This window comes from Candidatus Jettenia sp. AMX1, assembly GCF_030263775.1.
Classification (GTDB): Bacteria; Planctomycetota; Brocadiia; order Brocadiales; family Brocadiaceae; genus Jettenia; species Jettenia caeni.
Map to the genome: position 1 here is coordinate 1 of NZ_SZPP01000008.1, position 57,671 is coordinate 57,671.

A 57,671-nucleotide genomic window follows, 5' to 3' on the forward strand; every position below is an offset into this window, starting at 1 on the left:
AGTTGAGGAAAAACGAGATATGGCAAATTCGAGAAACCCTTAAATTTATTGGTCGGGGTGGCGGGATTTGAACCCACGACCTCTTGAACCCCATTCAAGTTCGGTTTATTCCTTAATAATCTTACAGATCATGGATGCCTTCTTCCTGCCAATTCCTCTCACACAAGCAAGTTCCTGCTCATTTGCAGTAATAACCCTCTCTACACTCCCAAAATATTCTAATATCCTTTTTGCCATTCTTGGTCCAATGCCAGGCAGTCCTTGAAGAAAATAGAATTTTTGTGCCTGAACACGCTTTGGTTTTCTCCCCATTCTCTTTAATATCTCATCGCAGTATTTAACATCCTGCTCTCCCGCCATAATCAATATCTCAGCAGTACCAGGAGCAGATTTTGAAAAGATCAAAGGAACTTGCCATGAAACAGACAACGAAATAAGGGCTCCTTTGATTGCCTGTGGGTCAACCTTATAACCGGTTTGAAATAAGTCAGTACCTTCTATTACCATAAATTGCGCTTCAGCATGTCTTCTTAATCGGGATGCCTGAGAAAATAACCGTCCATCAATAAGGGAAATAACAAAGTCCTTCGTTGTCTTTCTCTCAACAGCGATATGCTTATTGATGAGAAAATCTCCAATTGATAACTTCTTTTCTTCCACAATAAAATTCTCTTTAGCCCGTAGTATCCCTGCAATCCCGGAATCTCTTTCACGGTAATCGATATCTATAACGATACTCATGGTAAAATCCCGGAATCATATAAAGTTTAAAAACGTAATCTTAAGTATTTACAGAAACTCAACCCGCCGGTCATGAAAGAGATGATTCGCAGGGGTTATTTGCTTATCACGGGCATTTTTTGGATTTATCTCAACAACCATTGATTCTTCCCTATCTGATGAGGCGCGGTATAATATCTCCCCTTTTATCCCTAAAATCTGACTGGAACCAATAAAGGTAAGCATCTCTTCTGAACGTTTCTCGGCCCCAATACGATTAGCCGTAATAGCAAAGACCCTGTTTTCCACACAGCGTGTAATCATAGCTTGCGGACAGTATGGCAGCACAAGATTAGCAGGGTGACAGATAATATCCGCACCTTTTAATGCCAGAGACCTTGCAACCTCCGGAAAGAACCAATCAAAACAGATCATAATACCAATCCTTGCCTGACCAATATCATAAATATTCAACGCACCATTTCCTGGCTCAAACCACAGTTTTTCATGATGAAAAAGATGCAGCTTCCTATAGCAACCTATAAAGCCACTTGGGCCTACCAATATAGCAGAGTTGTAACTATAGTTACCTTCCCGTTCCGACAAACCAGCCACGATATACCTGTGTTTTTCTTTTGATAGCTTAATCAATGCCTGTGTCGTTTGTCCTTCAGGGATTGTTTCCGCAAGGCCAAAAACCATTAAATAATTCAGGTAAGACTACTAAATCAGCATCTGTCCGTTTTATCCCTGCCACTGCATTATCTAAATTCTCATCCTTCTTTCCAAACAGGGGAAATGTTTGTAAAAACCCCACCCTCATCTCATTTCTCCTAAACGAAACAGGAATCTCTTCTCATTATTCAGTGGATTCAGAATTACAAGGGTAACCTCTGCATCCGGTTCTACACAATAATTAGGGAAGTCATAGCGGCATTCAACACGATAGGCAATAGATCTCCTGAATTCAAGGTTACTAACCGTACCACGACTATCATTTTGTTCCAGGACCGGTTGGATAGGCTTATTCTTGTATAATAATACCGCATGATAATCCTGAGCAAAGTCATATGAATTACCATACAAAATAACAATAAATGACAAAATATCTTCCTTCTCTGAAAGAAGCTGAGATATCTGTTCTTCTGTTAAGTTTTTCGATACCCGGGATGCTTTTTTTGCCTCGGAAGCCAATGTGCTAAATTTTGTATGTAAACCTGCCCATTCATATACATTATCCGAATCCGACACACGTATCCATTCATCCAGGAATGAGATAGAATCAGCATCCTTATTTTTCTCACCATACTCAATAGCTTGTCTGATCTGTTCGCCTGATAGAGTATAATATACAGCATAAGAATCATTGGAAAATGCAAAAAGCAAAAAGAGTATCCATAAAAAGATAAACCTTTTTCTCATTTTTATTCGCCGATAAAGCAAAAGAATCCTTGAAAATATTATAAAATTAGCCATATAATGGACAATAATACAGAGAGATCACAAACAGAAACGGTTTACTCCCAATGACACAAAAAGTAGGAATCGGAAAAAAATTTTTTCTCTGTGTAACACATACTATAAAACACAGGGTAATATCGTCGCAACTAAATTATCTTACAAGAACATATCAACTTTTTATAATTTTTACCAGAGTAATTATATCCTTTAAGAGGAACTGTGTATTATGTTAAAAGAAACTATAGGATTTATTGGCAGCGGGAAGATGGGAGAAGCCCTTTGCAAGGGCATTATTCATGCTCAACTGAGCGAAATAAAAAACATCATGATGAGCGATGTTGTTGCAGAGCGATGCGCATTTTTACATAAAGAAATCGGTATACATACCACACAAAACAATAAAGATATTACTGCCTTTGCTAATGTTATTGTATTAGCCATAAAGCCACAAATGATGAACGAAGTGCTTCGTGACTTGAAAACTGATATTACCCCACAGCATTTAGTAATTTCGATAGCAGCGGGTATACCGATACGATTTATTGAATCACGGTTACAAACAGGTGTTCGGGTAATCCGGGTAATGCCCAATACTCCATGTTTGGTTGCTACCTCAGCAACAGCCTTTTCCCCGGGCAAATACGCTACAGAGGCAGATGCACAATTAGTATCCAGGATATTTAACGCCGTTGGAAAGGTATTTCAACTAGACGAAAAGTATCTGGACGCTGTAACAGGACTAAGCGGAAGCGGCCCTGCATATGTATATATGTTTATTGAGGCATTATCAGATGGCGGTGTTAAAATGGGTTTACCCAGAGATGTATCCACTATCCTTGCAGCGCAAACGGTTCTCGGCGCAGCAAAGATGGTATTAGAAACCAGTCAACATCCGGCAAAACTAAAAGACGATGTAACCTCACCCGGTGGGACAACTATTGAAGGAATTAGTAAATTAGAAGAGGGTAGATTCAGGGCATCCCTTATAAACGCTGTTGAAGCCGCTACCGTAAAATCGAAAAAATTGGGCGAGCAGTTATAGGTATTGCATGAAAACGCATACCCTGCAAAAAAAGAAATAACTTTTTGCTGTTTTTTATGTAACGATTTTTTCTTACTCATGTAAATTCATGTTCATTCGCGGCTGAATTATTATAAAACTATGATCAAAGTTGGCACATCAGGTTTCTCATTCCCGGATTGGGTGGGCACTATCTACCCTTTTGATATGAAAAAAGGAGACATGCTGCCTTACTATGAAAAGCACCTTGGTTTTAAAATAACCGAGATAAATTTTACCTATTATACCATACCTTCTCAAAGATCTTTCGAGGGTATGATGAGAAAGACCTCCCCTGATTTTGAATTTACCGTCAAAGCACATAAGTCACTGACTCATGAGATAAAAGATAAAGATACAGGAAAACGTATCGATACTAATGAAACATTCAAGCGATTCCTCTACTCTCTGGAACCTTTAAGAAAAGAGAACAGGCTAACGGCAATCCTGGCACAGTTCCCCTATAGTTTTCATACAACAAAGGAAAACTATGACTATATCAAGACCTTTAAGGAGGAGGTAAAGGACATTCCTCTCGTAGTAGAATTCAGAAATGCCAGATGGCATAGTCAAAAAAGTATCATATTTCTTCAACAACACCATATTGGATACTGTGTTGTAGATGAACCAAAACTCAAAAGCCTCATGCCTTATAATCCAACGACAACAACCGACCTTGGATACTTCAGATTCCATGGCAGAAATCCGCATTGGTTCCGGGCATCGGTAGCAGAAAGATATGATTATCTTTATACAAAAGAGGAGTTGCAGTCCTTTGTGCCGGATATAAAAAACATAGCCAACTCTGCCAGGAACACTATCATCATGTTCAACAACTGTCATAACGGAAAATCCGTCATCAACGCAAAGGAAATGATCGCTATGTTACGATCTGAAAATCAGATCAAATAATTCACCGGCTGAATCCTTATTCAAATCTCTGAGAGTTTTATATACTTCCAGTGCCGAATTTCTATCTCCCTGGTTTACATACCTCTTGCCCAAACCGAGATATGCCTCTGCAAAATCAGGCTTAATAAGAATCGCCTGCTTATAAGCCTCTATTTCTTCCCCATAACGGTTGAGAATATTATACATCAGAGCCAGACGATAATAGATATCGGCATCATCTGGCCTTATATTAATTGCCAGCTTATAGACATCGATCGCCTCCACGTGCCTTTTAAGCTTAGCATAGACCATGCCAAGCATACGATATGCCCTGGTATCGTCCGGCTTAAGATAAATTGCTTGTTTATAGGCATCAATTGCTTCCCCGGAGCGTTCAAGCTTCTCATAAGTCATTCCTAAATTATAGTACATCCCGGCATCATCAGGTTTGATGGAGATTGCCTGCTTATAAGCATCAATAGCTTCCGTGTAACTTCCGAGTTTCTCATAAGCCACACCGAGCAGGAAATAGGCATGAGTATCATCGGGTTTACTATAGATTACTTTTTTGAAGACATCGATTGCCTCTGTATAGCATCCTTGCTTGCTATAAGCTGAGCCAAGCATGATATGAGCTTTGGTATCGTGAGGGTTTATGGTAATCACTTGCTGGTATGCCTCTATCGCTTCCGAATAATATCCGAGATTGAAACAGACCAGACCAAGACTGGAATATGCTTCAACAAAATCAGGCTTACTATCGATTGCCTTTTTAAAGGCATGAATCGCTTCAGGGTAATGCTCAAGTATGCGATAATCCTCGCCTAATTTATAGTGTATCCTTGCATTTTTGGGTTGGATGCGTATAATCTGCTTGTAAATCCCGATTGCTTCCCCGTAACATCCTAACCTGTCATAATCTTCTCCCAAATTATAATGCACCTCCAGAAAAGTAGCGTTGATCCGAATCGCACGCTTGTACGCTTCAATTGCCTCTGAGTACCGCCCTAACTTATCCATACAATAACCGATATAGAAATAAGCAAGAGAGTATCTTGGATTTTCTTTACCCGCTTTTTCAAAACAACGAAGGGCATTCTCATAGTCTTCTGCTGCAAGGTAAAAGACCCCCTTGTTGCAAAGTCCTTCTGCAGAAGAAAACCATTCATTTGTTTCGCCTTCAACCCATTTGGTAAGGCTGTCGCTTCTGTCTTCCAGGAGTTTTGTTACCCTCTTATTATGAATTGCAATATTCTGGTTCTGATCTTTCATGCTTTGAGAAAATGCTAACCCAATAATTTCTCCCTGCATATTTACTAAAGGATTGCAGCTAAATTCCGAAGGTATAGATGCGGTGATCCTAATAACCATTCCAAATACCGGAATCTCATAAATATCTGAGATTATACCATCAGAAACCTTTTGATCAACACTGGTTGGACTGCCAACCACAATAATGCGCTCATCCGGTTTGGGAAGGGAGGTGCTTAACATTAAAGGGCGTACTAATCTCGGAGGAATATCAACTGATACCCGGATAAGGCCTCCTTCCTTATCCTGTGCCAAAACACCGGTAATGGTATATACCTTCCCATAAGCCGTTTTTACTTCAGCGCTGACTGCACCCTGAAGTATGTGGATGTTTGTGATAACATCACCATCGTTATTAATAAAAAAACCATTTCCCTGGTTAAGAAGTTGGCCATTTGTATCATAAGCCAAAACAACCACAACAGATGACTGAATCTGTTTGATAATTACCGATAAATCTCCTTGTGCATATACGAAAGAAGAAAACGCAATGCAGAAAATAAAAGAGATCCACGGCACCAAAAACCGATGATACTTTTTCATACTCTTGTATCCTATCATTTTTAATAAAAAAGTATGTAAGCTAGAGTCAACGCTAAAAATTAAGTAGGTGTAGGGCAGGGCTTCAGCCTTGCCGGGAGAAACCAGAAAGGGTTGCCCCACCAGGAAAATATCAAGTTATTTTTTAGTCAAGGGTGGCACTGACAAACTCTGTTTGTCAGTGTTTTATCGTCCACGGGTAAACCATATCTCCGTTCAAGACGCACGGACAAAAGATCCCCGCTCAAAACATACGGGGACATGGTTTGTCCGCGCCACCCTGAATCCCGCTTACATACAATGAAAATTCCTATACAATCAGGATATTTCATTCGCTTACTATAGTATCATATCAAAACAGCAATTGCGATTTCAACGTTAACCAGATAACTTTTGCAGAGTAATTTCAGTATTTGACTAGCCTGTCTTTGTCTATATAATAGAGTAAAATATTTTGAGAAGAAAAAATATGAAAAAGAAGATTGTGCTGACAGGAATAAAACCGACCGGCAGTCCTCACCTTGGCAATTACCTTGGTGCTATAAAGCCGGCGTTAGCTCTGGCACAGGATGAGCACTATCAATCAATGTATTTTATAGCCGATTATCACGCCCTAACGGCTATAAAAGAACCAAAATACTTTCACCACCTGTGTTATGAGGTTGCTGCTACCTGGATCGCTTTGGGATTGAATACTGATAAAGTAATCTTTTATCGCCAATCTGATATACCGGAGATTTTTGAGTTAACCTGGATACTTGCATGCCTGACTCCGAAAGGTCTGATGAACCGCGCCCATGCTTATAAAGCAGCGGTTGCTCAAAATCTTGAGAGTGAAATTTCTGATATCGACTCGGGTATAAATATGGGGCTGTATAATTATCCTATTCTTATGGCAGCCGATATCCTGCTCTTTCAGACGGACTTTGTTCCTGTCGGAAAAGACCAGATACAGCATATTGAGATTACAAACGACATTGCTCAAAGCTTCAATACTACATATCAGGAAATATTCAAATTACCAAAATATCTTATTCAGGAAGAAACGGCATCATTACCAGGATTAGACGGGAGGAAGATGAGTAAAAGTTATGATAATACCATTCCCCTGTTCGTTTCACCTGAACAGTTACGCAAACGCATCTTCAGGATTAAAACAGATTCTACCCCACCGGCAGAACCTAAGGACCCAACAACTTCTACCCTTTTTCTCATATATAAGGAATTTGCCAGTCCGGAACAGGGAGAATCTATGAGAAACCAATATCTCAAAGGTATAGCATGGGCAGATGTTAAACAGGAGTTGTTCGAAATGTTAAATTCCTTCCTCGGAAAATATCGCGAAGTATACAATCAAATGATGGCAGATCAACAAAAGTTAGATACCCTTCTTAAAGAAGGTGGTCAGAAAGCACGGTCTTTGGCTATACCTCTCATGGAGAAGGTTCGAAAAGCAATTGGCCGGCTATGATAGGGGAATATGATATACAAAGCTGAGATACAAAATCTAAAAGGAATTTTTTAATACAAGAAGAAGGATGCTTATGAATAAAAGCTTATTGACTAACCTCATTGCTGCTGGTGTCTTAGGGATTGCTTATTTTACTCACGAATTTACAGGCCGTAGCACTATTATCATGGCAAGCCTTTTTGCCTTATCCGGCGCATTAACCAATTGGTTAGCTGTCTACATGTTGTTTGAGAAAATACCAGGACTTTATGGTTCCGGTATTATTTCCTTGCGGTTTAAAGAATTTAAAGAAAGTATCCGCTCCCTGATTATGGAGAACTTTTTCACCGAAGAAAACTTTATCAAAGTTACCCAGGATACATTACCCCACGAAATACAACCGAAATTAGTGATGGATACTATTGACCTTGATAAGGTATTCGATGGTTTCATAGAGGTGATTAAAAATTCCTCTTTGGGCGGTATGTTAAACTTATTCGGCGGTGAAAAAGCGCTTGAACCGTTACGTAAGCCATTTGAAACAGAATTTGAGAGACAAACGGCTGATATCTTATCCAACATTGATATAGCCTCAGTTTTACGAAAAGAGACTGATTTTGGAATATTCAGATCCAAAATCAGCGCTATGGTAGATAACAGATTAAACGAGCTTACACCACATCGGGTAAAAGAAATTATTGAAGAGATTATCCGCACACACCTGGGTTGGCTTGTTGTTTGGGGAGGAGTTTTCGGGGCATTAATTGGCCTTGTTAGCGCCCTATTTTTTTAAAGACTTTTTTCAGTACACGATACCATTACATCAATTTTACCCCTAGTGTTCATAAACCCTGTATAAAGAAAGGAAAAGAGACTTATGGACAATAAAGAGCGAAACCACTATCCTCAATGGTGTTTTGCCCCTAAATTTATTCAATCAACGCTAACAGTTCTTACTCTTATCCTCGGAGGCTGCGCAATATCCAATGAAGGAGTAGTGACCTTTCGAAAAACAAATCTTGCTGGAAAGGGACTAAAGATATCTGAGAACAGCGCAAGTACAGTAACTCCAACAACATCAAAAGCAGGCGATACTAAGGATAGGGATAAAAAAACCGATACCATAGATCAAAAAATGCTCCCTTTACATTGTAAGAACTTCACTTTATCTGAAGAGGGAAAATTTGTTGAGGGTGACTCGATTTCTGTCCACCTTCGAACGGCATATATCAAAGACTTTGCTGAGATGAGAAATCCTTTACTCGCAGTAACAAGAATAGGTTATAACGCACATGGTGAAATTGCAATCGTGGCGAATGCCTTTGAGATGAATACCGGTAAAGAATTAGACTTTATAAATACAAAGGCTGGAAGGCTCGTTTTCTTCTCTGATGATGTCTTGAAGGGACAGTACCTGAATTTCAACAATATGCCTATTTACGGTCCTATTAAATATAATGGCGCACCCCTCGCTTTTCGTATTACCATCTTTGAGTTAGATGTCAATTCCGAACAAGCCAAGGCCTTGTTATCTACCGTTGCCCAGGCAGGATCAATGGCTTATCCTCCGGCATCTCCTATCTTAAGTTTATTAAATGGCTTGGGACAAGCTTTGATAAATAGTGATCAAGATGATACTGAGTTTAGATATTCTATGATACTGGATCCAAGCGGAGGATCAGAAAATCTCGTAAATCATTTTATCCTTGAAGCTGGAAACTATGTCATTATTAGGAGCGAAAGAGCTAATAAAGAACAGATACCTTGGGATGAATTATTACTAGATGAGGATGAAGGAATTGTTTATCGGAAGGAGAAACCAGACGAACCATACAAACCATATAGAGAAAACACATATCTCGTCGTAGAAATCAACAAGAATATTAGCTCACTGGATATTGATTTGAGTCAGAATAGTTTTGAGGAATTGCTTGAATTCCTGGAGAATAAGGATAAGGAGAAAGCAGCAGATCTCCACTCAATTCAAAAAATCTTGAGTGAAGCTGCAGTACCCCGAGCCCAAACAGTCAGTTTCAATAAGGCTAAAGGTCTGCTGGCTAAGATTAAAAATTCAAATATTTCAGTTATTGAAAGAAGGTCAAGTACAGAAAAACTTATTCGTATGATTGGTGAATCATTGAATGAAGATGGAACAATAAAAGAAATAAACCCGGATAATTTAAAAGATAGTCCAAAATTATCTGATTCGCAGGTCGAATATCTTCTTTCTTCCTTGCGTCAATCAATACCGAATTTTACCTTAAGTCGCAGCAGTATCGCAAAAGCAGTTCCTAAATCAAACACGAAACCACTCCATACAAAACCGGAATCAAGCACACCTGCTTCTGATGTTACGATAGGAAAGAATGGCGCAGATGAGACATCAACTGCAAATGCTCACGATACTGATGAAGCAAGAAAAAAAATGGATAAAATCATAAATCAAATAGTACCATGAAATAAAACATAAAAGCATCGGACATCTTCTCTACCGATTCTTCATGAAGATAAAAATGAGAGAAATATTCTTCCATAAAAGACGGTAATACAATGACAGGAGAAAAATTCAAATCAATATCACGGAGACTCTTACTAAAGACAATTGGTGGAGTAGCAGTTGGATTTGGCTTGAGTAAGTTATTATCTTCAGCGTGGACACAGGCATCAGGTCAGACGGTACAACCACTCCCTCAGTTTACAGGACCTGATGCCAACCCTTACTGGGGATCGGTAGGCCCCTTTGTCGTTTACCCTCAAAAGTTTCCATTAATTCAACTCACTGACCGGCCTATCCAGCTTGAGACACCACGGCATTATTTTCTCACCCCATTCACTCCAAATGCTGCTTTTTATGTACGATGGCATCTCGACAACATCCCAAACGCGGTGAATCTCTCTGAATGGCGCCTTTTCATAGAAGGAAATATTGAAAAACCTTTAGCCTTATCCCTGACTGATCTCATGAGCAAATTCAAACCTGTTACTATTGCTGCTGTTAACCAATGCTCTGGAAATAGCCGTAGTCGTTTCCAACCCCGTGTGCCTGGCGGTCAATGGGGTAATGGAGCTATGGGTAATGCCCTTATGACAGGGGTGCACCTTAAAGATTTGCTCAATGCTGCACGAGTCAAATCAGGTTCATTGCAAATACAATTTGAGGGGTTAGACCGCGGTCGGGGACCAAAGGATACAGGCTCATACAGATTTCAGAAATCCTTGAACGTAAACGATTCGGTCATTGATGAAGCCATTATAATCTATGAAATGAATGGCGAACCTCTTCCCATGCTTAACGGTTTCCCGGTACGTTTAGTCGTTCCCGGTAAGTTCGCAACCTATTGGATCAAGGCACTAACCTGGATTCGCATAGTAACTGAACCTGATACCAATTTCTGGATGGCAAAGGCTTATTGTGTTCCCGACACACCTCGTGGCAACACTACTTTTAACGATGTTAAGCATGGTCGCGTGAGAATGATCCCTATCAAGACCATGCCTGTACGCTCATTCATCATTACTCCGGATGGGACAAGCAAGGTACCCTCAGAGATGCCAATAATGGTACAAGGCATTGCCTTCAGCGGCTATAGTAAGATCATTAAGGTAGAATTCTCTGAGAACAATGGTGTGATTTGGCACAAAACTGAACTTGGGGAAGACTACGGTCCCTATTCCTTCCGTACCTGGAAGACACCATGGACTCCAAAGCATGTGGGCAAGTACACACTTGCAGTGCGGGCAACTGACGAGAAAGGGAATACCCAGCCTGATGAAGAAATCTGGAATCCTGGAGGATATTTGTGGAATAAGATTGAGCGGCAAGAGGTAACTGTAGGCGCTTCACAATAAGGCATATTGGTGAAAAAATATAGAGGATTATCAAATAATTACTATGGTATTGATCTTATTCGGTTTTACGAAGAGGAGCGCCATGGAGGTAATGTAAGTCGTTGCTTACAATTCAATATAAGGAGGCATACGATGAAAAAAATAAGACTTGTTTTGTTTGGACTCTTTCTCTTTCTTTTGGGCGGAGCTGTTCTAGCTCAAAGTAAGCTTCCTGGCTTAATTCATAGTGGTCAATACCACAAGGAAACACTGGGTAGCATTACTCAACCTGAACAGACCCAGTATTCATACGATGCAATATATAATGTGGGAGAATATCCTCTCTCTACCCCTGAATTACCTTCCGGTAAAGGTCGAGAGATTATCCAAATCTACTGTCGATTTTGTCACAGTACTACTTACATCACTATGCAGCCCCCCCCTTCCAGGTGCCATATGGAAAACTGAGGTTTACAAGATGATCAATATGTTTGGCGCTTCTATCCCGGAAGACGATGCGGAGCAGATCATTGCCTACCTCCAGTCATACTACACACCAGAGACCCGAAAACACTGACAATAGTCTCTATGTAACAAATATAATTCTCAGAAATTATAAAGAGTGAGACTATCAAGACAGAAAATTATATATTTACAAAATATCTTTATGCAGTAGGATATCTTATGATATCTTATATAAAATTCAATTCTTAGGAATTTTATATGAGGTTTTCGGTAATTCCATACATTATCGTATTCCAAAAATTTCTTATCATGTATGGTTTTGGGAGAATTATGGGAATAGGTAGTCCCTCCACCTGACAATTCTCTATCGAGACGGCGGATTAAGTAGTTTGAAATTCCTATACATTACATGAAGCCTTCAGCACTTTTTATCTGTTATGAAGATGTAGGGCAAGGCTTTAGCCTTGCTTCCCCTGCCTGAATACGTACACCGGGGATAGCAACCCTACAGAATGGAAAACAATTGGACTCGCAAATAAATATATGAAAGTACTCATCGTTGCAGCAACATACTTTGAAATTAAACCGCTCTTATTATCTTTCGGACAGACTGATGATGAGGAATTTTCAATGAAAACTTTTCAATACCATCAATTAAGTTTAGATGTGCTAATTACCGGAGTAGGATTGATGCAAACTGCCTATTTCATGGGGAAGGCTTTTGTAAACACTACCTATGATCTGGCATTAAATTTTGGTATAGCAGGAAGTTTCAATAAAAACATTTCAATCGGTGAGGTCGTCAATGTAACTGAGGAACAAATTGCGGATTTAGGTGCTGAAGATAAAGAGGGTTTTTTGGATGTTATAGAATTAAAATTATTAAATCCTAATCGATTCCCATACAATTCTGGTAAATTAATAAACAAAACCCCTGATTGGGCTCAAGAAATACCAAATTTGAGAGCAACGGTAAAAGGCATTAGTGTCAATACCGTTCACGGTAATCAATATAGTATCGATAAAATCATTCAAAAATATCAACCTGATCTGGAGAGCATGGAGGGAGCTGCTTTTTTGTATGCCTGTCTGATTGAACATATCCCCTGTCTTCAAATCAGAGCTATTTCCAATTATATCGAAAACCGAAATAAAGGTACGTGGAATATCCCTTTAGCTATTGAAAATTTAAATGAAACTGCTATGAAAATTATACATCATATATCCGGTAACGTACACCTATGAGATTAACCCTCGGCTTTTCTCCTTGCCCTAACGATACCTTTATCTTTGATGCCATGGTGAATAAGAAAATTGATACGGAAGGATTATCTTTTGAATTGACCATTGCAGATGTGGAAAAACTCAATAAACTTGCTTTTCAACATTCGTTGGATATTACAAAATTAAGCTATTATGCTTATGCCTATGTAATGCAGGATTATATACTATTAGATGCAGGCAGTGCCTTAGGTAATAAGTGTGGACCATTATTAATCTCAAAACCTGAAAATCAAAAATCAAAGGTTGAAGATCTTGTCATCGCTATCCCGGGAAAATATACCACCGCTAATTTTTTGTTAAGCCTGGCATTTCCCAGGGCAATAAATAAAGTGGAGATGCTTTTTTCTGATATTGAGAATGCCATTTTACAAAATAAGACAGATGCAGGCTTAATTATCCATGAGAATCGATTTACATATCAGGATAAAGGATTGGTTAACATCATTGATTTGGGAGAATACTGGGAAGCTCAAACAGGACTGCCTATTCCCTTAGGTGGAATTGTAATAAAAAGGAGCATACCCTCTGAAATCTCAAAAAAAGTGAATCGTATTTTAAGAAAAAGTGTGGAATATGCGATTGCAAACCCTGCATCCTCTCAAGAGTATGTCAAGCAATATGCCCAGGAGATGAGTGAAAACGTTAGAAACCAGCACATTCAACTATATGTAAATACCTACAGTATTACTTTAGGAAAAATTGGTAGGAATGCTATTAAAACACTCTTTGAATGGGCACAGAGAAATAAATTAATAGCAAAAACTATCGAAGACGTTTTCTTATCTTCCTGACCATTATTCCCTTTTAAACTGCCTAAATAAAACTCATTCACAGAACAAATCGTAGCGTTAGTTCTTTTTAGCTAAGGAATTAAAGAGTTATGAGATCACCATTTTTGCGTAGTTACTCTACAGGGAATATCCAAGGAAGCATGCTTGTGCAAATTTATACAAATGACAATAATAACGGATGTATTCAAACAGGAACCAGGGAACGTGCCATGTCACAGAGCTGTATTGTCACATGGGTGTAACATGACACTTGGTATAATAAGATAAAAAAGATACGTATTTATATGTTTATGTAAGTACTTAATATGGTTTTCTTTCCTCACAATTACTGATTAAGGTAACTAAATTTATCTGTTTTTGGAGTTATCTTTTTTATAATCCAATCTTATAAAGCGGTCTTCTTTTGGAACATTCCTGCCTATCTTACTATCTTTCAGAAAAGTGTTTGGTTTCTACCCAGACAGTTTATTTCTAAACATTTTTATTGGTATGAAGCTTGCGCTACTAGGATTCTAACTTCTGACATAAAGGGTAAAAGAGGATATTGTAACGATAAAGGCAAACCCTGAGTAATCCGGAGATGCAAAGTAATGGGTCTTAAAGAAAAACAGCCTTAAAGAAGATAGCGAAATCTTATGCTTCAATTTTTATATGCATCGCTTTAATTCATACTGATCTAGAATCTTCTAAGTTTTCGTTTGGTCACCCATATGGATTTGGACTTTATTATCTGAGCTATCTGTTTAATCTCGATAGAGAGCATAATGTTCCATCATTCATCTCTACAGTAGCATTGTTATCCTGTTCAATCTTTCTTGCGATTATTGCTATTTCTCGAAAAAATTGGGAAAAGCGGCTTCGACTGGCTTGGTTTAGTAGTCATTTTCTTGTTTCTATCAATAGATAAGCTTTTTACTTTACACGAGCATGTAAGCAGATTCATAAAATCTGTATTACCTGTGTTCAGAAATAAAATTCTAAACAAAATTCATATCTTTTAAGAGAGGACAGCTAAAAATGGATATAATATTAAATCCCAGAAAAGTAACTAAATTTTTTGCTTTAATTTTTATACTCGTTACTCTTGCTCACATAGCCGTGAAATCTACCTCATTTTTAGTTGGAAATCGCCATGTGGTTGGACTTTTTGATTTGATTAGCCTATTTGATCTTGATAAAGAGAAAAATATCCCGACATTTTGCTCTACAATAGCACTTGTATTCTGTTCAGCCTTACTTGCTATTATTGCCTTGGCTAGAAAAAAGATCGGGGAAGGATACTTTTTCTGGTTAGGTTTATCAATTATTTTCCTCTTTATATCCATAGATGAATTTGCCGCCATTCACGAACGCTTTGTCATACCATTACAACATGCACTGAATACAAGTGGTATCCTTTACTTTGCATGGGTTATACCGTATGGTATTACTCTGATTATTTTCTTATCGGCATATACAAAATTTATAGTCCATCTTCCAGAGAAAACACGGTTTCTATTTGTTGTCTCTGGCGTAATATATATAGCAGGTGCTTTTGGTTTTGAACTTATTGGCGGACGTTACTATGAGGTACATGGTGAGAGTAGCGTAACGTATTTCATTATAATAACTATTGAAGAATGCCTTGAGATGACAGGTATTGTACTTTTTATTTATGCACTCACATCATATATAGAATCACAGTTGAAAGACATACGGCTAAGAATAACGTCATCCTCTACAAGTTCACTGTTTCCTAATAGTTCGTTACAACTTATGCGGCAAACTCTATCACTAAAATCAGCCATTGAACCGCCCACACAAACACCTAATTAACCTTTTTGGTTCAGCTAAATCCAAAATCTTAACAGAAGAATTGGAGATTCATTGTTATATGAAAGTATCCCCCATCAAACCAAAGAACGACAAACATAAGACATTGTTTGAAAACTCACCTACATATCAATACGAGGCAATTGCTACCAATACGGTAATAACGACTAAAAAGTACTCATTCTAGTATTTTTCCTTGCTCTTTTTCATAACAAAAGAATGTTCGAGCCGTTATTTGTTAAGAAAGATCTTTAATCCTTAACAATTGCAAGTATATCATGAAAGGTTCTTAAATGATTCAAGACAAATTTGAACAAATTAACAGATTGCTCAAACAGACACAAGAATTACTAGCTAAAAATATTGATACCATTTCAACTGAAGTTACTGAAAATATTAAGAAACTTATTCACGAGTTAACTACCTGTCAAATTGATTTTACTCAATATAAGCAAATAGAAGGAAAACTTCAGGAGAGTCATCAGACACTTGAAATTCTCATGGAATGTGTGCCAGAAGGTGTTGCTATTGCTATCGCTACCGATGATGTACCCGATATCACCATTCGTATGGTTAGTAAATATGGAGCACAATTAGCAGGACACATACGAGAAGACGTTGAGGGTATCCCTTATAAAGACTTTGTAAAAAAATTGAATATCTTTCATTCCGATGATGTCACACCTGCTATACCTGAAGAATTACCCCTCTATCGTGCTATCCAAAAGGGTGAAGTGGTAATAAATGAGGAATGGATTGCCCGGAGATCTACCGGGGAAAAAATTACCGTACTTATTAGTGCCAGTCCAATCCAAGACCGCAATGGTACCATTATCGGTAGTGTTGCCGTTTGGAGAGATATTACTGAACAAAAACGAATCCAAGAGGAAATAAAGAATATAGCTAAATTTCCCGATGAGAACCCACATCCCCTACTCCGTATAGCACAAGACGGTACTATTCTCTACGCCAGTCCATCGAGTATACCTCTTTTACAAGATTGGAATTGCAAGATTGGTCAATCTGTACCTGATTTCTTATATCAAACAGTTGTTGATGCCTTTCATACGAAATCAATAAAAGAGAATATTGAAGTCAAACACAAAGACCGAATATTCTCTTTTACCGTTGTACCGGTAATTGATACTACCTATGTTAATTTATATGGAGCAGACGTTACAAAGCAAAAGCTTGCAGAAGAAAAATTAGAAAAATACCGTGAACATCTTGAGGAATTAGTAAAAGCACGTACCGCAAAACTAAAAACGCTGAACGAGCAACTTCAACGACAAATCATTGAGCGCAAAAGAGTGGAGGAAGGTCTGCGTATGAGTGAAAATAAGCACCGATTCCTCCTGGAAAATCTTCCTTTAAGAATATTCTACAAGGATAGGAATTCAGTGTATATATCCTGTAACGAAAATTTTGCCAGAGATCTCCATATGAGACCGGGTGAAATTAGCGGAAAGACTGATTATGACCTTTTTCCTGGGGAACTTGCAGAAAAATACCGGGCTGATGATAAAAGAATTGTGGAATCAGGGATACCAGAAGATATAGAAGAGAAATATATCAAGGATGGACAAGAACTGACGGTGCATACCGTTAAGGTTCCTATAAAAAACGGGAAAGGAAATGTCGTTGGTATATTGAGTTCTTTCTTAGATATCACGGAAAAGGTAAATTTGGAAAAGGAGACACAACTGTCCAGACATCTTACGTTGATAGGTGAATTAGCAACAGGAGTAGCCCATGAGATTAACAATCCCATAACGGGTGTTATTAATTGCGCCCGGATTTTATTTAATAAAAGCAGTGAGGGAAGTAGAGAAAGAGACCTTGCCAGTCGAATTATGAAGGAAGGGGACCGCGTCGCCAATATCGTAAGCAAACTTCTTTCTTTTGCCAGACCCAGAGAAGAAAAAAAAACCATAGTGAGTATACATGAAATTGTGTCTGATACACTCGTGCTGATGGAGAAACAAATGAAAAAGGACTCCATTCGTATCTCAACAGATTTTTATGAATATCATGAGTAATGCACGATATGCCCTGAACCAAAGATATCCAGGAGCACATGATAATAAAATCCTTGAGATCTCAGGTGAGGAAATAACGATACATAAACATCCGTATGTAAAGATTACCTTTTACGATCATGGTACCGGCATACCTGCCCATATAAAAGATAAAATAACGAATCCTTTTTTTACTACAAAACCTCCGGGGGAAGGAACAGGGTTAGGTTTAAGTATTAGTCACAATATTATTATTGATCATAATGGTAAGCTTACCATTGATAGTGTTGACGGAGAATATACCAAAGTTATAATTACTCTACCGGTAAAATAAAAACCATCATGAGGACACACAAATAAAAGATAAGAAAAAATTTGAAATGAGAAACACAAAATTATGTTCTTCATAGAATTTTGTGGATATCTGCCTTCAGAAATGGATAATCTTAGATTGTTAACCCTTGCTAAATTTTAAAAATGTAAGGAGGAATTTCCCTATGGAATATGATTTTCTAGTCAATACGTATGAAACCGAAAGAATTAAAACACTCAGTGTCTGGAGTATGTTTAAGGATGAAGATCTTTCTCTACGCCCTCGTCCACATGATAAACGGGGAAGAAATGCCAGAGAACAGATGATACATCAGTGTATGAGTGAGAATATTTGGTTCTGCAATATGCTTGGAATTGATGTCGGTGCACCACCTCTGCCAAAACAAGAAGCCCGGCTGGAATTCATGAAACGCTATGCTGAAGATTCCGGGAAACGACTTGCAGCTTTACGAAAGAAAGATAAAGTCTGGTGGGAAGAAGAAACATCGTTCTTTGATGTTAAACGCCCTCGAACCTGGATTATGACGAGGAGGATTGCCCATACAGCACATCACAGAGGTCAACAGACAATAATGCTTCGCATGCTGGGAAGAGAAATTTATAGTACGTATGGTCCATCGGCAGATACCGGCGGCTTGATGCAATACCGTGCACCAACAATCTATCCTTATCCTACCATAGAAGCCCTTATTGAAGGCGAGACCATTGGCAGGCCTAAAGCTTCATTACCCGGACCTGGTGATAAACCATGCACAGAACGGCCAGATCCTGAATGAGGACTGGTATGGATCTTATATCAATTCTCACTCCTTAGAGTCTATCCGAAAACCCTTATAAGCTACAGAAAGAATGTATTTCAAAAGAGGTTTTCGGATAGGCTCTTAATACAGAAAAAATACGGCATCAAGTATCCTAAAAGCCGATTTGAATACCATGAAAATTCCCTCCGATTAACGGAATGCCTTAAACATACGATATCGATTACCATTACCTTCATTCCTTTCCTCTGTAACAGGTCCATACATTTCATTTGATAGATTTACTTCGCTTAATTCACCCTACACATAAGACATTCTTCAAACAGAATAAATCAAGCGAGGAGAATATCACGGAATTCACCGGCCTTCTTTATTCCCCCGTAAGACACTATCGCTAAATAAAAATATATGAAAGTAAAAAATTGTTAAAAAAATATCATAGAAGATATTACAATAACATTCTTAAACGAAGCGTGAAGATATAATCTGATTCAAATTGAAAGCAAAGATAAAAAATTTACATTCCTTAAGGATAGATGAATGATAAATAAAGACCTGGCAAAATTAACAATAGATAAGTCCAACGTAAAGTATTATCACAGCACACGGAAAAAATTATTTTTCAAGATACTAGCTTTTATAGGTATTCCCATACTAGGTCTCATTCTTTATCTATTGATCTTTAACCCTGTTGTTGAAGTAGAAGTAACAACCGTTTCTAAAGTATATCCTTCGCAAATGTTTACCTTATTAAATGCCAGTGGCTATGTCGTTGCGCAACGGAAAGCTTCCGTGGCATCTAAGATTACCGGACAAATAGAATGGCTTGGGGTAGAAGAAGGGAGTCAGGTAAAGAAAGGACAAATAATTGCAAGACTAGAAGGAAAGGATGCAAGGGCTGCTCGTGAGCAGGCAAAAGCAAACCTGGATAATGCTATTTCAAACCTGAAAATAGCAAAGGTTGAGATGAACGACGCCCTGCTGCATTATAATCGCCAAAAGGAGCTTGTTTCTCATGGGATTGTGCCACAGTCTGAATTTGATATTGCAGAAGCGCGTTACAAAAGAGCAAAGGCGGCGGTGTCGGCTGCAGAATCGTCGATACACGCTTATAAAGCGGCGTTGCGTTCCGCCGATGTTGCCGTAAACTACACCTATATCCGTGCACCCTTCGATGCTGTTGTACTAACTAAAGACGCCGATATTGGTGATATCATTACACCACTGGGAGCTGCCGCGAACGCTAAAGCTGCAGTTGTAACTATTGCAGATATGGATTCTCTTCTTGTAGAAGCTGATGTCTCTGAATCAAATTTACAAAAAGTAAAGGTAGATCAACCTTGCGAAATACAGTTAGATGCCCTTCCGGAAACCCGCTTTCGCGGCAAGGTACATATGATTGTTCCGACGGCAGACCGCAGTAAGGCATCTGTTATGATAAAGGTTAAATTTTTGGACAGGGATAAACGTGTCCTTCCTGAGATGAGCGCAAAGGTAGCCTTTCTTGAAAGGCCTGTTACAGAAGAAGAACAAAAACCAAAAACTGCAGTAAACACTGAGACAGTTGTGACATACAATAGCAGCAAGTTCGCTTTTCTTATAAAAGATAATCATGTAACGAAAGTTCCTTTGACTACTGGTACTCAGATTGGTGATATGGTAGAGGTACTAGATGGGGTCAAGCCAGGAGATAAGGTAGTAATAAACCCACCGAGAACTTTAAAAGATGGATCGAGAATTAAGATCGAAGAAAAATAAGGAAATACCATGGAAGACACAAAACAGCCAATCGTTGAGATAAGAGATCTCTCAAAATCCTACCATCGTGGAGCCGAGATAATACCCGTTTTAGAGAACATCAGTTTTGATATCCCCGAAGGGGAGTTCCTTGCTTTAATGGGGCCTTCCGGATCAGGCAAGAGTACCCTGCTCAATCTTATTGCAGGTATTGATAAGGCTGACAGTGGCACTATACACGTTAGCGGATTAGATATTACCTCATTGACAGAAACTGATCTGACCCGATGGCGCGCTGTTAACGTAGGGTTTATCTTTCAATTTTATAATCTCATTCCCGTGCTCACCGCATTCGAGAATGTGGAACTACCCCTCCTTTTAACCTGGCTTTCCCGAAAAGAAAGACGGGAACATGTGGAAGCAGCTCTTCATATGGTTAACCTTGCTGACCGGATGGACCATTATCCCGGTCAGTTATCCGGGGGCCAGCAGCAGCGTGTTGCCATAGCCCGCGCTATTGTCACTGACCCAACAATACTGGTAGCGGACGAACCAACCGGTGATCTTGACAGAACATCCGCAGAAGACATATTAGGGCTTATGGCCATTTTAAACCATGAATTCGGTAAAACAATTATCATGGTTACTCATGATCCTCATGCAGCAGAAAAGGCACATATAATCAGAAGGCTTGAAAAGGGTATCCTTAATGTACATGCTTAAACTTATATTCAGGAATGCGTTTCGCCATAAATTGCGCACATGTCTAACCATACTTGGTATAACTATTGCAATTTTGGCATTCGGTATACTGAGAACCCTCGTAAATGCATGGTATTCAGGAGTGGAAGCCTCCTCTTCAGCCCGCCTTATCACGAGAAACGCCATATCCCTTGTCTTTTCTCTTCCTCTGGCTTATAAAGAGAAGATCCGTGGAATCCCAGGGGTAAAGAATGTATCCTATGCTATATGGTTTAATGGCACCTACATATCCGAAAAAAACTTTATACCAAATTTTGCTATAGATCCAAAAACATTCCTGGAATTATATCCGGAATATACGTTGCCTGAGGATCAGAAAGCCGCATTTTTTCGTGACCGCATGGCAGCTATTGCCGGCAGAAAAGTGGCAGAAAGATTCTCATGGAAGATCGGCGATACCATTCCCTTGAAAGGAACCAACTTCCCGGGTACATGGAATTTCATCTTGCGAGGCATATACCACGGGGCTGAAAAAAGCACTGACGAAACGCAACTGTTTTTTCATTGGGATTATCTCAATGAAAGTTTAAAAAAAACTGCGCCAAACCGGGCTGACCAGGTAGGTATTTATATAATAGGAATAACAAATCCTAATCTGGCGCCCGAAGTATCTGAGGCAGTAGATAAGACATTTAAAAATTCTCTTGCAGAAACTATGACCGAGACGGAAAAAGCTTTCCAATTGAGTTTCGTTTCCATGACTGAGGCTATTGTCACGGTAATCCAATTAGTCTCTTTTATGGTGATTATCATTATCATAGCAGTAGTAGCAAATACCATGGTCATGACTGCGCGTGAGCGGATAGGAGAGTATGCTATCATGAAGACACTCGGATTTGGTGGCTGGCATTTAGCAATCCTTATATTCGGTGAATCCCTTTTTATCACCATGGTTGGATGTACCCTTGGCATTCTTCTTACCTTCCCGAGCGCAAAGATCTTTGGCGCTAAAATAGGCGCTTATTTCCCCGTATTTCATGTATCAGCAAATACCATTTTCCTTGATATAGGAGCTGCTCTTCTGGTTAGTCTGATAGCAGCAATTTTTCCTACGTGGCATGCCGTGAAGATCAGGGTTGCTGAAGGTTTGAGGAGAATAGGATAAATGGGTATACCGGTATCATATAGCCTCCGCAATCTCAGCACAAGGCGTCTTACAACAACTCTGACTACTTCGGGAATGGCGCTTGTTGCCTTTGTTTTTGCCACAACCCTCATGCTTGCTGAAGGACTTCGTAAAACCCTTGTAAACACAGGCTCGTATGATAATGGAATCGTCCTCCGGCGTGCCTCCAATTCTGAAATACAGAGCGGGATAGACAGGTATCAGGCCTCCGTTGTTGAAACTCAGCCCGAAATCGCAATCGGAGAAAACGGACAAAGGCTCGTCGCCAAAGAAATGGTAGTTATCATAAACTTACAGAAAAGGGGAAGTGAAAAACCTTCAAATGTTACCATTAGAGGAATTAGCAATCAGTCTCTCCTCCTGAGGCAACAGATAAAATTGGTTAAAGGCCGTATGCCCAAAATGGGATCATCAGAAATTGCCGTAGGTGAAAGCATTGCAAGGAGATTTAAGGGATGCGATATTGGTGAAAAACTCTATTTTGGTATGAGGAATTGGACTATCGTGGGTATATTTAGCGCAGGCAACACCGGATTCAGCTCGGAGATATGGGGCGATACCGATCAGTTTATGCAGGCATTCCGCAGACCCGTCTATTCATCCATTACCTTTAAACTTCGTGACTACTCAGAATTTCATAAACTTAAAGAGAGAATCGGGAACGATCCAAGGCTGACACTGGAGGCGAAGCGGGAAGTAAAATATTATGCTGATCAGTCAGAACTCATGACTAAATTCCTCAGTATCCTGGGATTATCTCTAACAGCAATATTCTCAATTGGCGCAATGATTGGAGCAACGATTACCATGTATGCTGCGGTGGCAAACCGTACCAGTGAGATCGGCACATTACGGGCACTCGGATTTCAACGGATGAGTATCCTGGTTGCCTTTCTGATGGAGTCCATGTTGATGAGCTTTATTGGTGGATCTCTGGGACTCTTTTTTGCCTCTTTCATGCAATTCCTCACGATTTCAACCCTTAACTGGCAAACCTTTTCAGAACTTGCGTTCTCATTTACCTTAACCATGGAAATTGCCTATAAATCCATAATCTTTTCCCTGATTATGGGCTTTATAGGAGGAGTCCTCCCTGCATACCGAGCATCAAAAATGAATATCGTAGAGGCATTAAGGGCAAGATAGCCTCGTTATCCCGATACTTTTTATTCATATTTCAGTTCTCTTTTGACCTTATCTCTCTGAAATTTTCCAAACCAGCTTCCAAATTTTCAATAATATCTTCGGCCAGTTCATCAGGATCAGGCAGGTTATCAAGGTCAGCCAATGATTTATCTTTTATCCATGTGATGTCGAGTGAGGTCTTATCACGGCCGATGATTTCATCATACGTGAATTTTCTCCACCTGCCTTCCGGATTGGTGTCTGCATTATATGTTTCCTTCCGTTTGTGGCGGTTGGTTGGATGGTAGCAGGCAATGAAATCCTTCAGATCTTCCAGCTTTAAGGGGGTTTTTTTCAGTGTGTGGTGAATATTGGTACGGTAATCATAAAACCAGGTTTCCTTCGTCCATGTTGTTTTCCCGGCAGGCTTTGCATCAAAGAAAATCATATTCGCCTTTACGCCCTGAGCATAAAAAATCCCTGTTGGCAAACGAAGGATGGTATGCAGGTCGGTTGTTTCTAAAAGTTTCTTGCGCACCGTTTCTCCCGCCCCTCCTTCAAACAATACATTATCAGGCACCACAACGGCTGCTTGCCCTGTTGTTTTTAAAATGGTGTGGATATGCTGGACAAAGTTGAGTTGCTTGTTGCTCGTAGTTGCCCAGAAATCCTGCCGGTTGTAGGTCAGGTCTTCCTTTTCCTGTTCGCCTTCTTCGTTGGTGAACGTCATGCTGCTCTTTTTTCCGAAAGGTGGATTGATGAGGACATAATCATACCGCCTGCCGTCATCGGCAACCAGTGCATCGTTGGAAGAAATCGTATTCTCGCTGTCAATATCACCGATGTTGTGCAGGAACAAATTCATCAGGCACGACCTGCGGGCACTGGCAACAATCTCATTGCCGAAAAATGTTTTGTATTTAAGGAACTGCTTTTGCTCTTTATCCAATGAATAATTGTCAGCAATAAAATCGTAAGCAGCTAAAAAGAAACCGCCTGTTCCGCAAGCCGGGTCTGCAATGGTTTTATTGGGTTCCGGTCTCAGACATTCCACCATTGCCTTAATCAGTGCCCTTGGCGTAAAGTATTGCCCTGCGCCGCTTTTGGTATCCTCTGCATTTTTCTCCAATAGCCCTTCGTAAATCTGTCCCTTCACATCTGTGCCCATAATGCTCCACTGCTCCTTGTTAATCATATCAATGAGCTTGTAGAGTTTGGCAGGGTCTTGAATCTTATTTTGGCTCTTGGTAAAGATCTGTCCAAGGATGCCTTTTTGTTATGATAACTCGAAGCAGCGTGGCGTAATGCAGTTCCAGCGCAGCACCCCTCTTTTCGGTTAGACTTTCCCAGTTATATTCCCCGGGGATGGGAAGTTTGCGATTATATGGCGGTTTGGAAAACTCATCTGCCATTTTCAGAAACAACATATAGGTAAGTTGCTCTAAGTAATCGCCATAGCCTACGCCGTCATCCCGTAAGGTGTGGCAAAAGCTCCATACCTTGCTAATGATACCGGATGTGTTGTGGATGCTGTTCATGCTTTTTCAATCCTGCCCTTCTGGGTATCCAAAATCGTAGTGCACAAAGAATATTCAAACCATTCGTTAAACATTTCCATAGTTCTGTTTTGTGGCCACAAGGCTTCATCTGTGTACCAGTTGTTCAACTGATCTGTGAAAATACTGTCAAAATTTCTCTTTAACCAGTTTTGCATCTGACTGACTTCTTCGTAGCCGGACAATAAGTAAACGTCCCCGTCTTTCAACTCATCAAGGAAATCTTCTCCCGGCTCAACGCTTAACAGCCAATCAAGAAATGGTTGCTTCGGTTTTAAAACCAAAGCGGTTCGTTTGAGATTTTCGTAATATTGTAGCATAGTATTTTTCCCCATTTTAAATATTCCTCTTTCATGATGCTATATTGTTACCATTTATACTCGTCAACTTCGGCAGCATGGGATGTTTATAGACATGTAATTCATCTTCTTAATCCCAAAGGGATGGCATTATTATAGCATATTGGCACGCGATTGTTTTTTAACCCTGAAGGGGTGATATATGTTCAGGTTTGCCGTTGTATTTCACCCCTTCAGGGTTGGTATTATTTTATGATTTTCCCCTATAATCATGTCATCCCTTCGGGATTAATACATGCGAGAAATATTACTCCATCCACTCGAACAAATATTTTTCATTGTATTCAATTTCAAATTTTTTTAAAAAGTCAATATATTCCTCCCTGAAGGTTTTCTTGCGGTGATGTTCCTCCTGATTCAATATGTAATCGTAAACATTTTGAATATGTGAATGAGAATAGGAAAATGCGCCATATCCTTCCTGCCAGGAAAATTTCCCTTTCACTAATTTTTTCTCATTGATAAAATTGGATGAATTGTTTTTGATGTCGCGAACCAAATCGGAAATAGCCATAGCAGGCCGCAATCCGACAAAAGCATGGATATGGTCGGGCATTCCATTGACAATGATTGGCTTTTGCTCTCTGCCTTTGATGATGCCGGCAATGTATTTATGCAATTCATCTTTCCACTCCTTACCTATGAGATTTTCCCATCCTTTTACCGTGAAGACAACCTGGATGTAAATTTGTGAAAATGTACCTGCCATAGAATTCCCCCCTTTCAATCCCGATAGGATATCATTTTTATAGGATATCGGTACGTGCATATTTTTTAATCCCGAAGGGATGGCATTATTATAGCATATCGGTACACAATTATTTTTAACCCCGAAGGGGTGGTATATTGTCGTTCTTGCCGTTATATATCATCCCTTCGGGGTTGAATTATTTATTTTACGTTTTTTCCTATAATCATGTCATCCCTTTGGGATTTTCTTCTTCCGTGTCTCATTCTTTAATTCAGCCTTCTCCCTGTCTGCCCTTATCCTCTTCAAAAGTTGCTGCCGGTTCGTCTTTGGAGTTTTGGGCTACCAACTTTCCTTCAGATGCCTTTTTCGAGTTATGAGTAGGGTGGATTAAGGCGTTGTTTTTTACGCCGAATCCACCAATACTATTTCCAGAAAAGGTGGATTCGCTACCGCTTAATCCACCCTACCGTAAACTCGCTTACATAAAATGAAAATTCCTATACAATCAAGATACTTTACCGTATGGCCTCGCTTTCAGGCTGACTCAAATGAATTTTTTTGCTTCCAAAATGGGAAAGAACTACGGTAATTTCCATTTTTATACCCATTTTGTCTCTTTTTAGCCAATAAAGTAGAGGAAAATACCCAGAAAATAAGGCAAAATTATCCATTTGATCCAGTCTGTTTGCTGCAAGCTGTGGGCAGTAGTTTTTTCCAGAATTATCGCAAACGGAGAAGCGTCTTCACATATTTCAATCCTATAATCATGTCATCCCTTCGGGATTTTCTTCTTCCACGTATCATTCTTCTCCCTCTCTACTTTTATCCTCTCCAATAATTTTGACGCTGGTTCGTCTCCTGGGTTTTGGGCTACCAGCTTTCCTTCAAATGCCTTTTTCAAGATGCTTTGCCGCAGGGCTTCGCTTTGCTGCAAGGCGGTTGTTATGGTTTCTTCTAATTTATCGCATACTGAAAGGCGGGTCTCGACTTCAGAAACGATTTGGTTTTGCTCTTCAGGTGAGCAAACAGCTATTAAGAGAATTTCAAACTTTCTTTTGTTTAGTATAGGAAGTGTTGTTGCTGAAGCATTCTCTTTTATCTGCTCTTGAAACTGCGGTGAGATTGCTTGATAGTAGATAAACTTTGGGTTGTATTCCTTAAAGGGAATGATTGCATTTATTTGTTGATTGAACCCGCCTCCCTTTTTTATTAAACCTGTTTTACCAATTGTTGCACCAATACAAGTGACAAGCGTTGAATTTATTGGAACAAATCGTGCTTCTTTAATACCAAGATCGGACAAACCATCCAGTGATTGTTGAACATTGTTTCCTGCTTCCAAATTTGTTGGTTTATAAAATGGATAAGCTCTTGAATAAAATTCGGGATTTTTCTTAGAAGGTGTTGTTCCGGTCCCAACCTTCCCAACATCTTTAACCTTCACCCACCACCATCCCTCCGGCAATTCACCGTCTTTTACATTTTCATGCGTCAATCTTCCTTCAAAAGCCCACTTCAACACGGCCTGGCGGTAGACTTTGAGTTGCTGCTGGGCGGTTTTTAAACTTTCAATGCCTTTGTCTAATTCGCTGAAGAGTTCTTCTATTTTGGAAACGATGCGGTGCTGTTCGGGAAGTGGAGGAATAGGAATTTCAAAATCAGAAAAAAATCGTGTTGGAACTCTTTTCTGTCCTACACTACCAGTCATATTACTTTCTGCAATTCTTCTGAATTGCTTTTGAACAATGAAATAAAAAATGTATTTAGCGATAACACATTCCCTTGATCGCGAAACATGAAACTCCGTTGAACCGAAACCAATTCCATTTTTCAGATCATGTAAAACAGCACATTTCCCGTTCTCCATACATGGCGTAATCTTTGCAAAAATCACATCACCATCTGTAAAGGCGGTAAAGCCTTTTTTTACGTCCTTATATTTTCTGAATTCAGTAAGATAGAATACGTTTTTTTCTTCTTCAATTAATCTCATAGGAAGAAATGAAACTTCTGTGTTATCATCAACATTTTTAAAAGGAAGTTTAGGATTTATTTCTGCAACTTCACTATGTTTGACAACTTCCCAACTCGAAGGTATTTTGCTTTTGTCAATCATCTTATACTGCTTTTTTATGGATAAACACCTTAAAATGTCGTAAAAAATTGGAATTAATACGGAATCAATACGGGGTGTCTATCAAATAACCATCAAATAAGATTTTAAGCCTAAAAGGGAATATAGCTGGCATATTTTCTTGATTTACTGTTAGGGTCTTCGTCAGAAAATTAATGTCTGTGTTGCTCATTTTGTTTCAAATTACCAGTTTGAGAACCACCGGTTGTATAACAATATTGAGGAGAAAAACACACTTTTACCCAAGCTTCATAACTTGGTGGTATTCGATTTCTATCAATCATATTTATATCACCCTTTCAGGGCATCGATATAATCTTGGATTAATACGTTAACAGCCATAAAAACCAGTATTTAAGCCGTTTGCTTAACCACATCAATATTTGATTGTGCTAATTTTGTGCTATACTCGCTATAGCTTTTCTCTAAGAGTTCAACGGCTTTTTTTAGATGCACAGGGGTAATATGGGCATATCTTCTCGTCATCCGTGTATCCTTATGTCCCATAAGCTCTGCAAGGGTATCTAAATCAACTCCTGATTGACGATTCCAGGATGCAAAACAATGCCTCAAGTCGTGGAATCTAAAATCCTCTATTTCTGCACGCCTCAAAGCCTTTTTAAAATTTATTTGAATGCGCCCGGCTTTAAAAGGCATTCCATCGTCACTATAAAAGACATATGGACTTTTAGAATTGTTTTTCTTCATGGTTACTTCTAAAACATGGTAAGCAGGATTAGCAATCGGAATTCTTAAACTTTCATTATTCTTTGTCTCTTCGCTACTCAACACTATTACCCTTGCCAGTAAATCAACTTGATTCCACTTGAGGTTTAAGATATTACTCTGCCTTAGACCTGTCCAGGCCGCAACAATTACTATATCCCTAAGCTTGCCCTCACAACAGTTCAGAAGTTTATTAAACTCATCAAATGAGAGATGCCTTACCCTTTTTACATCGGCATTTGGTTCCATCTCGATTATTGGAGTTTCTTTTATCCATTGCCAACGCTTCTTGGCAAGGTTAAACATCCTTCGCAGTATCTTAAACTGGCGATTAATGGTTGCTGGTTTTACCCCTTTATTCTTTCTCATTTGCCTAAAGTCGTCTATTCGTGCAGGGGTAATTTCAGCAAGCCTATATTTACCGAAAAAATCTTTTAGTTGGTTCAAATAACTTATTGAAGAACGCCAGCCCTTGAGTTCTCTAAACACCTGAGTCTCATATTTTTCGGCAAGCTCTTCAAAGGTTCTTTGGTTTCCTTCATCAACATCAAACCATTTTCCCTCAGTTATTTGAGTTTTAACCTTATGGTAAATCCTTTCTGCCAGCTTCTTATCTGTTGTCTCTGTTGATTTTCTTACCTGTTGGCCCTTATAGGTAAACCTCATCCACCAGACCAGACCTCTTTTATACAGTCCCATGTTCTTTTTCCTCCTTTCCGAGACCTTGACATGGGTCTGGCTTCCTGTTGGATGGATTATATTCCTTATCCTTCTTATCATCAATATTTTTTTTAGCATGAAAGAGTTTGATAAATTTCATCTGTGTTTTCCGCCATTCATTTACTGCTTTCTCAAAGGCTTTTACGTCTTTTCCTTCATTCCATAGGGTATTAATTTTATCTTCATCAATGAGGGCTTTCTTATAGAGTTTCGGGAATGTCTTTGATATATAGCGAATGGTTAAATCTGGATAACCTTCATTTATTTTATTTACTGCTTGTTGAAAGATTTCATCCATCTGAGAAATATTTCTTAGATATTCTATAACCATATCTTTATTTTGTTTTACCTCATTGATTATAGTTGAAGCCTCTTTTGGAGGATCATCCTTGCCTATAAACTTTAGTTTAATCTTGTCACCTTCAAGTAAGACTCTGTATCCCAGGTATTGAATTGTATGGATAAGTTTTTGAATATTGTTCAAATCTCAATTTCCTTCTCTGGAATATTTTCATCTTCTACTAAATCACTCATTCCAATGGTCACATGGTCAGGGGCATTCTTTTGTGATGACTTATGACTTACCATTACAGGAATAGGGCAATGGTCATCAATGGTCATGGTAATGTATCTTTGGTATATACTATCAATACGGTCAACACTGAATTCATACGCCCTTTTACCGTCTTTTCTCCCAACCGGCTTATCATAAAGGCTTAATTGCTTTACTATCTTGCCTATCCATATTTGGAACCTCTTTTTTTCTTTCTCATCCATCGTTGAGTAATCTGATTTGAGGTTTTCCGCTATATCCGTTATGGTTAATATCTCTTTACCTTTTCCCTTGAGGATTTCCTGTAATGTCTCAAAGAGTTTGATCTCATATTCGGATAATTCATTTTGGGTTTCCTGCATACTTTCAAGAAAAAAGCCCTTGATCTCTTTCATTTCTTCACTAGGAACATTTTCAAGCTGTAATATGCTCTCAAGAGGTCTCCAGAGTTCCTTTACCCTGTGGGATACGTCTTTTCCTGTCTCTTGATAGAGTTCTCTTACTCTATGCCACCTGGTAAAAAGTAACCGGTATAACCTATCCCTTAAGTCATTCCAAATGGGTAAGTATGCATCGGGATAGGGATATTCCTTGATTGCCCTGAGCATGGTTATTTCAATACACCTATCCCTTAGATCACTATCGATTTCTTTTATGCTTGCAAATGCCTTTGGCCCGAAAGTCTCAAATTCTATGATTCTACGGCCCTTGTTTGACATATTTACAATTCTTCTCTTACCGCCCCCGATTGTGTAACTATCCGAAAGGATGCCTAAAATCTCTGTATTCTTTTTATTGCTGAGTTCTTCTGCCTGGTCATTTAAAAATGTCCCTCGTACTCCATCAATGCTATCGGCAAGGGATGCAACCGATACACCCTTTACTTTCATGGCGTTAAATGATAATCGTTCCAGCAAGTCCAGGAATCTACTCTTACCGCTTTGTTTCTTCCCATATATGAACAAAAAGGGGAAGGCATGGAAGCATCTATGAAAATAGGTTGCTATAATCCATGCTGTTATGATGCCGTAGATAGCCTCTCTCTGAAACTCGATATAGTTTTTGAGTGTTTGTTTTAGTTCCTGATAGAGTTCTTTTGGTGGTTCAGGATTGGTAATAAAGCTCGATATTTTGTTTTTATTCCATCGGTCATTTACTCTTAAGAGCATTTTATCTTGTTCATGAAATATGATTGTCGTATTTTCGTATTTGAATACGCTTTCTTTCTGTATGGATATATCTTTTCCCGATATGATATAAAAATTCTTATTTTCCACTTGATTGTTTGTTATCACCGTTTCCCGGAATCCCAATGACATAAATATCTGGTTTACTTCATACGAAGGATGCGCAATGATATAATCGTATTCGTTATTTGTATGGTTAAGATTGTTCGTTTCCATGGACTGCCTCGATTGCATGTTTAATGATTCTGTTTATATCCTGATTCCTTGTTGTTTTTTTTGTGATCTTTTGAGGCATGACTTTTACGCTATGAGATTCCATTACCCATGCCTCTATCCTTTCCATGTCAAAACGCCAAAGGCCGTTTAATTTAAATGAGGGTATTAATCTTCGGTTTACCCATGAATAGAGGGTTGACTGCTTAACTTTCAGAAATTCCGATACTTCTTTTATGGTTACTATTTTCATGGTGTCTTACCTCATATCCTGTTATATTTCTTCTTTTTATTATCTATCTTTGTCTTTAAGTAATCTTCATCTCTGCCGTTGGTTTGTTCTCTGAGATAGTTCTTTGCCTTGTCTAAATATTCATTGAGTGTTCCCTTATCAACGTTTTCAAATCCTTCCCGGGCTGCAAAGGCTGTGATATAGCCAATACCGTTTTGGAATAACGTCTTATCGCTGGGAATCCTTGACTTGTTTACTTGTCTTAAAATACCTGTATATTTGCCATCATCGAATTTTACATCCTGAATCCTTTCCCATACGGAATCTGTCTTCCATCGTGTTCTATTTATCGTAGTGTCTTTTATTGCAAGTCTTAGCCATTCGTGGGTGCAATATTTCCAAATATCATTCCTTTTTTCCATGAGATCTGAAAACGTATGGATAGCCATTTGTGCTAGCAACTCTCTCCTCAATTGAAATTCAAGTCTCCATACCCTTTGGATTGTGTCCCAGCCTTGCTTTTCCCAAAGTTCCTTGAGATAGTCCTTATGACTCTTTTCAAGTTCAACGGTCTTTTCATAAAGTCGTGCAGATATGTCACCACCCTGGCCTATTGTCCAGCCGGTAAATATATCGCCTTCCCAATACTTATGGGTCTTTTTTGCCCTGGTTACCCATGATACCTTTTCAATGGCTTCTAATTCTCTATCAGTAACGAAATCAGTAAAGATATCGGTTCTGCTGATAGTCTCTTCTTCTATTTTTTCCAAAAGCATGTTTATGACTTTTCTTAATTCCTGAATAGAGGTATCAAGACCATAACAAGTAAGGAGTTCGCTCGATATCTGTACATATACCTGGGGAAGTTTTTGTCTTTTACTTCCTGATATTTGCAGGTGATACCAGTTATCTACCAAAATAAACGAATACCACTTGGTGCCTCTATCTAATACCTCAAAGCAGTGATCATTAATGGCTATTCTTGCCAAGGCTTGTTTCTTTTCCTGTTCTGATTGAGCCAATTTCTTTTTTTCTTCCAAGTGTTCTTGTAATCCTGCTTTCGGCGTACCTTTATAAGACACATACAAACTATCGATTCCTTTAAAAAGTTCTTTTAGTTCCATTGCTAAATATCTCTTAAAAAAGATTATGTAATTTGGCGGTGCTGTGTTACTGGGTACGCACCGCAATAGATTGCCTATCTCTATTTCATAACTGGTATTAACATTATTGGTTGACGCTTTTTCGCCCTCGTCCGTCTAAGCCAATTGCAAGCGCACTTGCGCCTACATATTTATACTACATGTGCGCTTGCTCTTCCTTCGGGCAGCGCACCTAAGGAATGGCGCAAGACTTTAGCGGAACAAGGGCAAAAAAGCTTAAATGAAATTATGCTTATGAAGTTCTCTTTTCCCGCCCGTGCTTCGATGCGCTTCCGCATGGCTCACGCGCACGAAGCACGGTAAATATCTCTTCTGACCATGAAATAAAAAAGCCACAGTTTGTTTTACTGTGGCTTTATAGTATTGAATAGCGAGAATTATATCCAGGACATGAAAAAATTATTTCATGTCCGTATTTTTACAAATCATTGAATACCTTGTTATAATCCTCAATAACGTTATCATCCTTGAGACGATCCATAAATTTCCTGAAAGCCTCCGGTTCTTCTGGTATCGTTACTCTGCATATCTTTAATAGCTCCATGAGTTCACTATTGTCAAGCCTATATAGACCAAGAGACCACAATGAAGCTAATATTATAATTGCTTCTCCATACATCAATTTTGCCGGTATTGGAGGTTTTTTTATTGCCCTTCCTAACTGTTTAAAAAAGATAGAATCTCCTGAATAAAACGCCTTTCTAATGCGTTTACGCACCCAATCCACCTCAAACAGGGTTTTATCAAGATGGATTGCCTTGTATAATGATTCATCATTATTTCGTGCTTCATCAAGTAGCTCATCAAGAGTCTTTTTGTAAGTCATTATTGATATGGCATTATACATTAATTGCGCTCCTATATTGATAAGATTCGATTTATTGATTTTTTTATCCTCATAACTTTCACTTAGTGGATCCCAATAACCTCGAATTCCTGTTTGAAATATCAAACAAAATATATCCATTCCTATCTCAAAAAACCCCTTTATCAATTCCTTTTGAGTCTTTCCTTCGGCAAACGTCCTAGCCTCTTCTGGCGAAAAATAAATTTCGAGGCGTTTTTTGTAATAATTCCTGCTATTTTCCCATGGCAATCCCTTAATCATGCCTATGATATTCCATTTTAACGCATCTAAACATTTGTTTTTATCTTCTCTCTTTGATTTTTTATTCTCATTCATATTAATTAATCTTGCCGTATTCTTAAAAAAGTCCAATATATGCATAACATTAGGACTTGCGCCTAAGGTAATTATATTATTCGTTAACTTTTTCAGATTTCTTTGATTTGGCTTGAATTCTTTTAAGAGAAGTGGATATCTTTTACGCTCCAAGACTTTTAGTGATTCATCATCAAGCGTTAAATATCGTTTCTTTTTATCGCTCGTGCAAATACAAGTATTCTTTATGAAATCCAGGTGAACCTTAATCAGTTCATCAAAGGCAGGGTCAATTTTCTCTTTCCAACTATCATTCATATTTGTTTATACCTTTTACAAAACCAATCTATATTAGTAATTATATAATTAATCGTAACTATTGCACCACGCTTTGTTTTGCTCTCACATAGCTCTCACTTCACTCAGTACATGTTTTAAAACTATAATACAATATATAAGTTGACAAATTGTATCATACAACATATATTGTATGATAATTAATAATCATTTCCGCAAAATAATTGGTATTATGTTTAATTTCTATTCTACTTTTTACAAAATAAAACTATGAACGATGTGTTAAATAAAATTGTTTTAAATCTGTATTGTGATGAAATTAAAGAAGTTGAAATTATAGATTGGTGCTTGGTAACGAAAAATGAGCACATATTGGAGTCCTCATAATGGATGCTAAAAATAGATTACAAAAAGAATAGTATTTTAAATCTTTTCATAAAAAAGCCAATTATTCTATGTCGTATACTGTTACTAAAAATAAAGCAAAAGCATTAGAGCAACTTACAAGCTTGATTACTTCTTTTGAAAAGCAATATTCTCACCTTAAAAAGAATAAATACAGTGAAGCTCAGTTAAGGATAGATTTTTTAAATGCTTTTCTCAAAACTTTCGGTTGGGATGTCAATAATGAAGAGGCAAAAAATCAATTTATCCGAGATGTAATCCAAGAAGAATCTATTAATATTGAAGAAGATGACACCATTACCAAGAAAAATCCTGATTATACCCTAAGAATCTTAGGCAATAGGAAACTATTTGTTGAAGCAAAGAAAGTTTCAATAGATATAGAATATTCCAAAGCCGCAGCATTTCAAACAAGGCGATACGGATGGAATGCTAATTTAGGAATATCTATTTTGACTAACTTTGAGAAATTGATTGTGTATGATTGCAGATATAAACCTAATATTGATGATGGCCCACAATCTGCAAGATATCGAATATTTCATTTTAAGAATTATTTAGAACAATTTGAGGAGCTATATCAATTACTGTCTTATAATTCCGTTAGTTCTGGCTTTTTAGACGAATACTTTTCATTTACGGAGAAAGATACCACTCCCTTTGATGAGTATTTCCTGCTACAAATTGAGAAATGGAGAGAAAAGCTTGCTATTAACGTTCTTAAAAATAATAAATCCCTTAAAGAGGAAGAAATCAATTTCTTAATTCAACGTCTGATCAATAGGATTATTTTCCTTAGAATTTGTGAGGATAGGGAAATAGAAAAATACGAAACACTAAAGAAAATCAGTAATTATGAAGAACTGAAAAAGCTTTTTATAGCATCTGATAAAAAATACAATTCTGGACTATTTGATTTTATTGAAGACAATTTATCCTTAGGGATAATAGTTGATCCAGAGCTTTTAATAGAAATTTTCAATGAGCTTTATTATCCTGCCAGTCCTTACGACTTTTCTGTAATAGAGCCTAATATTTTAAACCAAATCTATGAGAAATATTTAGGGAGTAGGATTGCTTTAGTATCTGAAAAATCCATCCGTATTGTAAAGGAACCAGAGGTTATTGCATCCAATGGTGTCATTCCAACACCTAAATTTATAGTTGACCAAATAATTAGAGAAACTCTTGAACCTTTACTAGAAAGAAGTACCTTACAGCGAATTAATAATTTAAAGATTGTGGATATCTGTTGTGGTTCAGGAACATTCCTAATTTCACTATTTGATTATTTGATAGAGAAACATATAAATATCTTGCTCCAATCCGATGTGATCGACAATGATATTGCATATCAAACTTATGATAAATCTTGGCGATTAACTCTGAAAGCAAAACAAAAAATATTACTTCAAAACATTTTTGGAGTCGATGTAAACCCTTATGCTATTGAAGTAACTCGGTTTAGTTTGTTACTAAAGCTACTTGAAAACGAGAAAGCAACTTCGATTGACTACTATTTAAATACTTACAAAAGAAAGGTTTTACCGAACCTGAATAATAACATCAAATGCGGTAATTCATTAATAGATGATCAGTATTTTGAGTTTGATAAAGCCGCACTAGAAAATGACGAGCTTTTATACAAACTTAAGCCTTTTAATTGGTCTGTTGAATTTCCATTTCTAAAAGAAAAGAAAGGATTTGATGCCGTTATCGGAAATCCTCCCTACGTACGTATTCAGAATCTAGTTAAATACTCTTTTGAAGAGATTCAATATTATCAAAGTAAGCAATCTCCTTACTCTGTGGCATCTAGTAACAACTTTGATAAATATTATCTATTTATCGAACGAGCAATTGAACTTACAAACGAAAATGGTGTTATTGGCTATATTGTCCCACACAAATTTTTTATCGTGAAAGGGGCGAAAAAGCTTAGAGCTTTAATCACCAGCCAATGCTCATTATCTAAAATCGTTCACTTTGGGGTTACACAAGTATTTCCGGGCAGGTCAACCTATACAGCCATTTTAGTAATTGATAAGCGACCCAAACAAAAATTTTCTTTCAAAAGAATTACTAAATTAAATGTTGAGCATAGTTTCAACTCTGCCACTATCGCAGAATATAACGTTGCAGATTATTCCGACCAACCCTGGATATTTTTATCTAATGAAGCCACAGAACTCTTTAAAAAGATTAAAAGTAAATTAACTGTTCCCCTAAAACAAATTGCAGAGATATCTGTCGGGCTCCAAACAAGTGCGGATAGAATTTATGTTATTCAGCCTATCGAAGAAAAGCAGTATACAATTTTTTTTGAGAAAGAAGGAAAGAAATGGGAAATAGAGAAGGCAATACTACTTCCGTGCATTTATGATTTGTCTTTTAGCCTATTTGACATACCACAGCCAAATGCATTAATAATTTTTCCATATACTATCTCAAATAATCGGGCAGAAGTTTTTTCAGAAAAACTATTAAAAAGTAATTATCCTCTGTGCTGGAAATATTTGAACCATTACAAAACTGATTTAGAAGAAAGAAGTATTAACGGTACAAGGGAAATCAAATGGTATCAATACGGTCGTTCTCAGAGTTTAACAAAGTTCCATAACAATCCTAAAATAATTTGGCCTGTACTTTCCAAACAATCAAGTTATGCTTATGATAATGCTAACTTGCAATTTACAGGCGGTGGTAATGGTCCTTATTATTCCTTAATTTCGAATTCTAATTATTCTATTTTCTATTTGCTAGCTATATTGGCACATCCAGCTTTTGAGGCAATGGTTAAAGCAAGAGCCAGTGAATTTCGTGGATCATATTATTCTCATGGCAAGCAATTTATTGAAAACTTGCCCATCCGAAATATAAATTTTGATTCAATAGAAGAAGTAAATCTTTATAATTCCATATGTAAAAATACTAAAGAAATTATAAAAACAAAGCAAACTATTAACAAGACATATATTGCCAATAAAAAGTCCATTTTGCAGAGAAAATTTAATTATTTATATAATGAAATAATTTCAATGATTAATTCGTTGTATGGAATAAAAAAAGAGGAATTGGAAGCTATAAAGGATAGTAATTTATTTTTAGCGGAAATTATAGAAGATGAACAGAATAGCTGAAGTATTAGAGCATATTGACGAAATAAAATTAAGAGGTGGCTATTACACACCTAAAGAGATAACATGGTTCATCTGTAAATGGGCCATTACTAACTCTAAACAAAAAATACTAGAACCAAGTTGTGGCGATGGTAACTTTATAGAAGCCTGCCTAGATAGATTCAAAGAACTTGGGATACCTAAGAATAAGTATTATAACCTGATCAAAGGCATAGAAATTATTCCGAAAGAGGCAGAAAAGGCAAAAGCTAGAGCAGCAAAATTTGGACTTAATTCAGATTCCATTGTAAATATTGACTTCTTTGAATATTTATCAAGTAATGGGAAAAGCTCATTTGATGTGGTTGTCGGCAATCCCCCATTTATTCGCTACCAAAATTTTCCCGAAGAACATAGAATACGTGCTATTCAAATGATGAATGCCTTAGGCCTTAAACCTAATAAACTGACAAATATTTGGGTACCTTTCCTGGTAATTTCTTCAACATTGTTATCTAAGATCGGCAAGCTTGGGATGGTTATTCCAGCAGAATTATTTCAAGTGAAGTATGCTGCTGAAACGAGAATCTTTCTTTCAAACTTCTTTGAGAGAATAACAATTGTGACTTTTAACAAATTAGTATTCACAGGTATCCAGCAGGAGGTTGTTCTGTTACTTTGCGAAAAGAGTGCTCCAGAAAATAAGGGTATACGAATGGTTGAACTAAGTACACTTGCGGATCTTGAAGGGTTTGATTTCAAAAGTATTCCTAATATACTAGTTAAACCTGTTGATCATACAAATGAAAAATGGACAAAATATTTCCTTGAAGAAAATGAGATACGTCTGCTTAGAGAATTAAAGAATAATAAAGATATACCACGCTGTGGTGATGTGATGAAAGTAGATGTAGGCATTGTTACAGGAAGAAACTACTTTTTTATGTTAAATGAAAAACAGGTCGAAGAAAAGGAGTTGAAACCCTATACACATAAAGTAATAAGCAAATCTAATCATCTTAAAGGAATTATTTTTACTGAGAATGATTTTCAAATAAATTCAAAAGCTGGTTATCCAATTTATCTCTTTACACCACCAGATAATGATTTAAAAGATTTACCTAAAGTTTGCCATAATTATATAAAGTTTGGAGAAGCACAAAAATTTCACACAGGATACAAGTGTAAGATTCGTAAGAGATGGTATATAACACCTTCTCTATGGGTACCAGATGCATTTGTTTTGAGGCAAGTAAGTGATTACCCTAAACTGATTTTAAACTCTGCTAACGCCTCATCTACAGATACTATTCATAGGGTAAAATTCAAAAATAAAATTGACCCCAAATTAATTGCACTTTCATTTTTAAACTCATTAACTTTTGCTTTTTCAGAAATTACAGGTAGGAGTTACGGTGGAGGCGTATTGACTTTTGAACCTTCTGAAATAGAGGAACTGCAATTGCCGATTCTTAATAATGAAAGAATCGATTTTAAAAAGGTTGACCAACTTATCCGTGAGCGAAAGATTGAAGATATACTCGATTTAACAGATAAGGAGCTGTTGGGTAAACAGTATGGGCTTACTGAATCTAAAATCAAGATTTTAAGGAATATTTGGAGGAAGCTATCTAAAAGAAGATTGAATAGAACGCACAATAAATAATGAACTTATCAGACCTTAAAAGTACTATATTACTTTTGATAAAAAAGTATTTGCTTTTTTCCAAATTAAAATCAAATAATTAAAATTTCCTTACCAGATTGATACATCCAAAGGTTTTATAATGTTATGAACTAAATATATGGCCAAATATAACATATATAGAATCGAAAAGTCCAAAGAATCGAGCTTGATTGAAAAACTACAGACCATCGGTCTTTCTCTTGCTAGAAAAAAAAGTATCAATGGTTTTACCCTTTCATTTTATTTTTCAAAAGAACCTGAGGACATTGATATTTGGTGGGTCGATCTATATAAAGATTATTTTAGCTCAGATAATAAACCAAAGAACAAGGCTTATTTTGGAGTATTTTTAATTTCAAATTCGACATTGTCATATGCAATCAGCATGGGAAAATCACATTTTTATCTCAAGGATTTTTGTGATACCGACTTTGGAATCAATCTTGCTGAGAGAATAGCTGACGATAATAATCTTAAGCTTAAAAACTCAAAACTGTTTGGGGGCAAGAGAAGCAAAACAATTATTTCATATCAGGAAAATAGCGAAATTGAATATGATAGTGGAGAATCTATACATTATGTTAAGGCCAAAACGATTAATAAGGATAAATGGGGAGAGATTGCAAGTTTTGGCAATTCAACACAGTTGCATTTAAAAATCTTACCCGATAATTTACCTGAATTAGTACAGGCTATTGAGGAGGAACTACGGAAAAACCCTAGGATAATTTTACCCAGAGCAACTTCTGTCGTAGACAGTACAAAAATAGTTGAGTTGGATCAAAAACTTGCACAGGAAATTCTAAACAGTACAAACGCTGGTTTACAGCCAGCAGAGGCAACGGTTTCGGGTGTTGATTTTATTTTTCTGGGTAAAAATCAATATAGTTTTATATTAGGCCGACAAAGACAGGATATAGAAGAACTTAGCCTTTCCGCTCTTCACAATTTCATAAACCGATACAATATTAACCTTGTAGCTAATATTAACAATATCAGAGTAAAAGTCTCGGATGAAAATAACAAAGGGTATGCAAAACCATTAAAATTTTTCTTTGATTTCGTTGATGACGAGAAGCACTTTCTACTTGATGGTAAGTGGCATGTTTTCAACCAAAACTATATTGAATTTCTGATGAAACAAATTGATGAGAAAATTACTTTTGAAAATCCAAATACTAACTTTTCTAATTCTGCATTTGAAAAGTGGCAAAATAGCCTTTCTGGACAAGAAAGTGGTGTTTATTGTTATCCCGAATATTATTTCAATTCTTTAAGAGAAAATGAGGGTTATGTTAATTTAGATAGGCATCTAACCACTATACGACAATACAAAATTGAGAAGCTGGATTTATTCAAAGATAGTACAGCATTTTTTGTTAAAATTGGAACTACACAAAAATTTGCTTATGCAATCGATCAGGCAGTTGCAACAGTTAAAATTTTACAAAATCTAAACACATCAATCCAAATCAATAATCAAGATGTTAAACCAAAAAAGATATGTCTATGGTTCATTTTTGAGCGACAAACTCCCATTACAAAAATTGCTGAAATCAAATCTTTCATTTTCTTAATGAAACTTGCTGAATGGCAAAGACAGTGTTCTAACTCCGGGTTTGAACCTGTTGTTCGTATAGGATATAGAACGAACTAGTTCACGTCGAATTAACAAATTGATATAATCAGCAATTATTCTACTGATATTTTATAAGATTTACAAAAAATAATAATCCTCAAGAATGCTTGTTTTACATCATCTTTCCTTATATTGATTGTTTTATATGTAATGAAGTAATCAAATATTATTTGTGCTAATTTTATACTAAAATTAATCAAAACACATACAATTAATTAAAACATATAGAATAGACATAATGCTAAAAATTCTTTAATTTCAATGTAAAACAGAAAATCAGTCCAACATCAAGGATTTATAATTTTCCTTCACCTTTCCAGCTTCCAGTGTTAATTGAGCCACAAACTACGCCAGTGATATTACCTTAGATTATAATAGTAAAATATTTAGTTATCTAAATAACGAAATTAAGTATGAATAATAAATTTGATCAAATTATACATTGGGCGAAAAACAAATTTGTTATTATTTTCATTATAATAGCAATTATTGTTTATTTAGGTACTTTGACAAAAGCCTTAGATAACATCTTTGAGTTTTCAAAACGCCTATTTAACCCAACAAAAAGGACGTCCACGGAGATTACAAAATTAGACAAAAATAAATATACAAAAGAACCTTTTTCCTATTATTCTTGGAGTTATCGAAGGATTGGCCGTTATAAAACATTTGTATTATTTACTAAGTGGAAACCTGTTTATAACATCCAAATGAAAATTGGATACATAGGCGAAAATCCTGAAAATATCGATGTCTTCATTCCAATAAATGGCAAAGTATTGGATTCTGCAATACCTCCAAATATAAAATATACAAGTCTTCAAAAAGATGATGTTTACACTAATAATTATTTAAGCATATTATTTCAAAATGTAAGACCTGGTAGTATAATTGCTTTTTCATTTCACGTTATAACCGAATGTGAAGGAGAACCCATAGAGAAAGATTTAATTAATATCTATAACGGAAAAACGAAAACATTAAGTTGGGATAACTTTGATTCAGCATTTAATGCTAAAAATGAAGGATTTTTTAAATATTTATTCAAATAACAAAGATTCTGTCTAAATTGCTACTAAAGAAATAGAAGTGTTATAAACTATTATTTGATCTTTCGCTGTAGTTGTGCTAATTTTGTGCTATAAATGATTGAAGTAGATAGAATTGATCAAACCCATTAGAATAGATATAATTCTAACAATTCCTTAATTATCAAGGTAAAACAGGAAACCAGCCCAATACTAAGGACTTAAGAACTTTTTAATATTTCACCCTTTCAGGGTTTATTAATTTCCTTTTCTCGTTTTTCTATAAAAATATCAACCCTTCGGGCTTAGCTGCTGGGTTTATAGTATTTATAAAACAAGGATTTTTGTATCCAGAGAGCCTTCATCTTTAACTATAGACTTCCAGCTCTTCTGGCCTATATGGTTCTTGTGGCTTGTAGTGGCTTATTCCCAAGCTCTTCCCCATTTACATGAGGACATGGTTTGGGAACACAATTGTCTGGAAACTCTGTTTCGAGGGTCCATAGTTCTGAGAGATCATACGATCAGCTCCTTCTTGATTCGAGAAACAGAGTTCCCCGGACAGGCATGTTCCCAAACAGAGTTTGGGAACAAGTCGGGTAGCGCTTAGCTTAATGTATATGACGATACACCCTATCGCGGTATGTCTTGAATAGGAATTATTTGTCCATGCAGAGTATCATCACCAGGGGTTTTTCCTGCCATCTCTATTCTCCATTTGTCATTCCCGAACGTCTTTTAGTATTTCAAGGATGAAATCGAACATATACCCATCTGGAGAAAGACTACCTCACCAGTCATTGCGAGGGTATTGTCCGAAGCAATCCCAAAGGCAGAGATTGCCTCGGTAGAGACGCAAGATTTTTCGTCTCTACCCGCGCAATGACATGTTTAAGGATTCCACACGTTCTATACACCTGCATACAACCAGGATTCTGCTTTCACCATATTCGGTTTCTTCTATTGGATACTATAAATTGACATAAAGGGTAATTTATGATAGTAATAATTTATTGCAGAAACTGAGAGACTGTCTGAAAAGCGGTGGATTCAGCGCAAAAGACAGCGCCTTAGTCCACCTTACTCAGTATAGAATTACCGGTAGGGAGGATTAACCAGAGCGAATCCACCATAGCATCTTTTCAGATAGTCTCTCGGAGCCAATCCGAAAACCTATAAAAGTCTCGGATAGGCCCTTATCCAAACACACTCATTGATTGGGAAAATTACCTATGGTTAAAAAAATTTGTTGCTTGTTCATCACACTTATTACCCTTTGCTTTTGTCAAAGCAAAAATCAATCTTATGCCAATACAACAGGAGAACAAAAAATGAAAATTGAAATAAAAAGTCCAGCCTTCGAAGAAGGAAGCATGATACCGCAAAAGTATACCTGTGACGGAGAGGACTTCTCCCCTCCCTTATCATGGAGTTCTGTTCCGGGCGGGACAAAAAGCCTTGCTCTTATCTGTGATGATCCGGATGCACCCATGGGAACATGGGTTCACTGGGTACTTTTTAATCTGCCAGCGAATGTTCAGGAGCTATCTGAGAACATACCACATCAGAAAACCCTGGGAAATGGCGCTAAACAAGGAACAACCGATTTCAAGAAGATTGGTTATGGTGGACCCTGTCCACCCGGTGGCACACACAGATACTATTTCAAGTTCTATGCTTTGGATACAGAAATTAATCTCGACGCTGGTATTACGAAACAACAATTACTGAAGGCAATGGAAGGACACATCATAGCTGAGGGCCAGTTGATGGGAAAATATAAAAGGCAATAAATTGTGGAAAATGCGGTGAAAAAAGGCAGTGACACTTGTATATCAACCTATCACGATGTCCGTTATAGATTCATATCTTTAAGAGATTACCACTGGTAACTGAACTGTAATGAATTTCTGAATACACAATCTTCGCTTTGGCCATTTAATCCAATCGCAACACCGATACTCAAAACTACCTGCTCGTGTAGCTGAATATCAATATTTGGAACAATAAAATGAGAGTGTTCAGAGGATGTTCTCAGACCTCCCAAATCTCCATGGAATTCCAATCCGGTTGTTATTTTGTCTGAAGGACTATACTGGATTGCGTTTGCATAGAAATACGTGAGTTCTCTCGGTTCTTTCGTATATCGATAAAAGAACCCCGGACCAACGATAAGAGTAAATGAATATATAGATTTTGAGAATATAGGCCTTAACTCGATGCTATCCGAATATTTCTCCTGTGCAAGAGGGTCTGAATAATTTCCTGTATTGAATGCCCATTCATTATTGAGACGAAAATCAAAAAAGTTAGACTCAAATACGGCAAAATTAAACTCTGTTTTTATTAAAGTAAGTCTGGTATTGTTATCGCGTGAATCAGGGCTTTCAAATTGAGTGTCACCATCAAAATACAGAGACTGTGACCATCGGTCGGTAATGCCTGTTTCTATTTCAATTTCATGGAATAGAACGTTGCCAACATCCCCTGCCGATGAAGGGACAACGAAAGAAGGGATAAAATCATTGGTGTATGTCACCCAGGTAACACCTTTTTCGGGTCTTTTTGGACCGTAGAGTTTCAGATGTCTCGCTTCAACGATGGTAAAAAATCCAAAAAATAAGATGGCGCCTATAATGATACATACATGAAATATACCGGATTTTATTCCCCTTTTGCTTATGTTCAATCCATTTTTCCTATAGCATATTCATAAAGAAAAACTTATTCTAATTTTTGAACAACCTTTAAAAAAGCATCAATCACCTTTGGATCAAATTGTTTCCCTGAACATCTTTTCAATTCCTTAACGATATCATCTCTCGGTTTTTTATTCCGATACGGCCTGTCCTCCCCCATTGCATCTATTGCATCTGCAACGGTTAATATCCTTGAAAGGAATGGAATTGTCTCACCTTTAAGACCTTCGGGATAACCAGTACCATCGTAGGACTCGTGATGGTGCTTTACTACGGGAATAATTTCTCTTAAGTGTTTTATCGGCACTAAAATCTCTACACCCTTTGATGGATGTTCCCGCATAATCTTTAACTCTTCATCAGTAAGCCCGCCTGGCTTATCGAGAATTATCTCGTAGGTTCCTATCTTACCAATATCATGGAGAAGACCTGCCAGCTCCAGATTTTTAAGCATATTTTCAAAGAGACCTAATTCCCTTCCTATAGCAACAGCATATTTTGTAACACGTTCAGAATGACCGGCAGTCCATGGAGATTTGGCATCTATAGCCGCCGAGAGTGTTTTTACTGCCCCAAAAAGCATCTCTTTCAAATCTAATACAAGCCGTGCATTCTCTAACGCCACAGCTATTTGATCTGCTATCCTTTCTATGATAGAAAGATGTTCCGGGGTAAAGGCAGCGACCCGTTTACTTCCTACGTTAAGCAAGCCTATTATCTCATCCTTAACAATTAAGGGAACCCTTATTTGTGAACGATACCCTTCATACAGAAGCGCTTCTTCCAACGGTAACAGCTTTTCCTTTATCGCCATATCTGATATAAATGTAGGCCTTCTCGTTTTTATAATGTCTGTAGCCGAGGTATCTTCAAAAGGAATACTGCTACCCTTCGTCAGTTTTATTCCAAATCCTGCCTTATAGACAAACGCATTCATTTCCTTATCAATCATCGCAATGGTAACCCTATCAGAAGGAATAAGCTTGGATACCATACGTGTCGATGTCTCTAAAATTTCATCACTTTCCAGGGCAGACAATATGCTTCTCTCGATCTCATGCATGATCTTGATGGTTTCTACCTTTTGGCTTAATTCTATAGATCTATCTACTACTTCCCGGTAAAGCCTTGCATTGTCTATAGCAATAGCTAACTGATGGGAAATTCCCTGGAGGAATATTTTTTCCCGTTCCTTAAATGGTCTTGAAGTACCGACCCTATCAACACCTATAACACCAATAACTTTATCCCTGCTCACAATAGGGATAGCTATCATAGACTTCGAACCAAATGTCTTTACTAAATCCTTTGGAAGGATAGCGTTTTCCATAGCATTATTAACTACCACTATTTCACCATTGAGGAGCAAATCTATCATCGGTATCCCAGGTTGAAATTTCAGTTGATAGAAATCCAGCATCAGCGATTTCTCAATTCCCCAGACCTGGGCTGGCAAAAAGGCATTCTGTTTTTCATCCCAGAGGAGAATACCACACCTATCGATGTCCGAAACCCTGGGAACAATCTCCACAATTTTTCTTAGTACCTCATCCGGATTAAGAATCGTACCAATCACCTTTGCTACATGCAGAAGCGCACTGTTCACCCCCGCCCCCTCTTTTATACTTTCCTCAGCCTGTTTTCGCTCAATACCTATACCAATTTGATTACCAATATCAGCCATCATACACAATAAGTCATTATCACATTGTTTCATTTCGCAACTAAAGAGCACCATAACGCCAAGGACTTCATTCTTATTCTTAAGAGGAAAACAAAATGCCCCCTGAAACTTCTCTTCGCCCGTAATTCCTGATCTGAGGGAATAAGCATCCTGAATAATATCGGAAATCCAGACAGACTTCCCGCTTACCCAGACATGTCCCAATAAATCAACACCAGGGGAGAAGATAGTTTCTCGTGCAGCCATCTCAAATTTTCGCGCTTCCACCGATGGTAAATGCCATATATCCAAACAACGCAAAACGGTATCTTGCTGGTCCACTATCCAAATTCCACCCAAGTCCCAGGTAAAACCTTCGCAAATGGCCTGGATGGCTTTCGAAAAAGCCTCATGAGGTGTAGCAGATTCTGCCAATGCCCGCGCCACTTCAATCCGGACATTGAAACGTTGTACGACCCTCTTACGTTCAGTAATATCATCAATTAAACTCATAATGCCATTGATATTACCAGCGCCATCATATAATGGTGACATCGAGATACTCATGTCAATAGGTAAACCATCCCGCCTTATTCCGTATACCTCTGTACCCGTAAATAAACCGCCCTGGAGCACACGGTCCTGCAGTATACGTAAGTCTTCGCACATTTTACTGAAAATACCAGGGAAAGGAAAACCGAGCACTTCTTGCTCAGTCCAGCCAAAAATCCGCTCAGCAGCCATATTCCAACTGCTAATATTCCTATCAGTATCCATGGATATGATAGCCAATGGCGAAGTATGAACAATCGCATGGAGTTTTTGACCGGCTTCGCTTACTAACGCTTCCATTCGCTTTTGTCCGGTACTATCTTCCTGAATTCCCGCAAGGTTGTTCATAACTCCTTTTCCGTTTTTGACACGCAGGAAACGGAAAACAATAGGCCGAAAAACAAACAACACTTCCATACACAAGGTAAAGAGGATAAAACACAACACCCCTATTCCCCCTCTATACAAGTAGGTACTGCCCGCTTCACTCTCTTTCTCATATTCTTTTATTACCGTATTGAGAGATTCAAGAAGTCTGGATGTAGATGCAGTAAGGATAGAGCGGAAATGAGGATTACTCCGGATAAGCCTGCTATCTGTATCATATGCCAATGCATTAATTTCAGCAATGTAGTCGCGTATCTGTTTATCGAGCAGTATGGGTGGATGGAAATATATAAGCTGCAGGTGAGGCGAAAGCTTACCAGAGAAATTCATACCTGGGTTACCATGAATTAACCTGTGGTGAGAATTTTCAATACGTTTCGCGATGGTCAACAATTCCTGGCGGCACTTCTTTCTCTCACTCTTATTCTGGCTGTTCATTAAACGCAAGGAGTATATTGCTGCGTGTTGAGACAGCATACGTAAACTGCTGCCGGTGTTACTCTGTGCAGCATTAGCCCTAGTGTGTGCTATACCCCTGGAAAAAATAACGTATGAAGCTACACCGAAAATTACTATAAAAATAAGAGCAAGCGTACATTGAAAGGTTATACCTTTGGTAAAATTCTTACCCATAGTAACCTTCGCCTGGATACATCTTTAGAAAGGCATCTACTACTTTTGGATCAAACTGTGTCCTTGAGCATCTTTTCAACTCAGTAACAATATCATCCGCAGATCTTCTCTTCCGGTACGGTCTATCCATACCCATTGCATCTACGGCATCTGCAACGGATAAAATTCTCGCAAACAACGGAATTGCTTCACCCTTGAGACCTTCAGGATAACCAGTGCCATTATAAAACTCATGGTGGTATTTTACCGCCTGGACAGCTTCCTTTAAGTGCTTTATTGGTTCTAAAATCTTTTCACCCTTTAATGGGTGCTGCCTTATTGTTATTAATTCTTCATCAGTGAGTTTTCCTGGCTTATCCAGGAGAGCTTCGGAGGTCCCTATACTGCCTATATCATGGAGAAATCCGCTTAACTCCAGATCCCTTAGCTCTTTTTCAGAAAGGCCCATTCCCTTCCCTATATCAAGAGCATACCTTGCAACCCGGTTTGCATGTTCAGCAAACCAGCCAGACCCGGAATGTATCACCGAGAAGAGAGATTTGATTATTAAGCGGAATAACTCTTCCATATCAAAAAATAACTTTGCATTCTTTATGGCTACAGCCATACGGGTGGCAATATTCTCAACAGTAGATAAATCGGCAGGGGTAAAGGCAGCCGGCCTCTTAGCGCCAATACTTAATACACCGACAACATCTCCATTCACAACCAGGGGAACTCTTATATGGGATCGAAACCCCTCTTCAATAAGTTTTACTTCAAAGGGACGTGATCTCTCAACCTTTGTCATGTCCGCAACGTACTGATGCGCCCCTGTTTTAATAACCTCTGTAATATCTGTATCACTGAATGAAATATATGTTTCTTTTGAAAGAAAAGGTATTCCAAACCCGGCCGCATATCTTAACCTATTCATCTCCTGATCAACAAGGATAATGGTAACCCTTTCGCATGAAATAATTTTTGAAATCATATGCGTGGCAGTTTCCAGTATTTCCTGGAGTTCTCCTGAGGAGCGGATACTCTTATCAATCTTATGGAGTACCTGGATAGTTTCCATGGCATAGGAAAGTTCCATTGTTTTACGAATAGACTCTTTGTAATGTTTCACCTCTCCAAGAGCGATAGAGACCTGATGGGAAATGCCTTCCATAATTTTCTCATCTCTTTCAGTAATCAGACGGGGGGCATTATAGATGACCATGATGAGCCCAAGGTAGCTTGTTCTGCCTATCATCGGTATAACAGCCATCACCTGTATATCCTTAATCCATTGATAAAATCCAGAATCATGCATGATTATTGTTCTCTTCTCCTCCCGTATCCTCCTGATGAAGTCTATCGTATCATCCAATGTCTCCGTTCTGAATGAAGGAACCATGGATTGAGAGAGGCCGGCTGATTGACTGGGTCTAAATATCCTGGTATCACTATCCCAGAGATAGGAAAGGCATACAGTACTTCCCATAATCTTCTGGACACACTGGACAACCCGCTCCATAAATTTTTCGATATCTGTTGCGCAGGCAGTAGCTTCGGCAATCATCAGGAGACTGCCCGTTATTTCTTTCTCCTGGTTTACTGTCTTCTCAACTTCCTTTTTATAATCGGTAATATCTTCCAATACATGAATAGAGTAAAGATACCTATCATGTTTATCTTTTATTGGATAGGATGTATCCTTAAATACCTTTCCCAAAGACGGGACAGAGATTTCTTCTGCTTTTACCTTCTCTTTCGTCTCCAGCATCTTCAGACACATTTCACAGGGAGCTTTTGTTTTTGGAAAGATCTCGTAGTAAGGTTTGCCAATAATCTGATCAAAGGGCAGTCCCGCTATCTCAATATATGCGGTATTTGCTCTCATAATCTTTGATTTTTCATCGTGGATAAAAATAGGATTTGGGAGGGAATCAAAGGTATTCTCCAATTCACTCTTTGCTCTTTCTATAACTGTTCGGGAATCCCGTAATTCTTCTATCATAGTAAGAATGGTGCTTTTTGTATGCTCAAGCTCAAACTTTTGCTCTCTCGCTCTCTCAACCTCAGCCCTGAGGTTAAAAAGTTCAGTTTCTCATGCAATAATACGTTATTCCGAAGGAGAATCAATCAATAATCTGAACAAAAACTCCCGTCTTCAAGCTATTGATATATTGATTTTTTAACCTCGTAGTCTCTTCCCGATAAATTTTCTTATAAATTTCATCCTGCACTGCTTCAAATGCCTGAATCTTTTCTGGTTTTATCAGTTCCACTTTAAAAATATGATATCCAACGGATGATTCGGTAATCTTGCTGCACTCATTATCTTTTAGATTATAAACGACATCTCTAAGGTCTTTTCTTAACTCACGAACTTCTTCAAAACTCCACAAACCACCATTTTCTGCATTAGGACCCTCTGAATATTGCTGAGCCAGGGCTGAGAAGCTCTCACCCTTTTTGATACGGCTCATAATCTGTTGTGCTACAGAGAATGTCTCTTCTTTATTGCCCTTATGAGCAGAGAACTTTATCATGATATGTCGTAATTTTACTTCTTTCTTCTGACGGAATTCATCAATATTCTCACAGTAATAACGCCTCAATAATTTAGGCTGGATTTTAACCCTGTCATAGACATTCTCCTTCATGATCTTGTCTATCATAATATCCTCTTTTAATGCATTCCTCTTCTCAATAGGATTGATCCCCTGAGATTCAGCAATTTCATAATATTTTGATAAAGAACCTACTTTCTTCACGGCGCCTTTCACAAAGGAATCCAAATCTTTCTCTACATCTTTCATCATAAACTCATTGGTACTAAATAAACGATTCGCCTCTTTAATAAGCACCTTCCTGTTAATCATTTCCTCCAGCGTATCTTTCAGTATTTCTTCAATTTTATCCATTAATTCATTCTCTCTGTATCGTTCTTGTGCTTCTTTGATGGCTACTGCAGCATGTTTAATAACTTCTTCATGGGTAATAATCTCATCATCTACAATAGCCCTGATTGAATTAATACTGTTTTTATCCATATCAATCATGGCCCCGGAGCAGAAAGAGGAAGGAGCGGTAAAAATAACCAATAAGAGCATTATGGTATATCTTATAAACATTTTTCATTACCCTTTGATAAAACTTTAAAAGTAATCAGACTGGCACGGACAAACCCTGTCCCTGTATGTCTTGAACAGGGATAGTTTGTCCGTGCTTATTTATCTACGTACATGGATATGGATTACAAAACACTGGCAAACAAAGTTTGTCAGTACCACCCCGGGAACCGGCTTACAGAGCATGAAAAATTCTCTCCTTATACCTACCAGGTCTCACATGATTCCAGATACTAAATTAAGGTCTTGGGATAACATCTGCACAGTTTGCTCAACCTTGCATACCCAACCGCATATCGCTAAATAGGGAAATATCCTGCTAGATTTTAATTGATTTTTTTAAAAAATCCAGTAAATCCTCCGGCCGTATCTCTTTCTTGGGTAATCTCATATGCAGGGTATCTTCATTAATAATCCGTATATATTTTTTTAGATTATACAAATTTGTTTCTGCCCTTTTTAAATCGGCTACTTGCATAATTAAAATATTATCTACCCGTACCATAGAGCGAATCTTCGCCCCCTGAGCAATAATCCTCAGTTCACTCTCAGAAAGAAGATTTTTTACCGGATGAGGGATAGTACCAAAACGGTCTGCTATTTCATGAGCAATAGCTTGTACTTCCTCGAGAGTAACGGAACGGTTTAATCTCCGATAGATATCCATTTTCAGGGTGTCTTCCTGAATATAGTTTTTAGGAATAAAAGATTCCAGTTTAAGGTCGATGGAAACCTCGATAGGCTCATGTACGGTTTCGTGTCTTGCCTTTTTTACCGCTAATTCTAATAACCGGCAATACATCTCATAACCTACAGCCGCAATATGACCATGCTGTTCCGTTCCAAGGATGTTTCCGGCGCCTCTGATTTCCAAATCGCGCATAGCGATCCGAAAGCCTGCGCCCAGTTCTGCAAATTCCTCAATAGCTTTTACACGTTTTTCTGCTTCCGGAGTAATAGGACGATCAACAGGTACTATTATATAGGCATAGGCACGGTGTTTGTACCGCCCCACCCTGCCCCGTAACTGATGTAAATCTGCCAGACCAAACGTATCAGCGCAATTGATTAATATCGTGTTAACATTGGGAATATCCAGCCCTGACTCAATAATTGTCGTACATACCAGGATATCTGCCTTACCTTCTACAAACTCATGCATTCTTTGTTCCATAAACCTTTCATCCATCTGCCCATGAAGGGTTGTAATGCTCGCCTCCGGCACAATCCTGGATAAGGTTTGAGCGATCCTCTCGATATTATAAACACGGTTATGAACAAAATACACCTGACCATCTCTGTTGAGTTCAAACATAATGGCTTGCCGGATCCGAGCGGGATCAAATCGGATAATCTGTGTATGGATAGCTTGTCTGCCCGACGGAGGTGTATTGAGTGAAGAGATATCCTTGATTCCCATTAACGACATATGGAGCGTTCTCGGTATTGGCGTAGCTGTCAAAGTAAGCACATCTACCATTTGCCGTAACCTCTTAAGACGCTCTTTATGTTCAACACCAAACCGCTGCTCCTCATCAATAATGACCAAGCCAAGATCTTTAAAATGGACATCTTTTTGTAACAGCCGGTGAGTACCAATAAGGATATCAGTAAGACCGGCAGAGGTCTTTTCCAAAATCTCCTTTTGCTCTTTTTGCGTTTTGAACCGGCTTAATACTTCAGTTTTGACCGGGTAATCGGCCATACGTTCTGAAAAGGTACTATAGTGCTGTTGTGCCAGGATAGTCGTGGGTACCAGCACTGCCACTTGCTTCCCATACATCACAGCCTTGAAAGCCGCCCTCATGGCGATCTCTGTTTTCCCATAACCGACGTCTCCACAAATAAGCCGGTCCATAGGTCTTTCCGATTCCATATCCCGCTTTATATCCTCTATGATTTGGAGTTGATCGGGGGTTTCCTCGTAGATAAATTCCGCTTCAAACTCTTTCTGCCACTCTGTATCTTTCGGATAAACAATACCTTCCTTTGCGTTGCGCAATGCCTGGATATGAAGCAAATCGCTTGCAACATCTTTGACAGCATTTTCCGTTCGTCTTTTTCGAACTTCCCAATATTTTGAACCAATCTTATCAAGCCTGGGTTTGTGGTCTGAACTGCCGATATACTTTTGTACCAGCTCAATTTTAGCAGCAGGCACATATATCTTTGTGCCCTCGTCAAACTCCACTATGAGATATTCCCTTTTATGCCCTTCCTCTTCTAACGTTTCCATCCCCCGAAAGCGCCCAATACCATGAGTCATGTGAACGATATAATCGCCTCTTTTCAATTCCAGAAAAGAGTCAATTGCCCTGGTCTGGATAGGCTTTTTCGGCTCGCGGCGCTGCCTGTAACGATGAAAGATTTCGTGGTGCGCAAGGATAGCAATCCCTATATCAGAGAATTGAAATCCTTTGTGAAGATGACCAATACGGAGTTCTAATCGTCCATCTTCTTTTGCGGGCAGAGTATGAATAATCTCCTGAAAGCGTTGCTCTTCAGCACTGTTATTACAGAAAACGACCGTTTTCGTGTTGACATCAGTTATCGTGCTCAATTCTGGTATAATTGCCTGAATATTTTGAGGAAAATCATTCACCGATTTAACGTGAAATGTATAGTTCCTGTTGTCAAGTACAAAGGGTAGCTTCGATATGTGTATCTTCGTAAAGGTACTTAATTGTCCAAAAATTTCATCCGCGGTAAGCAATGTCCTGCTGTTATCTCTATCGATCAATCGCTTTCTCACCCGATCTTCCAGGCTTGCAGGTTCTTTGAGAATAATCCAGGTATCTTTCTTAAGATATTCGAGGAGTGACGTTTTTTGTGATTTCAATCCGGCAGCGTGTGTCTGTGCCGCATGATGAATCCTATCAAAAGAAAGTATTTGACATGTATCTAAATCTTGTTCGGATAATTGGGATTCGAGGTTAAATCCACGGATGGATTCTATCTCATCGCCAAAATACTCAATACGGTAAGGAACATCAGAGGCATAAGGAAAAATATCAACAATACCGCCCCGCAGGGCATATTCTCCGGCATTTTCTATCTGACTAACCAATTGATAATGGTGATCCTGCAACCATAGAATGAGTTTATCACGGGAGTGTTCCTGGTTCTTCCGGATGCAGAGGATGTTTTCAGAAAGGGATTGAGGAGACGGCACGGGTTGTAACAGCGCCTGAACCGGCGATACAATAATATCCAGTTTGCTTCGGGAATTGCTATCGCTGTGGAGTATCTGCTTAAGGACATGAATCCTTTGTGCCAAAATATCATTATCACTGAAATCTTCAGGAAAGATACTTTCACTGGCAGGAAATAAACTGACAGGGTTTTGGAGAAAGGTATTCAGGTCTTCAAGATCCTCCTGAGCCTCTTCTATAGTGGGCACAATAAGAAGGATCTTCGGCTGTTTCTCAATCCTCTTCAGCCTCTCATTGGCAATTGCTGCAATAAAAAAGTTTGCAGATGATCCCCATAGTCCATTGACAGAACAATCGTCCCCTCTCAATACATGAGAAACAATCTCCTTGTATTGCTTGTTTTGATGCAATAATTTCAAAAGATTTTTCATATGGCCCGAATACGAGGATATGCAAAATCAAACGTTCAAATGGTACCGGCGAAGTATTTGCTAAATTTAGGCAAACGCTTCACCCCTATTTGGTAAGGATTTTGATACATGAAGAGGAATGATGTTTCGTTGTAAAATGCATAGGGGCAGAAAGTGGAAAATCAGATCTGCTTTTATCCACTTACTCATTCATGATACCTTTCCCTGAGTCAGGAATGAGAAATTTTGGGAATAAGAGTATTACACGAAAATTCACTTACGACCTGATTTTTAGCATAGTATATACCCTTGTATCAATATGGTATCTAGTAAAAAAATTATTAATTATCCCGGGGAAAGGCCTTTGCCTCCTGGCGCAAAAACATCTTCTCGTATTGAATTAGCACGTACTTTGTCCTTCCTACAACGCCTTCTCGACCCTAATGATATCATAAATAACTTCTCCTTCAGGCAGTTTAATTGTTACAACATCTCCTACCTTTTTATCAAGTAATCCTTTTCCGATTGGAGATAAATAAGAAATAATGCCTTTCTCAATATCAATATCCCAGGGTCCTAGCAGGGTATACCTCTCTAATTCAACCTTCCCTTGCTGCTTCAAGGTAACCTTTGTCCCGGGAGAAACGACATCGGGATGAATGAAGAGTGGCTCAATGATAACAACCTTCTGCAATTCTGCCTTCATGCGTTCTGCCTTTTCAACAAGCATTGCCTGTTTTTCCCGTGCTGCTTTATATTCCGCATTTTCCCGAAGATCGCCACGGCTAATCGCCTCACCAAGATCACGCGCATTTTCTGTAAATTCTACATTCATGAGATGATCGAACTCTTTTTTCCTCTTCTCAAATCCTTCTTTTGTAACGTAGATCTTATTTTCATCAAGTTTTGCCGGACCTTGTTCTTCAAACATATCCGGAAAACGGTCCTGAATAACACTTTCAATAGAAACCTTAAACCAATCCTCCAAGCCCTTGCTACTGGAGACAATGTTAAAAATACTTTCTGCATTGGCATCGTTCAGAACATTTACAGCATAATCAGTACCTCTATCCTCTAAGAGGTTTTTGATTTTATTCATAATGGCTTTTAAATTCCCATCCCGCCCTTTCTGGATCTTAAAGCAGATATTATCCAATAGCTCTATTAACCGGTTAAACATCGTAGCAGGATCAATGTTTTTATAAAATTCAGGGTAGCGTCCATGCATGCTATTTTTGCAGAACCAGATATACTGTTCCGGATATGCATTGAATTGATTAAATATTTTGATAGCTATTGCTTCGAGGGCATGCTCTTTGTTTTCTGCAATAAGCTCCTTGATAATAAATTCCCACAGATTACCATCGTTGATAAAGAACAGAGAGACAAAAACCTCTTGCCATTGTTCCGGCTTAACCTTTTTCATGAAGATGAGAACCTGTTTTCTGTATTCCAATATATTGATCTTATCAATAAGTTCCGGGAGATTTTCATTCGAGAGAACAAGGGATTCAATGTTCTTCCCGTATTTTGCAGTATCCCCTTTCATAAGGCATTGGGCCTCCTCAAGGAGTAAAAGACATTCGATGGCTAAAGAAGGACTTGTTGTACATAATGTATCAATCTCCTGGGTAAAGATATCGATAATTTTATTCAGAGTTTCACTGCATTGTTCATCCCCTTTCAACTCAGAAATATACTTTTTGGCAATCTCTGCCTTTTTGCTTGTATCTTTGGTTTGAGTTAGCCTTTCAAGTATCTCCTCGTGGTGTGTCATAGGTGAGGTACGAAATTCTAAAAATGAGGTAGTGGGCGTACCTTCAGTAAGTTTTATATAAGGATCTTTTTTAATTAATTTCTTCGTACTTGTCCACCATTTACTCCATTTCTCAGATGGTATAACACCCGATATGAGACGATTTTTTATATGAGAGACCGAAGCCCGTCCTTTAAAATATTTTAGAGTAAGCTTAATCAAGGATACGGGGTCCTCATCAATCATGGCATTTAATGCATCTTTTTGAGCATAAATCATCACCAATAAATCGTCTTTATCCAGCTTTTGCAATATATCTGGTGCAATATCCATAGCAATGCTATGGTTGCTCTTTTTCTCAAAATCGATATTTACTTTTTCTTTTTCTATATCAACAGAAACTACCTGACCAACACCCCAGCTCTTGTGGCAGACATAATCACCACAATCCAGATAGAAGTACCTTTCCAATTTTTCTATGGCCTTATGGATATCGGATGCCGTTTCTACTTTTACACACGTCTTCTCAACCATAGCTTTTGCATAGGGTCTGTCTTTATAAATATTTGAATAACACTCAGTAATCTCTCTTCCTAATCCTTTCCCGTTTGGGTTATGTTCTAATATCCTTTTTAAGACCTTTAAAACATCACCATAAAGCCCTTTTTGTTTATAGTGAGGAATCAGTGTCATCAAAAAATCGCACGCCCGTTTCTTCTCTTCCCGTTTTGCAAGTAAATCAACTACCTCGAAGAGCGTTTGGAGATTTTTATTATTCGATTCGATAATTCCCAGCCATACTTCCTCTAATCTATCGTATTGTTCTGTATTAACAAGAGATATAAGTTCGCTGGTATCGAGCTTATTCCCATGTGTAAAATACTCATTGGACATGCTCATTCTCCTATTTTGTTACGGTAAAAATAGTATCTTGTTAAAATCAACAATTAATTATAACTTCATTTTATGAATAAG

Annotated in this window: 42 protein-coding genes and 1 pseudogene; 22 read left to right on the forward strand and 21 right to left on the reverse strand. The window is 38.1% G+C overall.

Annotated elements, in window-relative coordinates; translation table 11 throughout:
• Window positions 1–105: 105 nt before the first annotated feature.
• From FBQ94_RS02840 to FBQ94_RS02855, 4 genes are read right to left on the reverse strand one after another with little or no spacing between them, the layout of a single operon-like run.
• The gene (locus FBQ94_RS02840; protein WP_007221866.1) at window positions 106–741 is read right to left on the reverse strand and encodes an ERCC4 domain-containing protein; all 636 of its coding nucleotides are present in this window, start codon (window positions 739–741) and stop codon (window positions 106–108) included.
• A gap of 48 nt (window positions 742–789) precedes the next feature.
• Complete coding sequence (locus tag FBQ94_RS02845; protein WP_285441973.1) at window positions 790–1,422, reverse strand: nitrilase-related carbon-nitrogen hydrolase; 633 nt, start codon at window positions 1,420–1,422, stop codon at window positions 790–792.
• Complete coding sequence (locus FBQ94_RS02850; protein WP_285441974.1) at window positions 1,391–1,543, reverse strand: hypothetical protein; 153 nt, start codon at window positions 1,541–1,543, stop codon at window positions 1,391–1,393. Before FBQ94_RS02850 ends, FBQ94_RS02845 begins: the two co-directional genes overlap by 32 nt.
• Window positions 1,540–2,142: a hypothetical protein gene (locus FBQ94_RS02855; protein ID WP_040543708.1), complete on the reverse strand. Its 603-nt coding sequence runs from the start codon at window positions 2,140–2,142 to the stop codon at window positions 1,540–1,542. Before FBQ94_RS02855 ends, FBQ94_RS02850 begins: the two co-directional genes overlap by 4 nt.
• A gap of 265 nt (window positions 2,143–2,407) precedes the next feature.
• Here FBQ94_RS02855 and proC point away from each other — a divergent pair, with 265 nt between their 5' ends.
• Both proC and FBQ94_RS02865 read left to right on the forward strand, forming a co-directional pair.
• Complete coding sequence (proC, locus tag FBQ94_RS02860) at window positions 2,408–3,223, forward strand: pyrroline-5-carboxylate reductase (RefSeq protein WP_007221863.1); 816 nt, start codon at window positions 2,408–2,410, stop codon at window positions 3,221–3,223.
• A gap of 120 nt (window positions 3,224–3,343) precedes the next feature.
• A complete protein-coding gene (locus FBQ94_RS02865) occupies window positions 3,344–4,153 on the forward strand; it encodes a DUF72 domain-containing protein (RefSeq protein WP_007221862.1) in 810 nt (269 codons plus the stop codon).
• Here FBQ94_RS02865 and FBQ94_RS02870 read toward each other — a convergent pair.
• The gene (locus FBQ94_RS02870; RefSeq protein ID WP_007221861.1) at window positions 4,127–5,986 is read right to left on the reverse strand and encodes a serine protease; all 1,860 of its coding nucleotides are present in this window, start codon (window positions 5,984–5,986) and stop codon (window positions 4,127–4,129) included. The genes FBQ94_RS02865 and FBQ94_RS02870 overlap by 27 nt on opposite strands.
• 466 nt (window positions 5,987–6,452) lie before the next feature.
• Here FBQ94_RS02870 and FBQ94_RS02875 point away from each other — a divergent pair, with 466 nt between their 5' ends.
• From FBQ94_RS02875 to FBQ94_RS02945, 15 genes are all read left to right on the forward strand, one after another.
• The gene (locus FBQ94_RS02875) at window positions 6,453–7,454 is read left to right on the forward strand and encodes a tryptophan--tRNA ligase (RefSeq protein ID WP_007221860.1); all 1,002 of its coding nucleotides are present in this window, start codon (window positions 6,453–6,455) and stop codon (window positions 7,452–7,454) included.
• Window positions 7,455–7,527: 73 nt separating this feature from the next.
• Window positions 7,528–8,226, forward strand: coding sequence for a DUF445 domain-containing protein (locus FBQ94_RS02880; protein ID WP_007221859.1), 699 nt, complete (start codon window positions 7,528–7,530; stop codon window positions 8,224–8,226).
• Between the two features lie 84 nt (window positions 8,227–8,310).
• A complete protein-coding gene (locus tag FBQ94_RS02885) occupies window positions 8,311–9,891 on the forward strand; it encodes a hypothetical protein (RefSeq protein WP_007221858.1) in 1,581 nt (526 codons plus the stop codon).
• Window positions 9,892–9,983: 92 nt separating this feature from the next.
• Window positions 9,984–11,282, forward strand: a complete 1,299-nt coding sequence (locus FBQ94_RS02890; protein ID WP_007221857.1) for a molybdopterin-dependent oxidoreductase — start codon at window positions 9,984–9,986, stop codon at window positions 11,280–11,282.
• 132 nt (window positions 11,283–11,414) lie between these two features.
• Window positions 11,415–11,729 (forward strand): hypothetical protein, encoded by a 315-nt coding sequence (locus FBQ94_RS02895; protein WP_007221856.1) that lies wholly within the window; start codon window positions 11,415–11,417, stop codon window positions 11,727–11,729.
• A 540-nt stretch (window positions 11,730–12,269) separates the two neighbouring features.
• Window positions 12,270–12,971, forward strand: coding sequence for a futalosine hydrolase (mqnB, locus tag FBQ94_RS02900; protein ID WP_007221855.1), 702 nt, complete (start codon window positions 12,270–12,272; stop codon window positions 12,969–12,971).
• Window positions 12,968–13,801: a 1,4-dihydroxy-6-naphtoate synthase gene (locus FBQ94_RS02905; RefSeq protein WP_007221854.1), complete on the forward strand. Its 834-nt coding sequence runs from the start codon at window positions 12,968–12,970 to the stop codon at window positions 13,799–13,801. The genes mqnB and FBQ94_RS02905 overlap by 4 nt, the downstream gene beginning before the upstream one ends.
• Before the next feature lie 1,017 nt (window positions 13,802–14,818).
• On the forward strand, window positions 14,819–15,616 hold the full coding sequence (locus tag FBQ94_RS02910; protein ID WP_007221853.1) for a DUF8692 domain-containing protein: 798 nt from the start codon (window positions 14,819–14,821) through the stop codon (window positions 15,614–15,616).
• Window positions 15,617–15,906: 290 nt separating this feature from the next.
• On the forward strand, window positions 15,907–17,652 hold the full coding sequence (locus tag FBQ94_RS02915) for a PAS domain-containing protein (protein ID WP_285441975.1): 1,746 nt from the start codon (window positions 15,907–15,909) through the stop codon (window positions 17,650–17,652).
• Entirely contained in the window at window positions 17,636–17,965 is a 330-nt protein-coding gene (locus FBQ94_RS02920; RefSeq protein WP_285441976.1) for a sensor histidine kinase, read from the forward strand. Before FBQ94_RS02915 ends, FBQ94_RS02920 begins: the two co-directional genes overlap by 17 nt.
• A 163-nt stretch (window positions 17,966–18,128) precedes the next feature.
• Complete coding sequence (locus tag FBQ94_RS02925; protein WP_007221851.1) at window positions 18,129–18,740, forward strand: DinB family protein; 612 nt, start codon at window positions 18,129–18,131, stop codon at window positions 18,738–18,740.
• A 522-nt stretch (window positions 18,741–19,262) separates the two neighbouring features.
• Window positions 19,263–20,480, forward strand: a complete 1,218-nt coding sequence (locus tag FBQ94_RS02930) for an efflux RND transporter periplasmic adaptor subunit (RefSeq protein WP_007221850.1) — start codon at window positions 19,263–19,265, stop codon at window positions 20,478–20,480.
• A 9-nt stretch (window positions 20,481–20,489) separates the two neighbouring features.
• Window positions 20,490–21,182, forward strand: coding sequence for an ABC transporter ATP-binding protein (locus FBQ94_RS02935; protein ID WP_007221849.1), 693 nt, complete (start codon window positions 20,490–20,492; stop codon window positions 21,180–21,182).
• Complete coding sequence (locus FBQ94_RS02940) at window positions 21,169–22,326, forward strand: ABC transporter permease (protein ID WP_040543706.1); 1,158 nt, start codon at window positions 21,169–21,171, stop codon at window positions 22,324–22,326. Before FBQ94_RS02935 ends, FBQ94_RS02940 begins: the two co-directional genes overlap by 14 nt.
• A complete protein-coding gene (locus FBQ94_RS02945; protein ID WP_007221847.1) occupies window positions 22,327–23,493 on the forward strand; it encodes an ABC transporter permease in 1,167 nt (388 codons plus the stop codon). It abuts the gene before it with no gap.
• A 31-nt stretch (window positions 23,494–23,524) separates the two neighbouring features.
• On the opposite strand, the pseudogene FBQ94_RS02950 reads toward FBQ94_RS02945, so the two are convergent.
• The 10 genes and pseudogenes from FBQ94_RS02950 to FBQ94_RS03000 all read right to left on the reverse strand — a co-directional run bounded on the left by FBQ94_RS02950 (window position 23,525) and on the right by FBQ94_RS03000 (window position 34,486).
• Window positions 23,525–25,010, reverse strand: a pseudogene (locus FBQ94_RS02950) (class I SAM-dependent DNA methyltransferase).
• Window positions 25,007–25,348 (reverse strand): hypothetical protein, encoded by a 342-nt coding sequence (locus FBQ94_RS02960; protein ID WP_285441977.1) that lies wholly within the window; start codon window positions 25,346–25,348, stop codon window positions 25,007–25,009. Before FBQ94_RS02960 ends, FBQ94_RS02950 begins: the two are co-directional and overlap by 4 nt.
• Before the next feature lie 286 nt (window positions 25,349–25,634).
• Window positions 25,635–26,096, reverse strand: coding sequence for an IS200/IS605 family transposase (tnpA, locus tag FBQ94_RS02965; protein ID WP_040543705.1), 462 nt, complete (start codon window positions 26,094–26,096; stop codon window positions 25,635–25,637).
• 751 nt (window positions 26,097–26,847) lie between these two features.
• On the reverse strand, window positions 26,848–28,194 hold the full coding sequence (locus FBQ94_RS02970; RefSeq protein ID WP_007221842.1) for a restriction endonuclease subunit S: 1,347 nt from the start codon (window positions 28,192–28,194) through the stop codon (window positions 26,848–26,850).
• Window positions 28,195–28,566: 372 nt separating this feature from the next.
• Complete coding sequence (locus FBQ94_RS02975; RefSeq protein ID WP_007221841.1) at window positions 28,567–29,637, reverse strand: tyrosine-type recombinase/integrase; 1,071 nt, start codon at window positions 29,635–29,637, stop codon at window positions 28,567–28,569.
• Window positions 29,624–30,142 (reverse strand): hypothetical protein, encoded by a 519-nt coding sequence (locus tag FBQ94_RS02980; protein WP_007221840.1) that lies wholly within the window; start codon window positions 30,140–30,142, stop codon window positions 29,624–29,626. The genes FBQ94_RS02975 and FBQ94_RS02980 overlap by 14 nt, the downstream gene beginning before the upstream one ends.
• Window positions 30,139–31,614 carry a DUF3631 domain-containing protein gene (locus FBQ94_RS02985; RefSeq protein ID WP_007221839.1) on the reverse strand — a complete coding sequence of 492 codons (1,476 nt, stop codon included), beginning with the start codon at window positions 31,612–31,614 and terminating at the stop codon, window positions 30,139–30,141. The genes FBQ94_RS02980 and FBQ94_RS02985 overlap by 4 nt, the downstream gene beginning before the upstream one ends.
• Window positions 31,595–31,864 (reverse strand): helix-turn-helix domain-containing protein, encoded by a 270-nt coding sequence (locus FBQ94_RS02990; protein ID WP_007221838.1) that lies wholly within the window; start codon window positions 31,862–31,864, stop codon window positions 31,595–31,597. The genes FBQ94_RS02985 and FBQ94_RS02990 overlap by 20 nt, the downstream gene beginning before the upstream one ends.
• Before the next feature lie 11 nt (window positions 31,865–31,875).
• Complete coding sequence (locus tag FBQ94_RS02995) at window positions 31,876–32,967, reverse strand: hypothetical protein (RefSeq protein ID WP_007221837.1); 1,092 nt, start codon at window positions 32,965–32,967, stop codon at window positions 31,876–31,878.
• A gap of 457 nt (window positions 32,968–33,424) precedes the next feature.
• Window positions 33,425–34,486 carry a hypothetical protein gene (locus FBQ94_RS03000; RefSeq protein WP_007221836.1) on the reverse strand — a complete coding sequence of 354 codons (1,062 nt, stop codon included), beginning with the start codon at window positions 34,484–34,486 and terminating at the stop codon, window positions 33,425–33,427.
• A gap of 434 nt (window positions 34,487–34,920) precedes the next feature.
• Here FBQ94_RS03000 and FBQ94_RS03005 point away from each other — a divergent pair, with 434 nt between their 5' ends.
• The 5 genes from FBQ94_RS03005 to FBQ94_RS03025 all read left to right on the forward strand — a co-directional run bounded on the left by FBQ94_RS03005 (window position 34,921) and on the right by FBQ94_RS03025 (window position 44,136).
• Window positions 34,921–38,010, forward strand: coding sequence for an Eco57I restriction-modification methylase domain-containing protein (locus FBQ94_RS03005; protein ID WP_007221835.1), 3,090 nt, complete (start codon window positions 34,921–34,923; stop codon window positions 38,008–38,010).
• Window positions 37,994–39,655, forward strand: coding sequence for an N-6 DNA methylase (locus tag FBQ94_RS03010; RefSeq protein WP_007221834.1), 1,662 nt, complete (start codon window positions 37,994–37,996; stop codon window positions 39,653–39,655). The genes FBQ94_RS03005 and FBQ94_RS03010 overlap by 17 nt, the downstream gene beginning before the upstream one ends.
• 139 nt (window positions 39,656–39,794) lie before the next feature.
• The gene (locus FBQ94_RS03015) at window positions 39,795–41,333 is read left to right on the forward strand and encodes a DUF6119 family protein (RefSeq protein WP_040543704.1); all 1,539 of its coding nucleotides are present in this window, start codon (window positions 39,795–39,797) and stop codon (window positions 41,331–41,333) included.
• Between the two features lie 395 nt (window positions 41,334–41,728).
• Window positions 41,729–42,367 (forward strand): hypothetical protein, encoded by a 639-nt coding sequence (locus FBQ94_RS03020; protein WP_007221832.1) that lies wholly within the window; start codon window positions 41,729–41,731, stop codon window positions 42,365–42,367.
• A 1,307-nt stretch (window positions 42,368–43,674) separates the two neighbouring features.
• On the forward strand, window positions 43,675–44,136 hold the full coding sequence (locus FBQ94_RS03025) for a YbhB/YbcL family Raf kinase inhibitor-like protein (RefSeq protein ID WP_007221831.1): 462 nt from the start codon (window positions 43,675–43,677) through the stop codon (window positions 44,134–44,136).
• An 86-nt stretch (window positions 44,137–44,222) separates the two neighbouring features.
• Here the strand turns inward: FBQ94_RS03025 and FBQ94_RS03030 are convergent, their stop codons facing one another.
• From FBQ94_RS03030 to greA, 6 genes are all read right to left on the reverse strand, one after another.
• On the reverse strand, window positions 44,223–45,032 hold the full coding sequence (locus FBQ94_RS03030) for a hypothetical protein (protein ID WP_007221830.1): 810 nt from the start codon (window positions 45,030–45,032) through the stop codon (window positions 44,223–44,225).
• 35 nt (window positions 45,033–45,067) lie between these two features.
• On the reverse strand, window positions 45,068–48,277 hold the full coding sequence (locus tag FBQ94_RS03035) for a GAF domain-containing protein (RefSeq protein ID WP_051006176.1): 3,210 nt from the start codon (window positions 48,275–48,277) through the stop codon (window positions 45,068–45,070).
• Window positions 48,270–50,261 (reverse strand): HD domain-containing phosphohydrolase, encoded by a 1,992-nt coding sequence (locus tag FBQ94_RS03040; protein ID WP_007221828.1) that lies wholly within the window; start codon window positions 50,259–50,261, stop codon window positions 48,270–48,272. Before FBQ94_RS03040 ends, FBQ94_RS03035 begins: the two co-directional genes overlap by 8 nt.
• Before the next feature lie 121 nt (window positions 50,262–50,382).
• The gene (locus tag FBQ94_RS03045) at window positions 50,383–51,381 is read right to left on the reverse strand and encodes a peptidylprolyl isomerase (protein WP_083849259.1); all 999 of its coding nucleotides are present in this window, start codon (window positions 51,379–51,381) and stop codon (window positions 50,383–50,385) included.
• A 316-nt stretch (window positions 51,382–51,697) separates the two neighbouring features.
• Window positions 51,698–54,949: a transcription-repair coupling factor gene (gene mfd / locus FBQ94_RS03050; RefSeq protein ID WP_285441978.1), complete on the reverse strand. Its 3,252-nt coding sequence runs from the start codon at window positions 54,947–54,949 to the stop codon at window positions 51,698–51,700.
• A gap of 412 nt (window positions 54,950–55,361) precedes the next feature.
• Window positions 55,362–57,590, reverse strand: coding sequence for a transcription elongation factor GreA (gene greA / locus FBQ94_RS03055; RefSeq protein ID WP_007221824.1), 2,229 nt, complete (start codon window positions 57,588–57,590; stop codon window positions 55,362–55,364).
• Window positions 57,591–57,671 lie beyond the last annotated feature (81 nt).

Excerpts from the sequence above, each read along its gene's own strand:
- FBQ94_RS02875 (WP_007221860.1), top strand. The coding sequence starts at position 6,453 with ATGAAAAAGAAGATTGTGCTGACAGGAATAAAACCGACCGGCAGTCCT.
- tnpA (WP_040543705.1), bottom strand. The coding sequence starts at position 26,096 with ATGGCAGGTACATTTTCACAAATTTACATCCAGGTTGTCTTCACGGTA.
- FBQ94_RS02880 (WP_007221859.1), top strand. The coding sequence starts at position 7,528 with ATGAATAAAAGCTTATTGACTAACCTCATTGCTGCTGGTGTCTTAGGG.
- mqnB (WP_007221855.1), top strand. The coding sequence starts at position 12,270 with ATGAAAGTACTCATCGTTGCAGCAACATACTTTGAAATTAAACCGCTC.
- FBQ94_RS02990 (WP_007221838.1), bottom strand. The coding sequence starts at position 31,864 with ATGAAAATAGTAACCATAAAAGAAGTATCGGAATTTCTGAAAGTTAAG.
- FBQ94_RS03045 (WP_083849259.1), bottom strand. The coding sequence starts at position 51,381 with ATGTTTATAAGATATACCATAATGCTCTTATTGGTTATTTTTACCGCT.
- FBQ94_RS02940 (WP_040543706.1), top strand. The coding sequence starts at position 21,169 with ATGTACATGCTTAAACTTATATTCAGGAATGCGTTTCGCCATAAATTG.
- FBQ94_RS02850 (WP_285441974.1), bottom strand. The coding sequence starts at position 1,543 with ATGAGGGTGGGGTTTTTACAAACATTTCCCCTGTTTGGAAAGAAGGAT.
- greA (WP_007221824.1), bottom strand. The coding sequence starts at position 57,590 with ATGTCCAATGAGTATTTTACACATGGGAATAAGCTCGATACCAGCGAA.
- FBQ94_RS02910 (WP_007221853.1), top strand. The coding sequence starts at position 14,819 with ATGGATATAATATTAAATCCCAGAAAAGTAACTAAATTTTTTGCTTTA.
- FBQ94_RS02865 (WP_007221862.1), top strand. The coding sequence starts at position 3,344 with ATGATCAAAGTTGGCACATCAGGTTTCTCATTCCCGGATTGGGTGGGC.
- FBQ94_RS02885 (WP_007221858.1), top strand. The coding sequence starts at position 8,311 with ATGGACAATAAAGAGCGAAACCACTATCCTCAATGGTGTTTTGCCCCT.
- FBQ94_RS02960 (WP_285441977.1), bottom strand. The coding sequence starts at position 25,348 with ATGCTACAATATTACGAAAATCTCAAACGAACCGCTTTGGTTTTAAAA.
- FBQ94_RS02845 (WP_285441973.1), bottom strand. The coding sequence starts at position 1,422 with ATGGTTTTTGGCCTTGCGGAAACAATCCCTGAAGGACAAACGACACAG.
- FBQ94_RS03005 (WP_007221835.1), top strand. The coding sequence starts at position 34,921 with ATGTCGTATACTGTTACTAAAAATAAAGCAAAAGCATTAGAGCAACTT.
- FBQ94_RS02975 (WP_007221841.1), bottom strand. The coding sequence starts at position 29,637 with ATGGGACTGTATAAAAGAGGTCTGGTCTGGTGGATGAGGTTTACCTAT.
- FBQ94_RS02870 (WP_007221861.1), bottom strand. The coding sequence starts at position 5,986 with ATGAAAAAGTATCATCGGTTTTTGGTGCCGTGGATCTCTTTTATTTTC.
- FBQ94_RS02890 (WP_007221857.1), top strand. The coding sequence starts at position 9,984 with ATGACAGGAGAAAAATTCAAATCAATATCACGGAGACTCTTACTAAAG.
- FBQ94_RS03010 (WP_007221834.1), top strand. The coding sequence starts at position 37,994 with ATGAACAGAATAGCTGAAGTATTAGAGCATATTGACGAAATAAAATTA.
- FBQ94_RS02995 (WP_007221837.1), bottom strand. The coding sequence starts at position 32,967 with ATGGAACTAAAAGAACTTTTTAAAGGAATCGATAGTTTGTATGTGTCT.
- FBQ94_RS02920 (WP_285441976.1), top strand. The coding sequence starts at position 17,636 with ATGAATATCATGAGTAATGCACGATATGCCCTGAACCAAAGATATCCA.
- FBQ94_RS02855 (WP_040543708.1), bottom strand. The coding sequence starts at position 2,142 with ATGAGAAAAAGGTTTATCTTTTTATGGATACTCTTTTTGCTTTTTGCA.
- FBQ94_RS02970 (WP_007221842.1), bottom strand. The coding sequence starts at position 28,194 with ATGATTGACAAAAGCAAAATACCTTCGAGTTGGGAAGTTGTCAAACAT.
- FBQ94_RS03025 (WP_007221831.1), top strand. The coding sequence starts at position 43,675 with ATGAAAATTGAAATAAAAAGTCCAGCCTTCGAAGAAGGAAGCATGATA.
- FBQ94_RS02905 (WP_007221854.1), top strand. The coding sequence starts at position 12,968 with ATGAGATTAACCCTCGGCTTTTCTCCTTGCCCTAACGATACCTTTATC.
- FBQ94_RS03015 (WP_040543704.1), top strand. The coding sequence starts at position 39,795 with ATGGCCAAATATAACATATATAGAATCGAAAAGTCCAAAGAATCGAGC.
- proC (WP_007221863.1), top strand. The coding sequence starts at position 2,408 with ATGTTAAAAGAAACTATAGGATTTATTGGCAGCGGGAAGATGGGAGAA.
- FBQ94_RS03040 (WP_007221828.1), bottom strand. The coding sequence starts at position 50,261 with ATGATAGAAGAATTACGGGATTCCCGAACAGTTATAGAAAGAGCAAAG.
- FBQ94_RS02935 (WP_007221849.1), top strand. The coding sequence starts at position 20,490 with ATGGAAGACACAAAACAGCCAATCGTTGAGATAAGAGATCTCTCAAAA.
- FBQ94_RS02925 (WP_007221851.1), top strand. The coding sequence starts at position 18,129 with ATGGAATATGATTTTCTAGTCAATACGTATGAAACCGAAAGAATTAAA.
- FBQ94_RS02945 (WP_007221847.1), top strand. The coding sequence starts at position 22,327 with ATGGGTATACCGGTATCATATAGCCTCCGCAATCTCAGCACAAGGCGT.
- FBQ94_RS03020 (WP_007221832.1), top strand. The coding sequence starts at position 41,729 with ATGAATAATAAATTTGATCAAATTATACATTGGGCGAAAAACAAATTT.
- FBQ94_RS02985 (WP_007221839.1), bottom strand. The coding sequence starts at position 31,614 with ATGGAAACGAACAATCTTAACCATACAAATAACGAATACGATTATATC.
- FBQ94_RS03035 (WP_051006176.1), bottom strand. The coding sequence starts at position 48,277 with ATGGGTAAGAATTTTACCAAAGGTATAACCTTTCAATGTACGCTTGCT.
- FBQ94_RS03000 (WP_007221836.1), bottom strand. The coding sequence starts at position 34,486 with ATGAATGATAGTTGGAAAGAGAAAATTGACCCTGCCTTTGATGAACTG.
- FBQ94_RS02915 (WP_285441975.1), top strand. The coding sequence starts at position 15,907 with ATGATTCAAGACAAATTTGAACAAATTAACAGATTGCTCAAACAGACA.
- FBQ94_RS02840 (WP_007221866.1), bottom strand. The coding sequence starts at position 741 with ATGAGTATCGTTATAGATATCGATTACCGTGAAAGAGATTCCGGGATT.
- FBQ94_RS02895 (WP_007221856.1), top strand. The coding sequence starts at position 11,415 with ATGAAAAAAATAAGACTTGTTTTGTTTGGACTCTTTCTCTTTCTTTTG.
- FBQ94_RS02930 (WP_007221850.1), top strand. The coding sequence starts at position 19,263 with ATGATAAATAAAGACCTGGCAAAATTAACAATAGATAAGTCCAACGTA.